The sequence below is a fragment of the Rosenbergiella sp. YN46 genome, from assembly GCF_036620675.1.
GTDB lineage: Bacteria > Pseudomonadota > Gammaproteobacteria > Enterobacterales > Enterobacteriaceae > Jejubacter.
In genome coordinates, this window is record NZ_JAZHEE010000004.1 from 1 (window position 1) to 57,671 (window position 57,671).

50 protein-coding genes, 1 tRNA gene, 3 rRNA genes and 2 pseudogenes (1 of these 56 running past the window's edge) are annotated in these 57,671 nt (G+C 55.1%); 36 read left to right on the top strand and 20 right to left on the bottom strand.

Annotated features, from left to right (window positions below; all coding sequences use genetic code 11):
* The 12 genes and pseudogenes from V3W49_RS04780 to V3W49_RS04835 form a co-directional block, all read left to right on the top strand.
* Window positions 1-184: ribosomal RNA gene (locus V3W49_RS04780) — 23S ribosomal RNA — on the top strand; the annotation flags it as partial.
* A 102-nt stretch (window positions 185-286) separates the two neighbouring features.
* Window positions 287-402: ribosomal RNA gene (gene rrf / locus V3W49_RS04785) — 5S ribosomal RNA — on the top strand.
* Window positions 403-492: 90 nt separating this feature from the next.
* Window positions 493-568, top strand: a tRNA-Thr gene (locus tag V3W49_RS04790).
* A gap of 39 nt (window positions 569-607) precedes the next feature.
* Window positions 608-723, top strand: a 5S ribosomal RNA gene (rrf, locus tag V3W49_RS04795).
* Between the two features lie 278 nt (window positions 724-1,001).
* Window positions 1,002-2,897 (top strand): toprim domain-containing protein, encoded by a 1,896-nt coding sequence (locus V3W49_RS04800; RefSeq protein ID WP_500144026.1) that lies wholly within the window; start codon window positions 1,002-1,004, stop codon window positions 2,895-2,897.
* A gap of 294 nt (window positions 2,898-3,191) precedes the next feature.
* Window positions 3,192-3,644: a single-stranded DNA-binding protein gene (locus V3W49_RS04805; protein WP_500144027.1), complete on the top strand. Its 453-nt coding sequence runs from the start codon at window positions 3,192-3,194 to the stop codon at window positions 3,642-3,644.
* Window positions 3,645-3,662: 18 nt separating this feature from the next.
* Window positions 3,663-3,926, top strand: a complete 264-nt coding sequence (locus tag V3W49_RS04810) for a hypothetical protein (protein WP_019077815.1) — start codon at window positions 3,663-3,665, stop codon at window positions 3,924-3,926.
* A gap of 231 nt (window positions 3,927-4,157) precedes the next feature.
* On the top strand, window positions 4,158-5,309 hold the full coding sequence (locus V3W49_RS04815; protein WP_500144028.1) for a phage major capsid protein: 1,152 nt from the start codon (window positions 4,158-4,160) through the stop codon (window positions 5,307-5,309).
* Window positions 5,310-5,360: 51 nt separating this feature from the next.
* On the top strand, window positions 5,361-5,921 hold the full coding sequence (locus V3W49_RS04820; protein ID WP_500144029.1) for an HK97 family phage prohead protease: 561 nt from the start codon (window positions 5,361-5,363) through the stop codon (window positions 5,919-5,921).
* Window position 5,922: 1 nt separating this feature from the next.
* A pseudogene (locus V3W49_RS04825) lies at window positions 5,923-6,678 on the top strand (phage portal protein); the annotation flags it as partial.
* Window positions 6,678-6,929, top strand: a pseudogene (locus tag V3W49_RS04830) (terminase TerL endonuclease subunit); the annotation flags it as partial. The pseudogenes V3W49_RS04825 and V3W49_RS04830, both read left to right, overlap by 1 nt.
* 8 nt (window positions 6,930-6,937) lie before the next feature.
* Window positions 6,938-7,132, top strand: a complete 195-nt coding sequence (locus V3W49_RS04835) for a hypothetical protein (RefSeq protein WP_500144030.1) — start codon at window positions 6,938-6,940, stop codon at window positions 7,130-7,132.
* 124 nt (window positions 7,133-7,256) lie between these two features.
* On the opposite strand, the gene fis is transcribed toward V3W49_RS04835, so the two are convergent.
* From fis to acuI, 12 genes are all read right to left on the bottom strand, one after another.
* Window positions 7,257-7,553 (bottom strand): DNA-binding transcriptional regulator Fis, encoded by a 297-nt coding sequence (fis, locus tag V3W49_RS04840; RefSeq protein WP_000462905.1) that lies wholly within the window; start codon window positions 7,551-7,553, stop codon window positions 7,257-7,259.
* A gap of 26 nt (window positions 7,554-7,579) precedes the next feature.
* Complete coding sequence (gene dusB / locus V3W49_RS04845; protein WP_500144037.1) at window positions 7,580-8,545, bottom strand: tRNA dihydrouridine synthase DusB; 966 nt, start codon at window positions 8,543-8,545, stop codon at window positions 7,580-7,582.
* 357 nt (window positions 8,546-8,902) lie between these two features.
* The gene (locus V3W49_RS04850) at window positions 8,903-9,643 is read right to left on the bottom strand and encodes a carbonic anhydrase (RefSeq protein ID WP_500144039.1); all 741 of its coding nucleotides are present in this window, start codon (window positions 9,641-9,643) and stop codon (window positions 8,903-8,905) included.
* A gap of 145 nt (window positions 9,644-9,788) precedes the next feature.
* Window positions 9,789-10,670 carry a 50S ribosomal protein L11 methyltransferase gene (gene prmA, locus V3W49_RS04855; protein WP_500144040.1) on the bottom strand — a complete coding sequence of 294 codons (882 nt, stop codon included), beginning with the start codon at window positions 10,668-10,670 and terminating at the stop codon, window positions 9,789-9,791.
* A gap of 26 nt (window positions 10,671-10,696) precedes the next feature.
* Complete coding sequence (panF, locus tag V3W49_RS04860; protein WP_500144041.1) at window positions 10,697-12,136, bottom strand: sodium/pantothenate symporter; 1,440 nt, start codon at window positions 12,134-12,136, stop codon at window positions 10,697-10,699.
* The gene (locus V3W49_RS04865) at window positions 12,126-12,368 is read right to left on the bottom strand and encodes a YhdT family protein (protein WP_500144042.1); all 243 of its coding nucleotides are present in this window, start codon (window positions 12,366-12,368) and stop codon (window positions 12,126-12,128) included. The genes panF and V3W49_RS04865 overlap by 11 nt, the downstream gene beginning before the upstream one ends.
* 111 nt (window positions 12,369-12,479) lie before the next feature.
* Window positions 12,480-13,823, bottom strand: a complete 1,344-nt coding sequence (accC, locus tag V3W49_RS04870) for an acetyl-CoA carboxylase biotin carboxylase subunit (RefSeq protein WP_500144043.1) — start codon at window positions 13,821-13,823, stop codon at window positions 12,480-12,482.
* Window positions 13,824-13,833: 10 nt separating this feature from the next.
* Entirely contained in the window at window positions 13,834-14,307 is a 474-nt protein-coding gene (gene accB, locus V3W49_RS04875; RefSeq protein ID WP_500144045.1) for an acetyl-CoA carboxylase biotin carboxyl carrier protein, read from the bottom strand.
* Window positions 14,308-14,329: 22 nt separating this feature from the next.
* Window positions 14,330-14,782, bottom strand: coding sequence for a type II 3-dehydroquinate dehydratase (gene aroQ / locus V3W49_RS04880; RefSeq protein ID WP_500144047.1), 453 nt, complete (start codon window positions 14,780-14,782; stop codon window positions 14,330-14,332).
* A 234-nt stretch (window positions 14,783-15,016) separates the two neighbouring features.
* Window positions 15,017-15,616 (bottom strand): protein-methionine-sulfoxide reductase heme-binding subunit MsrQ, encoded by a 600-nt coding sequence (msrQ, locus tag V3W49_RS04885; protein ID WP_500144049.1) that lies wholly within the window; start codon window positions 15,614-15,616, stop codon window positions 15,017-15,019.
* Window positions 15,616-16,617, bottom strand: a complete 1,002-nt coding sequence (gene msrP, locus V3W49_RS04890; protein ID WP_500144051.1) for a protein-methionine-sulfoxide reductase catalytic subunit MsrP — start codon at window positions 16,615-16,617, stop codon at window positions 15,616-15,618. Before msrP ends, msrQ begins: the two co-directional genes overlap by 1 nt.
* An 80-nt stretch (window positions 16,618-16,697) precedes the next feature.
* Complete coding sequence (gene acuI / locus V3W49_RS04895) at window positions 16,698-17,672, bottom strand: acrylyl-CoA reductase (NADPH) (RefSeq protein ID WP_500144052.1); 975 nt, start codon at window positions 17,670-17,672, stop codon at window positions 16,698-16,700.
* 222 nt (window positions 17,673-17,894) lie between these two features.
* On the opposite strand from acuI, the gene csrD reads away from it, so the two are divergent.
* The 8 genes from csrD (at window position 17,895) to tldD (ending at window position 30,244) form a co-directional block, all read left to right on the top strand.
* The gene (csrD, locus tag V3W49_RS04900; protein ID WP_500144054.1) at window positions 17,895-19,835 is read left to right on the top strand and encodes an RNase E specificity factor CsrD; all 1,941 of its coding nucleotides are present in this window, start codon (window positions 17,895-17,897) and stop codon (window positions 19,833-19,835) included.
* A 309-nt stretch (window positions 19,836-20,144) separates the two neighbouring features.
* Window positions 20,145-21,188, top strand: coding sequence for a rod shape-determining protein MreB (gene mreB / locus V3W49_RS04905; RefSeq protein ID WP_000913396.1), 1,044 nt, complete (start codon window positions 20,145-20,147; stop codon window positions 21,186-21,188).
* A gap of 58 nt (window positions 21,189-21,246) precedes the next feature.
* Window positions 21,247-22,329, top strand: a complete 1,083-nt coding sequence (gene mreC, locus V3W49_RS04910) for a rod shape-determining protein MreC (RefSeq protein ID WP_500144056.1) — start codon at window positions 21,247-21,249, stop codon at window positions 22,327-22,329.
* Window positions 22,329-22,817 carry a rod shape-determining protein MreD gene (gene mreD, locus V3W49_RS04915; protein WP_500144058.1) on the top strand — a complete coding sequence of 163 codons (489 nt, stop codon included), beginning with the start codon at window positions 22,329-22,331 and terminating at the stop codon, window positions 22,815-22,817. Before mreC ends, mreD begins: the two co-directional genes overlap by 1 nt.
* Before the next feature lie 9 nt (window positions 22,818-22,826).
* On the top strand, window positions 22,827-23,420 hold the full coding sequence (locus V3W49_RS04920; protein WP_500144059.1) for a Maf family protein: 594 nt from the start codon (window positions 22,827-22,829) through the stop codon (window positions 23,418-23,420).
* Window positions 23,410-24,879, top strand: coding sequence for a ribonuclease G (gene rng, locus V3W49_RS04925; RefSeq protein ID WP_500144061.1), 1,470 nt, complete (start codon window positions 23,410-23,412; stop codon window positions 24,877-24,879). Before V3W49_RS04920 ends, rng begins: the two co-directional genes overlap by 11 nt.
* Before the next feature lie 52 nt (window positions 24,880-24,931).
* The gene (gene yhdP / locus V3W49_RS04930; protein ID WP_500144062.1) at window positions 24,932-28,708 is read left to right on the top strand and encodes an AsmA2 domain-containing protein YhdP; all 3,777 of its coding nucleotides are present in this window, start codon (window positions 24,932-24,934) and stop codon (window positions 28,706-28,708) included.
* Window positions 28,709-28,798: 90 nt separating this feature from the next.
* A complete protein-coding gene (tldD, locus tag V3W49_RS04935) occupies window positions 28,799-30,244 on the top strand; it encodes a metalloprotease TldD (RefSeq protein WP_500144063.1) in 1,446 nt (481 codons plus the stop codon).
* Window positions 30,245-30,277: 33 nt separating this feature from the next.
* On the opposite strand, the gene aaeR is transcribed toward tldD, so the two are convergent.
* Complete coding sequence (aaeR, locus tag V3W49_RS04940; RefSeq protein ID WP_500144064.1) at window positions 30,278-31,216, bottom strand: HTH-type transcriptional activator AaeR; 939 nt, start codon at window positions 31,214-31,216, stop codon at window positions 30,278-30,280.
* A gap of 182 nt (window positions 31,217-31,398) precedes the next feature.
* Here aaeR and aaeX point away from each other — a divergent pair, with 182 nt between their 5' ends.
* The 5 genes from aaeX to V3W49_RS04965 all read left to right on the top strand — a co-directional run bounded on the left by aaeX (window position 31,399) and on the right by V3W49_RS04965 (window position 36,395).
* Entirely contained in the window at window positions 31,399-31,602 is a 204-nt protein-coding gene (gene aaeX, locus V3W49_RS04945) for a p-hydroxybenzoic acid efflux pump operon protein AaeX (protein WP_138094324.1), read from the top strand.
* A gap of 7 nt (window positions 31,603-31,609) precedes the next feature.
* On the top strand, window positions 31,610-32,542 hold the full coding sequence (gene aaeA, locus V3W49_RS04950; protein WP_500144065.1) for a p-hydroxybenzoic acid efflux pump subunit AaeA: 933 nt from the start codon (window positions 31,610-31,612) through the stop codon (window positions 32,540-32,542).
* Window positions 32,543-32,547: 5 nt separating this feature from the next.
* Complete coding sequence (gene aaeB, locus V3W49_RS04955; RefSeq protein WP_500144066.1) at window positions 32,548-34,515, top strand: p-hydroxybenzoic acid efflux pump subunit AaeB; 1,968 nt, start codon at window positions 32,548-32,550, stop codon at window positions 34,513-34,515.
* A 90-nt stretch (window positions 34,516-34,605) separates the two neighbouring features.
* Window positions 34,606-36,063, top strand: coding sequence for an NAD-dependent succinate-semialdehyde dehydrogenase (locus V3W49_RS04960; RefSeq protein ID WP_500144068.1), 1,458 nt, complete (start codon window positions 34,606-34,608; stop codon window positions 36,061-36,063).
* 50 nt (window positions 36,064-36,113) lie between these two features.
* Window positions 36,114-36,395 (top strand): barstar family protein, encoded by a 282-nt coding sequence (locus V3W49_RS04965; protein WP_500144070.1) that lies wholly within the window; start codon window positions 36,114-36,116, stop codon window positions 36,393-36,395.
* A 290-nt stretch (window positions 36,396-36,685) separates the two neighbouring features.
* On the opposite strand, the gene yhcN is transcribed toward V3W49_RS04965, so the two are convergent.
* Both yhcN and argR read right to left on the bottom strand, forming a co-directional pair.
* On the bottom strand, window positions 36,686-36,949 hold the full coding sequence (gene yhcN / locus V3W49_RS04970; RefSeq protein WP_500144071.1) for a peroxide/acid stress response protein YhcN: 264 nt from the start codon (window positions 36,947-36,949) through the stop codon (window positions 36,686-36,688).
* 351 nt (window positions 36,950-37,300) lie between these two features.
* A complete protein-coding gene (gene argR, locus V3W49_RS04975) occupies window positions 37,301-37,771 on the bottom strand; it encodes a transcriptional regulator ArgR (protein WP_500144072.1) in 471 nt (156 codons plus the stop codon).
* Between the two features lie 428 nt (window positions 37,772-38,199).
* Here argR and mdh point away from each other — a divergent pair, with 428 nt between their 5' ends.
* On the top strand, window positions 38,200-39,138 hold the full coding sequence (gene mdh / locus V3W49_RS04980; protein WP_500144073.1) for a malate dehydrogenase: 939 nt from the start codon (window positions 38,200-38,202) through the stop codon (window positions 39,136-39,138).
* 65 nt (window positions 39,139-39,203) lie between these two features.
* Here the strand turns inward: mdh and degS are convergent, their stop codons facing one another.
* From degS to zapG, 3 genes are all read right to left on the bottom strand, one after another.
* On the bottom strand, window positions 39,204-40,256 hold the full coding sequence (degS, locus tag V3W49_RS04985) for an outer membrane-stress sensor serine endopeptidase DegS (RefSeq protein ID WP_500144074.1): 1,053 nt from the start codon (window positions 40,254-40,256) through the stop codon (window positions 39,204-39,206).
* Between the two features lie 87 nt (window positions 40,257-40,343).
* Window positions 40,344-41,708, bottom strand: coding sequence for a serine endoprotease DegQ (gene degQ, locus V3W49_RS04990; RefSeq protein WP_500144076.1), 1,365 nt, complete (start codon window positions 41,706-41,708; stop codon window positions 40,344-40,346).
* Between the two features lie 140 nt (window positions 41,709-41,848).
* Window positions 41,849-42,244 carry a Z-ring associated protein ZapG gene (gene zapG, locus V3W49_RS04995; protein ID WP_500144077.1) on the bottom strand — a complete coding sequence of 132 codons (396 nt, stop codon included), beginning with the start codon at window positions 42,242-42,244 and terminating at the stop codon, window positions 41,849-41,851.
* 180 nt (window positions 42,245-42,424) lie between these two features.
* On the opposite strand from zapG, the gene zapE reads away from it, so the two are divergent.
* The 9 genes from zapE (at window position 42,425) to V3W49_RS05040 (ending at window position 50,966) form a co-directional block, all read left to right on the top strand.
* Window positions 42,425-43,558, top strand: coding sequence for a cell division protein ZapE (gene zapE / locus V3W49_RS05000; protein WP_500144078.1), 1,134 nt, complete (start codon window positions 42,425-42,427; stop codon window positions 43,556-43,558).
* A 258-nt stretch (window positions 43,559-43,816) separates the two neighbouring features.
* Window positions 43,817-44,245, top strand: coding sequence for a 50S ribosomal protein L13 (gene rplM / locus V3W49_RS05005; protein WP_138094300.1), 429 nt, complete (start codon window positions 43,817-43,819; stop codon window positions 44,243-44,245).
* A 15-nt stretch (window positions 44,246-44,260) separates the two neighbouring features.
* Window positions 44,261-44,653, top strand: coding sequence for a 30S ribosomal protein S9 (gene rpsI, locus V3W49_RS05010; RefSeq protein ID WP_138094297.1), 393 nt, complete (start codon window positions 44,261-44,263; stop codon window positions 44,651-44,653).
* Window positions 44,654-44,932: 279 nt separating this feature from the next.
* Window positions 44,933-45,571 carry a stringent starvation protein SspA gene (gene sspA / locus V3W49_RS05015; RefSeq protein ID WP_500144080.1) on the top strand — a complete coding sequence of 213 codons (639 nt, stop codon included), beginning with the start codon at window positions 44,933-44,935 and terminating at the stop codon, window positions 45,569-45,571.
* Window positions 45,572-45,576: 5 nt separating this feature from the next.
* Complete coding sequence (gene sspB, locus V3W49_RS05020) at window positions 45,577-46,071, top strand: ClpXP protease specificity-enhancing factor (RefSeq protein WP_500144081.1); 495 nt, start codon at window positions 45,577-45,579, stop codon at window positions 46,069-46,071.
* A 91-nt stretch (window positions 46,072-46,162) separates the two neighbouring features.
* Entirely contained in the window at window positions 46,163-46,924 is a 762-nt protein-coding gene (locus V3W49_RS05025; protein ID WP_500144083.1) for a transcriptional regulator NanR, read from the top strand.
* A gap of 136 nt (window positions 46,925-47,060) precedes the next feature.
* Window positions 47,061-47,960 (top strand): N-acetylneuraminate lyase, encoded by a 900-nt coding sequence (gene nanA, locus V3W49_RS05030; RefSeq protein WP_500144085.1) that lies wholly within the window; start codon window positions 47,061-47,063, stop codon window positions 47,958-47,960.
* 60 nt (window positions 47,961-48,020) lie between these two features.
* The gene (locus tag V3W49_RS05035; RefSeq protein WP_500144086.1) at window positions 48,021-49,529 is read left to right on the top strand and encodes an MFS transporter; all 1,509 of its coding nucleotides are present in this window, start codon (window positions 48,021-48,023) and stop codon (window positions 49,527-49,529) included.
* A gap of 99 nt (window positions 49,530-49,628) precedes the next feature.
* Window positions 49,629-50,966, top strand: a complete 1,338-nt coding sequence (locus V3W49_RS05040) for an aryl-sulfate sulfotransferase (RefSeq protein ID WP_500144088.1) — start codon at window positions 49,629-49,631, stop codon at window positions 50,964-50,966.
* A gap of 33 nt (window positions 50,967-50,999) precedes the next feature.
* On the opposite strand, the gene V3W49_RS05045 is transcribed toward V3W49_RS05040, so the two are convergent.
* Window positions 51,000-52,418: a glutamate synthase small subunit gene (locus V3W49_RS05045; RefSeq protein WP_500144089.1), complete on the bottom strand. Its 1,419-nt coding sequence runs from the start codon at window positions 52,416-52,418 to the stop codon at window positions 51,000-51,002.
* Window positions 52,419-52,427: 9 nt separating this feature from the next.
* Entirely contained in the window at window positions 52,428-56,885 is a 4,458-nt protein-coding gene (gene gltB / locus V3W49_RS05050) for a glutamate synthase large subunit (protein ID WP_500144090.1), read from the bottom strand.
* A gap of 682 nt (window positions 56,886-57,567) precedes the next feature.
* Between gltB and mnmL the strand changes: the two genes are divergently transcribed.
* Window positions 57,568-57,671: the 5' portion of a tRNA modification radical SAM protein MnmL/YtqA gene (gene mnmL / locus V3W49_RS05055; RefSeq protein WP_500144091.1), read on the top strand. It continues 823 nt past the right edge of the window; only the first 104 of its 927 coding nucleotides appear in the window; the start codon lies at window positions 57,568-57,570; its stop codon lies off the right edge, out of view.

The window sequence follows — 57,671 nt, forward strand, 5'->3', positions numbered from 1 at the left end:
AGCTAAGTGCGGAAGAGATAAGTGCTGAAAGCATCTAAGCACGAAACTTGCCCCGAGATGAGTCTTCCCTGAGACCTGGAGTCTCCTGAAGGGACGTTGAAGACGACGACGTTGATAGGCCGGGTGTGTAAGCGCAGCGATGCGTTGAGCTAACCGGTACTAATGACCCGAGAGGCTTAACCTTACAACGCCAAAGATGTTTTGGTGATGAGAGCAGAATCAAATCAGCTTGTGACGGATTAAACGCTTATGGCCGGAAGTGCGGCGGTAAGCGGAACAGAATTTGCCTGGCGGCGATAGCGCGGTGGTCCCACCTGACCCCATGCCGAACTCAGAAGTGAAACGCCGTAGCGCCGATGGTAGTGTGGGGTCTCCCCATGCGAGAGTAGGGAACTGCCAGGCATCAAATTAAGGTATACCGGATTAAGCTCCGGTGGCAGTGTGGCCCGCCCCATGCGGGACCAGGGAACTGCAAGGCATCAAATTAAGCGTGCTGATATGGCTCAGTTGGTAGAGCGCACCCTTGGTAAGGGTGAGGTCCCCAGTTCGACTCTGGGTATCAGCACCACTTTATTCGGTTAAAGTTCGGCGCGTAGAAAAGAATTTGTCTGGCGGCGAGAGCGCGGTGGTCCCACCTGACCCCATGCCGAACTCAGAAGTGAAACGCCGTAGCGCCGATGGTAGTGTGGGGTCTCCCCATGCGAGAGTAGGGAACTGCCAGACATCAATTAAGAAAAAGGCCCGCTCATCTGAGCGGGCCTTTTTCGTTGCGCTTGCTCAAGCCTTCTGAGGAGTCTCTGGTGCTTTGTCACTCTACTGCATGCCTTTGCCATTCCTGAGCTCCGATTTTCGCTTTTACTACAAAATCGAACGCAATTCGTTGATTGCCGCTTGTTAGCGTGTAAGTATCCCGCATAATTGTGCCATTCACATTTAGAGATCCTCCGGCATAATCAATCTGCCAACAAAGGAGATCGCTATGCGTAAAGCCCGTTTTCCCGATGCTGTCCGACGGATCGCTGCTGCTGGTGCTGAAAAACGGCGCTGGCGCGACGACAGGCGCACAGGTGATTAAGCCCGATGGCAGTAAGCGGCTGGTGGCCGGAACGGTGAAGAAAGGCTCTTTTGGCGTGGTTAATTCCGTTGAATTGACGGAAACGGTGATTATCGCCGAAGGGCTGGCAACGGCGCTTTCAGTTCAGCAGTTCCGCCCTGATGCGACAATTATTGTCGCGATTGACGCCGGGAACCTGCTGCCAGTTGCGCAGGTGATGCGACAACATTACCCGGATGCGCAGATCATCATCGCCGCTGATAACGATATTAAGCCTGGCGAACCAAACACGGGTAAATCAGCCGCAGAAAAAGCCGCTAAAGCTGTCTCTGGCCGGGTGGCTTTACCTCCGTCTGAGGGAAAGGCCGACTGGAATGATTTTCACCAGCAACACGGGCTGGAAGCGTCCGCAGCAGCATTTAACGATTCGATGTATCGGCCGGAGGGCGAAAAAGTGGCGGTAAAACTTAAGGCGATTGACGGCGGCAAGAAGCACGTACGCGGAGAAATCAATCTGATCCAGATGGCGGACAATGAAAAGGCATTACTTCTGGCATCTCGCTATGACGGTATTGCCATTCACGCAGAAAGCGAGGCTATTTATCTGTATCGCTCAGGCGTGTGGGAGAAAGCCGCGCCGTTAGAATTAAGCCGCGAGATGGTAGCTATTTACAACGAAAATCAGACAAATTTCAGCAAACGCGCAGTTAATAACGTGATCGAGGCGCTGAAAATCGTGATTCCTGTCATGGGTGAACCACGTCGCAGCCTGATCCCGTTCGCTAATGGTGTCTATGACATGGAAACCGGAGAATTTACGGAACACCGTCCGGATAACTGGTTGACCAACCATAACGGCGTGGAATATACCCCACCCATACCCGGAGAGAACCTCCATGACCACGCACCGAACTTTCACAAGTGGCTGAGCCACGCCGCTGACAATGACGCACTGAAAATGCAGCGAATCGCCGCCGGTCTGTTTATGGTACTGGCGAACCGCTATGACTGGCAGTTGTTCCTTGAAATAACGGGTGAGGGTGGCAGCGGGAAAAGTGTCTTTACGCAGGTGGCCACACTACTGGCAGGAAAACACAATACCGCCAGCGGCAATATGGCGGCGCTGGACGACGCCGGAGGCCGGGCACAGTTTGCAGGTAAAAGCCTGATAACCCTGCCCGACCAGCCTAAATATACCGGGGAGGGTACGGGTATCAAGGCAATCACTGGCGGTGACGCCATGGAGATTAACCCGAAGTACGAGAAGCGCTATACCGCCGTATTGCGTGCGGTGGTGATTGCCACCAATAACACACCGATGATTTTCACGGAACGCTCAGGAGGTGTTGCCCGCCGCCGGGTTATCTTCCAGTTTAATAATCTTATCCGTGAAGAGAATAAAGACCCGGAACTACCGGAGAAAATTGCCGCTGAAATCCCGGTGATTGTCCGCCGTCTGCTGTCAAATTTTGCCGACCCGGAGAAGGCCCGGCAGTTACTGCTGGAGCAGCGTGACAGCCTGGAGGCGCTGGAGATCAAACGCGCATCCAACCCGGTGATTGACCTGTGCGCCGCGCTGGCGTTTATGGGCGAGCCGCGTGGGTTGATGATGGGCGGAGGCAGAAGGACGGACGCAGAGCGCCAGCCAAGAACGTATCTGTATCACCTTTATCTTGAGTTTATGGACTACATGGGACATTCCAGGCCGCTGAGCGTGAACGAGTTTGCCAAAGCCGTAAAGGAGGCCGCGAAGGAGTATGGAGGGGAATACCTGACCCGGACAATAAAGGGACGCAGGCAAACCAACGTGCAGATTACCGATAAAGCGGACGAGTTTTTATAAAATTTGATTTGGTTATCTACCCTCTCTACCTGAGTTAGTATTATTGTTTATTATCAGTGTGTTAGGTGGGTAGATAACCAATATTTAGCTATCTACCTGTTATCTACCCTCTCTACCCTTTTCAATATCGGAGCAGGTAGAGGACTCAGGTAGAAAGGTAGACAGCAGGTAGACAGCAGAAAAGAGGGTATCTACCCGCTCAAAGCCTTGTGGCACAAGGGCTACAGCGATTAGGTAGATAAGGTAGACAACCAGTAGTAAAACTTTTCACGCACACCCTGTAACGAGGACATAATGACAGCGCAAATTTCAGCCTACGGGCGGCTGGTGGCCGATCCGAACACCAGAACAACGGGCAGGGGTACGAATATGGCAATGGCGCGGCTGGCGGTATCGCTGCCCTGTAATGCGGCAGAGGATGGACAGGCTACCTTCTGGCTGGGTGTGCTGGCTTTCGGCAAACAGGCCGATGCGCTGGCACGGCACCAGAAAGGCGACCTTATCAGCGTGGCGGGTAATATGCAGCTTAACCAGTGGACGGGGCAGGATGGGACAAAACAGCAGGGTTATCAGGTGCTGGCCGACAGTGTGATCAGCGCCAGAACGGCAAGACCGGGCAGCGGACGAAAAGCCGGAACTGATACGGACGGTAATAAGCGACAGCCTCCCGCCGCTGCGCCGGGGTGGGAAGTTTACAATACGCCGGAAGATTTTGACCAGCGCCCACAACATGAAGATGATTTCTGACCGAAAGGAGCAAAGAAAATGTTTACTTATAAGGATGTTCTGGAGCATCGCAAGGTGCATGGCATTGAAAATGCCGTACAGGATATGGGAGTAAAGGAGTACGCTGCTGCGCTTGATAAAGATGCGGTGGTGATGATTGATTCTCACGGCTTCATTGTGGATTCTTTCACGGGAATGGCTCTGGCTGCTGATGGCGAACAGCTGGATCTCCTCATAGCGCATCTGGAGAAAATGCGTAAGGATATGCCGGAAAAGAACATGCGGGATTTGCTGAATAAATAAATTTTGTAAATTATTCGTACTCATGTTTACCCGTGATTACCCCTGTCTCTGACGGGGGTTTTCTTTATATTTTTCATGTATATCTTGAAGAGTGGCACTCAGACGTGAGCCGCCACTGGCCGTTTAATCAAGCTGCGCGAAGTAGCCTGTGAGATGCAGAAAAAGGTTAAACGGCCTCCCCTCCAAGCGCTGGTTTCACGTCTCAACATTAATTGTTACGGAAACCACTCCATGAAGAAATTACTCGAATTACGCCAGCAGAAAGCAGAACTCAAAACCCAGATGCGATCAATGCTGGAAAAAGCCGACAGCGAGAAGCGCAGCCTGAACGATGAAGAGGGCAAGCAGTTCGACGAACTCCGCGCTAAAGCTGATGGTCTGGATACTGAAATAGCCCGCCTTGAGTCCGTCGCGGATGATGAACGCAGCCAGCCAGGCCAGCCTACAGGTAACGGCCCGACGAAAGACGAACTGCGCTCCTACATTCTGACCGGGGAAACCCGCAACCTGTCCACCAGCGTTCCGGCTGACGGTGGCTATACCGTTATTCCCGAGCTGAATAAAGAGATTATGCGCCAGCTCTCCGATGAATCGGTGATGCGCAAAATCTGTACCGTCAAAACCATCCACAGCAACGAGTTCAAACAACTTGTTTCCGCTGGTGGTGCGGTGGTGGAGCACGGCGAGGAAGGGGTAGCCAGGAAACAGACTGCAACCCCGAAGCTGAATGAAGTCAGTATTCGCCTGTATCCGATTTACGCCTATCCGAAAACCACTCAGGAGATTATCGACTTCTCCGAGGTGGACATTATGAGCTGGCTGTCTTCTGAGATTGGCGACACTTTCGTTGATACCGAAGAAACGGATCTGGTTTCCGGTGACGGTGAGAAAAAAGCCAAAGGCTTTCTGTCGTTCCCGCGCACGGAAGAAAACGATAAAACCCGCCCGTTCGGTACGCTACAGACGAAAAAAGTTACCGGCGAACTTGATGCCGACATGCTGATCGACCTGAAGTTTTCGCTCCGCAACAAATACCGCAAGAAAGCGGTCTGGGTGATGAATTCAACGACCGCCGCCACGGCGCAAAAGCTGAAGAACGCCAACGGCGATTATATCTGGCGTGACCGCCTCCAGGCTGGCGATCCGGATACGCTGCTGGGCCTGCCGGTGGAATATCTTGAGTTTATGCCGGATGGCCTTATTGCTGTGGGTGACTTCAAGCGCGGTTATTTCATCGTTGACCATGAGACGGGTACCCGTACCCGTCCGGATTTCAGCGAGCCGGGCTTCATCAATATCTATACCCAGAAATATCTGGGCGGTGGCGTGGTGGACTCCAGCGCCATCAAGGTGCTTGAGCTGACGGATGGTGAAACATCCTGATCCGGTGCGTAAGGGGCTTCGGCCCCTTTTCCGTCTAATGGAGTCCAAAGAATGAAAACAATCGATTTTGAAATCCGCACCTCCGAACTGACCGCAAAAGAGCGCAAGCTGGTGGGCTATGCCGTGCGCTGGAACAGCCTGTCGGAAGTTATCTGGGACGAATTCCGCGAACAGTTCGCGCCGGGAGCGTTTAAAGACAGCCTGGCATCCGGTAGCGATGTGCGCGCGCTGTACGAGCATAACTATACCCAACTGCTGGGGCGTACCAAATCCGGCACGCTGATGCTGTCGGAAGATGATACCGGGCTACGCTTCGAGCTGACCCCGCCGAATACCCAGCTTGGCAACGATGTGCTTGAACTGGTGGAGCGTGGTGATATTTCCGGTATGAGCTTTGGTTTTCGTGCTCTGAAAGAGGCGTGGGATATCGGGCAGTCCCCTTACCTGCGTACTGTTACCGCCGCTGAACTGCGGGAAATCACCGTCACATCAATGCCAGCCTATCCGGAAAGCGGGGTGGAAATTGCGCATCGCTCTCTTTACGCCCATCACCCTGAATTACGCCGGGTCAGTGACAATCGTCGCCGTTGGGCCGAATTAGCGGGGTTGTGATATGTGGCCGTTCAGAAAGAAACAGGCAGAGCAGCGCAGCATTACCCTTGATGAGTTTATGCAGATGGCAGGGGTTCCCAATACCGGATCGGGTGAGCATGTCTCCGCCGGTACTGCGGAGTCCCTGCCGGCGGTGATGAACGCTGTCACCGTGATCAGTGAGGCGGTGGCCTCCATGCCCTGCTACCTGTACCGGGTCAGGAACGATAACGGACGTGAGGCCCGGGAATGGCTGGACGGGCATCCGGTGGATTACCTGCTGAATGAGCAGCCCAACGACTGCCAGACGGCTTACCAGTTCAAGCGAACCATGATGCGCCATTGTCTGCTGAACGGCAACGCCTACGCAGTGATCCGCTGGGGGCGTGATGGTCAACCCACATCCCTGCATCCGTATCCGCCCCGGGCCGTTGTACCCGAGCGTATCGGTGACCATCGCTATAAGTACACCATTACCGAGCCATACAGCGGGAAGGTCATGACCTGCCTTCAGGAAGAGGTTCTTCATCTGCGTTATTCGACGGACGATGGCTTTATGGGACGTTCTCCGATCACGGTCTGTCGTGAAACGCTGGGCCTCGGTCTGGCGCAGCAGCGCCACGGCGCCAGCATCATGAAGGATGGCATGATGGCCGCAGGCATTATCAAATCATCGGAATGGCTGGACAGCCATAAGGGTAAGCAGGCTCTCGATGCGCTGGAACGCTACAAAGGGGCCAGAAATGCCGGTAAGACACCGATCCTTGAAGGGGGGATGAAGTGTTCGTTAATCGCAGGGTAGTGCGCCACCGTGGCGATCCGGTTCTGGCCTGGGCGATTGGAAACGTGGTGATGGAGTCTGACGCCAACGCCAACATTAAGCCCAATAAAAAGAAATCCTCAAACAAGATAGACCCGGCGGTATCCGCGCTGATGGCGTTCGGCACCTTCCAGGCTGAGCACGAGGATTTTGCTTTCGATATGAGCGACAGCCACAAACAACGGCTGGCGACATTTAACGGTATCTGAGGTTTTCCATGAAGCAGTATGAGATAGCGGAAAAGCTGGCCAGCACCATGCAGCAGGAAGGGTGTGAGCTGGATGCGTGCGACAGGCTGATAATCCGTAAAACGATATCCGGGGCACTCACGGCACAACGCCACCGGGTAAACCGGGCAATATCGGCCAGCCAGACCTACCGCTGGAGAAAACCGGATAAGCCGCGTCGCTAATAGTGTGTTTATGCTTGCGTGGTTGTGTAAAAATGCGTGGGGTACACGGTGGGGACAGAGAATAAAAAAGGCGTTGACCGATAATGGTAAACGCCTTTCTTTTCAACGCATTAGCTGACACTAATCAGTTCATGCCGTATTTTTTCAGTTTCTTACGCAGCGTACCGCGGTTGATTCCCATCATCAGGGCTGCACGGGTCTGGTTACCGCGGGTGTATTGCATCACCATGTCCAACAGGGGCTGCTCTACTTCAGCCAGTACCAGCTCATAGAGGTCGTTAACGTCCTGACCATTCAGTTGAGCAAAATAGTTCTTCAGTGCCTGTTTTACCGAATCACGCAGGGGTTTTTGAGTTACCTGATCCTGAGAGTTAACGGTAGAAACGGTCAGTACGTCAGAATTTACGCGTTGTTCGAACATAGTTCTGTCAGCTCTTTTATTTCTGTTTACGCAAAATTTTCGAAGTATGCCTCCAACGCCTCCAGCTGTTCGCTGGCATCCTCAATGGCGTTGAATGTGCGCCGAAACTGGTCACTGGGCGCGTGCTCCTGGAGATACCAGGAAACGTGCTTACGCGCAATTCGGTAACCTTTTACCTCACCATAGAAGGTATGAAGTTCCCTAACGTGCGCGCAAAGTAAGCGCTTAACCTCTGCCAGCGGCAGGGGGGGCAGCAGCTCACCCGTGTCCAGATAATGCTGGATTTCCCGAAAGATCCAGGGTCTCCCCTGAGCCGCACGTCCAATCATCAGAGCATCTGCTCCGGTATATTCGAGCACGGCTCTGGCTTTCTGCGGGGTAGTCAGGTCGCCATTCGCTATAACAGGAATGGAAACCAACTGTTTAACCGTCCGAATGCTGTCGTATTCCGCCTCGCCTTTAAACAGGCAGGCACGGGTACGACCATGGATGGTCAATGCCTGAATACCACAGCTTTCGGCCAGTTGGGCGATTTCCGCACAGTTGCGATGTTCTGGATCCCAACCGGTGCGGATCTTCAACGTAACAGGCACGTCCACTGCGTTAACCACGGCGCTGAGAATCCTTTTTACCAGCTCCGGATATTGCAGCAGGGCGGAACCCGCCAGTTTTCGATTCACTTTCTTGGCCGGGCACCCCATATTGATATCAATAATCTGGGCGCCGTTTTTCACATTAATCCGCGCGGCCTCGGCCATATCTTCCGGTTCGCTGCCGGCAATTTGTACCGTACGAATACCCGGTTCATCTACATGCACCATCCGCAGGCGAGATTTATCACTGGCCCAAACTTCCGGGTTTGATGACATCATCTCTGAGACGGTCAGCCCGGCTCCCATCTCATGACACAGCGTTCTGAAAGGTCGGTCAGTAATCCCGGCCATTGGCGCTGCGATCAGTCGATTTCTGAGCTGGTATTGTCCGATGCGCATGAGTTAAGAAATGACCATATATGCCTGCAAGGCGGCGTATATTACGCATTTTTTGCACGAGATGAAAGGCCAAACTTTGAACAATCAGATGTTATAGATCAATGAAACCGTTATATGCTATCAATATCCTTTGAATATTTATTAATAATCAATTGGTTATGATAAATTGGTCATTTAGTGTGCTTTTGAGATTTTCGTTAATATGTATTAAATAATACTGGTATCTGCCGGTCGCTCTGGAACATTATGCTGTCTTTGGGGAGGGAACTATCGGAAATTTGTGCTGCAATAGCGTGAGTATGCGGATAGGACCTGAAAATGGGCAGGAAAGACTTGCTGGCCCACCCATGTTAGGAATTACTCCAGAATCGTGCGACCGTGTAGTTTCTGCACCGGACGATTGTTGGTGTGATGCATGACGGATGTAAACTGTTTTAGCTGCTCAGCGGAAAGCTGGAGTGGATGCTTCATCACAATCCATCGAACGCCTTCGCTGCATGGAGGGGTGGTCAGAGAACCACTAAAGCGCCAGTGCGTTTTATCATTCGGCAGTAGATGGTTGACATCAATCCCGGTCGGTATCGGTGAACTTTTCTCCGCATGATCGGGCATGACCTTCCACAATTTTGCCAGTTCTGCATTGGTTGCGCCTTGTTCAAACATGACCGCCACTACGGTGATTTCGTTGTCGCTGTTCTGGTGTACCAGATGCAGTTCCAGCGGATACTGCTTTCCATTGATCATATTTTCGCTGGGAGCATGAAAATGAAACTGCTTCAGCGTAAAGCGCTCATTGTCGAGGGTAATGTAATTTGCCGTATTATTGTCACTATAATTAGCCTGGATGGTGTGGCCATTATTTAATAGTGAATTTGGGCTGGTTGTATAGTGTGTTTTCAGTGGCTGCAGATGCGCGCTGAAGGTTTCCCGGATGTCTACCGGAGACTGGTTCTGACCGGTCTGACACAACTGCCAGTTGCTGTCCAGTTCCCCCCAGTGTTCGGGAGATTCGACGCCTTCATATCCCCAATGAGAAGCAGTGGCTGCAACAGGCAGCAGCAGCATCGCCAGTATAATACCGTTAAGTTTCTTTGCCATTATAATTAGTCCATTGAATATTATTATTCCCTTATAGTCACTATTCCATAGCGACTATAGCACTACTAATTATATGGTCTTTGCCGTGGAGATGCGACTGATATGGCTGAAAAATAGGTTTTCTCAGCCAATTACAGAAAATGGTTTATTTCCTTGTGCCGGTAATGCGACACCACTCTTCTTTTTCGGCTACCGGGTTGAGCGTAAAGTTATCGCGGTAGGCTTCGCAAACGCTCTCTGCCTGACTTGCCAGTACGCCGGAAAGCCCCAACAGACCTCCCTGAACTGGCAGGACGCTTATTAACGGCGCCAGTTCGCGCAGCGGGCCTGCCAGAATGTTAGCGACTACCACGTCGGCCTGTAGCCCTTCAGGTTGCTGATGAGGCAGGTAGAGCTCCAGACGTTCGGCCACTCCGTTACGTTCGGCGTTATCCCGACTGGCCTGAATCGCCTGAGGATCGATATCGATACCGATAGCGCGCGCGGCACCCAGTTTCAGCGCTGCGATAGCAAGAATGCCGGAACCGCAGCCGAAGTCGATCAGGGTTTTTCCCGCCAGATCCAGACCGTCCAGCCAGGCCAGGCAGAGCGATGTGGTGGGATGGGTTCCGGTACCGAAAGCCAGCCCCGGATCGAGCATGACGTTGACGGCGTTTTCATCAGGTACCTCGCGCCAGCTCGGGCAGATCCACAGACGTTCTCCGAAGCGCATCGGGTGGAAGTTATCCATCCATTCGCGTTCCCAGTCTTTATCTTCGAGCTGCTCGATTTTATGGCAAAAACCACTACCCAGTAGCGGATGTTGCTCCAGCTGTGCCACGGTGGTTTTCATATCGGATTCGGCGTCATACAGGCCGATAACATCGGTATCGCCCCACAGCCGGGTTTCCCCTGGCAGCGGCTCAAATACTGGCGTGTCGTGAGTGTCCTGAAACGTAACGGAAACCGCTCCGCTTTCCATCAGGGCATCCCCCAGCTCTTCCGCGAATGAGCCGGTTGTATTAATTTTCAGTTGAATCCATGGCATGGCAAAACTCTTTATTCATAAACAAGTTAATAGACGGCGGTCGCGGCATTAGCACGGCCAAACCGATTCCCGACCAGAAAGCAAAGAAGGCTGACCAGAAGGGAAGGAACAATGGGATGAAACCCCAGCATTTCTACTTTCAGCGTAGCCAGGAGCGCATAAAGCACGCCACCGCTAATCATGGCGCTAAGGGCCCCTACGGCATTGGCACGCTCCCAGTAAAGACCGAATACCAGCGGCCACAGGAAAACGGCTTCCAGACCGCCGAAGGCCAGAAGATTGAGCCAGATGATCATCTGCGGCGGTTGCCAGGCAGCCAGCAGCAGCAAAGCGCTGAGGGCCAGAGTGATCGCCGTGGACATATGCTTAAGCCGCTGTTCGTTGTTGGTCTGATCCGGGCGCACGCTAAGCCACAGATCTTTAACGATTGTGGCCGATGACTGCAGCAACTGGGCGTTGATTGTCGACATAATCGCCGCCATCGGTGCAGCCAGAAAGATCCCGGCAGCAACTGGCGGTAGTACGGTGACCATCAGCGTCGGAATCACCCTATCCGGAATGGTCAGGTCGGGAATGACTGCCCGGCCCAATGCGCCAGCCAGATGCATGCCGACCATCAGAATGCCTACCACCAGGGTACCGATAATAATGCCGCGGTGTACCGCTTTGCTGTCTTTATAGGAGATACAGCGCACGGCGGTATGGGGCAAACCAATAACGCCAAAGCAGACCAGCACCCAAAACGAAGCCAGGAACGACGGCGTCAGAATATTACCCGCGCCCTGCGGGGTGACCAGTTGGGGATCGATGTGCTGAAGCTTATTTACAGCGGCAGGCAGGCCGCCTGCGGCGTGGATAATGCCTGTCAGCAACAGCAAGGTACCGATAAGCATCACCAGCCCCTGCATGGCGTCATTGAGTACGCTAGCCCGAAAGCCGCCAAAGGCGGTATAAAGCGCGATGCTGATACCAAAGATCAACAGACCGCTCTCGTAGGGAATACCGGCCGCGGTTTCCAGCAGTCGGGCGCCGCCAATAAACTGTACCGTCATGGCGCCGATAAATGCGACCAGCAGGCTCAGGCTCGCCAGCCAGACCAGCAGCCGGCTCTGGTAGCGGGCATAGAGCATATCGTTGAGAGTTACGGCGTTATAGCGCCGGGCCAGAATGGCGAACTTTTTGCCGAGTATCCCCAGAGACAGCCATATGGCTGGTAGCTGAATCATTGACAGTAGCACCCAGCCCAGCCCGTATTTATAGGCAGCGCCAGGGCCGCCGATAAAAGAGCTGGCGCTGATATAGGTGGCTGTCAGGGTCATGGCCAGCACGAAGCCGCCCATGGAGCGGCCACCCAGAAAATACTCATTCAGGAAATTGCCCTGCCGGCGACGGCGAATCGCCCACAGAGAAACGCCGAATACCACCAATAAATAAGCGATCAGCGGCAGGATAACTTCAGTCTGCATGGTTATCCTCCAGTGGAATATCGCGGAATATTACCCGTACCATCAGCCAGCAGAGGACGAAAAAGATCAGTGGCACCAACAGGCAGGCCATTTCAAACCAGTGCGGCAGACCGGTCACGCCAGGGGTTGAATCTGGCAGCCATGCGGCGAGGATCCAGGTGACCATGTAGAGCAGGGTCAACCATAGCGCCCAGCGGGCTTCTTTGTGAGCCTGAACAAAACGCTTATCCATCTTTGTTCCCCGGGTTGTCAGAGAAAGCGGCGATTGTACCTTATCCCTTCCCGGCGAGGCGAAAAAAGAAGGGCCGGTAAAAACCGGCCCTTGCGTGACGAGAAAGATAACTTACTGGAGGCCCAGCTTTTTCTCCAGATAGTGGATGTTGGTTCCACCATGCTGGAAGTTTTCGTCATTCATGATGCGCATTTGCAGATCGACGTTGGTTTTGATGCCATCGATGATAAGCTCCTGCAGAGCGTTACGCATACGCGCAATCGCCACGTCACGGTTTTCACCGTAGCAGATAAGCTTACCAATCATGGAGTCATAGTACGGCGGCACGGTATAGCCAGCGTAGATATGAGACTCCCAGCGTACCCCAAAACCGCCCGGCGCGTGGAAACGGGTAATTTTACCCGGACTTGGCAGGAAGGTATTGGGGTCTTCAGCGTTGATACGGCATTCTACCGCGTGGCCGCGCACCACGACCTCTTCCTGTTTGATAGAGAGTGGCTGACCGGCAGCAATACGCAGCTGCTCTTTGATCAAATCGACGCCGGTAATCATTTCCGTTACCGGATGCTCTACCTGGATACGGGTATTCATCTCGATGAAGTAGAACTCGCCGTTCTCGAACAGGAATTCGAAGGTGCCCGCACCGCGGTAGCCGATATCGATACAGGCTTTGGTGCAGCGTTCGCCGATATAGCGACGCAGTTCCGGAGTAATGCCCGGAGCTGGCGCTTCTTCCACGACTTTCTGGTGGCGACGCTGCATTGAGCAGTCACGCTCGGCCAGATAGATGGCGCCGCCCTGGCCGTCAGCCAGTACCTGAATTTCGATATGGCGCGGATTTTCCAGGTACTTTTCCATGTAAACCATATCGTTGCTGAATGCCGCTTTCGCTTCAGCACGGGTCATGGTAATGGACTGCGCCAGTTCAGCATCGCTACGCACTACGCGCATGCCGCGGCCACCGCCACCGCCAGAAGCCTTGATGATGACCGGGTAGCCAATGCGTTTGGCAATGGCACGGTTGCGGTCCATATCATCGTCCAGCGGGCCATCGGAACCCGGAACGCAAGGTACGCCAGCTTTCTTCATGGCGTTGATGGCAGAGACTTTGTCCCCCATCAGGCGAATAGTTTCCGCTTTCGGGCCAATGAAGATAAAGCCTGACTGCTCAACCTGCTCGGCAAAGTTGGCGTTTTCTGACAGGAAGCCGTATCCCGGGTGGATCGCCACCGCGCCGGTGATTTCCGCCGCGGAGATGATAGCCGGGATATTCAGATAGCTTTTGACGGACGGAGCCGGGCCAATGCAGACCGTTTCATCCGCCAGCAGTACATGTTTCAGATCGCGATCCGCGGTGGAGTGCACGGCGACGGTCTTGATGCCCAGCTCTTTGCAGGCACGCAGGATTCGCAGGGCGATTTCACCACGGTTGGCGATAACAATTTTATCCAGCATGTTCGCCTCGTTATTCGATGACGACCAGCGGCTCGTCAAATTCTACCGGTTGGCCACTTTCCACCAGAACAGCTTTCACCACGCCAGCTTTATCGGCTTCGATCTGGTTCATCATTTTCATCGCTTCAACGATGCACAGAGTGTCGCCGACGTTGACTTTCTGCCCTGGTTCTACAAAGGCTTTTGCATCCGGGCTCGGGGTGCGATAGAAAGTCCCGACCATCGGGGAGCGGACGATGTGGCCACTGACTTCAGTGCTGGCAGGCGCTTCCATTGCCGGCGTCGTTGCCGGAGCGACAGCGTTGGACAGCGCCGGCTGCTGCTGCGGAGCCGGGGCAGCCCATGCCTGCTGCATGACTGGCGCGGCCGGGTTGGCAACGGCGCGGCTGATGCGTACAGACTCTTCGCCCTCAGAAATTTCCAGCTCAGCGATGCCTGATTCTTCAACCAGCTCAATCAGTTTTTTAATCTTACGAATATCCATGAGTGGGTTCCGTACTCTTTGTTTAGTTTGTGTGTGACAGACGGTTAACCGCCGTCTGGAGTGCATAGCTGTAGCCATCCGCGCCCAGCCCGCAAATAACGCCAGTGGCGATATCGGAGAGATACGAGTGGTGACGGAACGGCTCGCGCGCATGCACATTGCTCAGGTGAATCTCAATAAATGGGATGCTCACCGCCAGCAGAGCGTCACGCAACGCTATGCTGGTGTGCGTGAAGGCGGCCGGATTGATCAGGATATAGTCGACCTGACCTTTAGCCTGATGAATACGGTCGATCAATTCGTGCTCAGCGTTAGACTGCAGGTGATCCAGCGTGACGTTCAGCGCTTGCGCCTGAGCTCGCAACTGGCTGACAATCTCTGCCAGGGTCTGGCTACCGTACTTTTCCGGTTCGCGCGTGCCGAGCATATTGAGGTTGGGCCCGTTAATAAGCAAAACCTGAAACTTGTCCGCCATTGTGCTGCCATCTCCTGCAATTTTCGGTGATATTACAAAATATACCTTCGATGCGCGGTTGTCACCCCTGAATGTGTTTAAAACGCAATCAGAAGCGATCAGGGGGGCACATTATAATGATTTCGTGGCATTTAGCAGCTAAATACTGGTCGTATCAGGGAAGATTATCAACCGCTATCGTAAAAAGATGCGCGGTTGATAAAGCTTTTGTGTAAAAGGGCGAGTAATGGTGAATTAGCGCCACCACTGGCGAAACTTACGATATCGGGCGGCTAAAAGTAGCAATGCCAGTAGCGCGTAGATGATAGGTTGGGGCGAAAGCGTTTTGACTGACCACATATAGTGAATGGGCGCGAGAATGGCGGCCAGATAGACGAAGTTATGCACCTTTTGCCAGCGGGGGCCCAGCTTTCGTTGCGCCGAACGGGTTGAAGTCATCGCCAGCGCCAGTAGTATCAGCCAGCTAACCAGACCCAGCGTCAGATACGGACGGTGGATAACCTCCTGCCCCAGCAGCACCAGATTGTTAATACCCAGCTCCAGCAGCGCATAGCACATAATATGAAGCGTGGCCCATGCGAAACACCACAGGCCCAGTAAGCGGCGGGTGCGCATTAGCAATGGCTGCTTAGCGTAGCGTGCCAGAGGGGAGACGAGCAAGGTCGCCAGCAGTAATTTCAGTGCTGTCCGACCGGTAAAGTGCTGAATATCCCGGGCCGGATCGGCACTAAGATAGCCCCGGAAGCCGGCCCAGAGCAGCCACAGCAACGGAGCTAAAGCGGCTGCATGCAAAACGACTTTCAGCCAGACGACCTGGTTCACCGTCAGACGCACTAGAAGTTCTCCTTAAGGTTAAGTCCGCGATACAGCGAGGCGACCTGGTCGGCATAACCGTTGAACAACAGCGTCGGCTGACGTTCGACCTTGAGAATACCGCCTGCGCCAATCACGCGTTCAGTCGCCTGGGACCAGCGTGGATGATCGACATGCGGGTTCACGTTGGCGTAAAAGCCATATTCATTCGGCGCGGACAGATTCCAGGTGGTAGGGGGCCGTTCGCGGGTCAGTTTGATGCGTACGATCGATTTAATACCTTTAAAGCCATATTTCCAGGGGACGATAAGCCTTATCGGCGCCCCGTTCTGCGGTGGTAGCGCTTTGCCATATACTCCCACGCTCAGCAGCGTTAGCGGATGCATGGCTTCATCCAGACGCAGGCCTTCAACGTAGGGATACTTTAGTCCGCCGCCGATAAAGCGATCTTTTTGTCCTGGCATCTGCTCTGGCGCATAGAGAGTCTGAAACGCGACATATTTCGCGTGGCTGGTGGGTTCGACCAGGGAGAGTAACTTGTGTAATGGAAAACCGATCCACGGGATGACCATCGACCAGGCTTCCACGCAACGCATGCGGTAGATACGCTCGGTAAGCGGAAAACGGGTGGTCAGGGCGTGATGATCCAGGGTCAGCGGTTTGGCGACTTCGCCGTCAATGGTGAGCGTCCAGGGATCGGTAACCATCGCTCCAGCATTGGCGGCCGGGTCGGCTTTATCAAGGCCGAATTCATAAAAATTGTTGTAGCCGGTGACTTTGCTTTCTGGTGTTAACGGCAGATGGCTTTGCCATTGCGGAGGCTGGCTGAAATTCAGAGCCTGTCCAGCGGGAGCGGGGGGGCGATCGTTGCCTTTAAACCAGTCGAACAGGCTGGCCTTTGCCGCAGGCGCTAGTGTGAGCGTGGTGGCACTTATCCCCAGCATTTTCAGAATCTGGCGGCGCTGTAACATAAAGACAGACTCTGCCGTGACATCGGCTTGCGTCAACTTTTTGGCTTTCATTCATGCATCCTCCGTCATGCCTTTTTATCAGCATGACGGAGGCGGATTGCGAATGCGAATATGTCACGAAAAATTGAAGATTAACCGATCTTCACCAGGGTACGGCCCCGAGACTGATTGTTTATGATGCGTTCGGCATATTCCACTGCCTGGTTAAGGCCTATCTCCGTAGCGCTTTGTTCATAAAAGGAGGAAGGTAGAGCCTGCGCCAGACGTTGCCAGGCTTCACAGCGCCTGGTGAATGGCGTCATTACCGAATCTATGCCCTGTAGCCGGATGTTGCGCAGAATAAATGGCATGACGGTGGTGGGCAGAGTGAAGCCGCCCGCCAGGCCGCAGGCCGCCACGCACCCGCCGTACTGGATCTGAGAAAGCACCTTCGCCAGTACCTCGCCGCCAACGGTGTCGATGGCACCTGCCCATAGCTGTTTTTCCAGGGGACGTCCGGCGGCGAATTCCTCACGTGCCAGGATACGCTGAGCGCCAAGGCTGCGCAGATAGTCGTGCGTACTTTCACGCCCGGAGACCGCGACCACCTGATAACCGAGTTGATGCAGCAGGGCGACAGCCGTGCTGCCCACACCGCCGCTGGCACCGGTGACCAGAATTTCGCCGTGCTCCGGTACTATACCGGCATCTTCCAGCGCCAGCACGCACAGCATTGCGGTAAAGCCTGCAGTACCGATAATCATCGCCTTACGGCTGTCCAGCCCATGGGGCATGGGAACCAGCCAGTCGCCTTTCACCCGGGCGGCGCCGGCCAGTCCTCCCCAGTGTCCTTCGCCTACGCCCCAGCCGGTAAGCAGTACTGACTGTCCGGGCTGAAAGCGTGGATCTTCGCTGCGTTGAACCCGGCCGGCGAAATCGATGCCCGGCACCATGGGGAACTGGCGCACAATTTTTCCCTTACCGGTAATCGCCAGCGCATCTTTATAATTAAGACTGGAGTAGTCCACGGCTACCGTTACGTCTCCTTCGGGCAGGGACGCCGGGTCGAGCGATTCAACGGCGGCATGGATATGGCCGTCGCGCTGATTAAGGATGAGAGCCTGCATCGAAATTCTCCGGGTTATTCAAAAATAAGCACCGATGACTATACTCGCATGATGACGCAGAGAAGGCGATTTATCGCAATAAAAAGGTGAGGTAAGCTGCCGCTTGTCTGGTAAAATAACAGCTTCACGCGAGATAGTTAGCACTTACTTATAGAATAGAAGCCTGGTGCCGTATTGTAAGCCACTGGGTGTTTCTGTACATCCGACGGAGTTAACACAGGGATGCGCTTAACGACGAAATTTTCCACCTTTATGACTCTGCTGACGGGGCTGGCAATTCTGGTCACGCTGCTGGGTTGTTCGTGGAGTTTTTACCACTCCATCCATATCCGAAGCGAACACCGCCTTAACCGAATTGTGACGCTGGTGGATAGCGAACTGCTGGTGCGTTCCCCACAGCAGCTGGAAGATCGCCTTGACGGCATCATGACTCCGCTGGAAATCGTCCGGGTGACGCTAAGTTCCGGTAGCCTTCAGGTACTGGATCATGAACTCCCTGCCGGTTATCAGCCAGCCGGGCAGCATGTGCGCCTGCGCCATCATTCGGTACGGCTGGTGAAGCATCCCAGCCTGGTGCTGCACCTGACCTGGCGCGATCCGATCGATGACTACTTCCATTCATTGCTGACTACCGCGCCGCTTTCGCTGGCGATTGCTTTTATGGTTATCGCTTTGGTGTTCGGCGCGCGTTGGGTGAAACGTCAGTTTTCCGGTCTGGAGCTGCTGGAAAATCGCGCTACTCGCATTCTGAATGGCGAACGGGGAAAGGTGGTACGCGGAACTTTGCTCGAATGGCCGCCCTGTACCAGCAGCGCTATGGATGTATTGTTGAGCGAATTGCAGAATGCCGGGGAGCAGCGTAGCCGCGTAGATACGCTGATCCGCTCTTACGCAGCCCAGGATGCCCAGACCGGTTTGAGCAATCGTCTGTTTTTTGAGAACCAGCTCGCCATGCTGCTGGAAGATAATGAACAGGTGGGCACCCATGGGATGGTGATGATGATCCGGGTTCCGGATTTCGACATTCTGCGCGAAACCTGGGGGCGCGTTGCCGTCGATGACTACCTGTATAACCTGATCAATCTGCTCTCTACTTTTGTTATGCGCTATCCCGGGGCGCTGCTGGCGCGCTATTTTCACAACGATTTCGCGGTACTGCTGCCCCATAGCACGTTAAAAGAGGCGGACGGCATCGCCAGTCAGCTTTTGAAATCGGTGGATGCGATGCCGCCCACCCGAATGTTGGATCCTCAGGATATGGTGCATATCGGTATCTGCGCCTGGCGTGGCGGTCAGAGCGTAGAGCTGGTGATGGAGCACGTTGAAGCCGCCGTGCGCAATGCCGTACTGCAGGGCAGCAACAGTTGGGCGGTTTATGATAACAAACTGCCTGAAAAAGGACGCGGCAATGTGAAGTGGCGTACCATGCTGGAGGACACGCTGCGTCGCGGTGGGCCGCGTTTATACCAAAAGCCTTCAGTTCTGCGTAACGGTGAAGTGCACCACCGGGAAATGGCCGGGCGCATTTTCGATGGGGAAACCGAGGTGCTCTCGGCGGAATATATGCCGGTGGTTCAACAGTTCGGTTTATCGGAGCAGTATGACCGTCAGATGGTTTCGCGCATGATTCCGTTGCTGCGCTTCTGGCCGGAGGAAACGCTGGCTTTTCCGGTGACCGTTGAGTCGCTGCTGCGTCGGCCATTTCAGCGCTGGCTGCGCGATACTTTGATGCAGTGTGAAAAATCGATAAGAAACCGAATTCTTTTTGAACTTGCAGAGGCAGATGTTTGTCAACACATCAGCCGTTTACAGCCGGTTGTCAGGTTGATTAAGGTACTGGGGGCCAGAGTGGCCATCTCGCAGGCGGGTTTGACCGTAGTAAGTACCGCCTATCTGCAGGATTTGGACGCGGAAATTCTCAAACTGCATCCCGGTCTGGTCAGAAACATTGACAAACGTACTGAAAATCAGTTGTTTGTTGAGAGCCTGGTGGAAGCCTGTAAGGGAACACGCACCATGGTTTTTGCCACTGGTACAAGAACGCGCGGTGAATGGCAGACGCTGATCGAGAAAGGGGTGAGTGGCGCACAGGGTGAATTCTTTGTCGGTTCTCAGCCGCTTGACAGCAATGTGAAAAAATATTCGCGCAGATATCCGGTTTAGTCTGTCGTTTAGTCGGTTTTCACGTAGAATATTGCGCGCTGCATCCATAAGGGGGCCATGGGGTCTGCCGACTGGAACGTCGCAGCGTAATAACGCCGGTTTATTTCACTTTGCTGTAACAGAAAATTGAATAAATAATCAACATTCTCCGGGATATAACGGGGAAATGTGTCAATCTGTAACGAGTGAAATGAGCTGTACTATTTTTCACCGAGGCAGAACGTTTTTTGCGCCTTGTCGCTGCTTCGAGTGGTTGGTAAAGTAAGCGGATTTTGTTTTCCGCCCCAGCTTTCAGGATTATCCCTTAGTATGTTGAAAAAATTTCGTGGCATGTTTTCCAATGACCTGTCCATTGATCTGGGTACCGCGAATACCCTTATTTATGTAAAAGGACAAGGCATCGTACTGAATGAACCATCGGTGGTTGCCATTCGCCAGGATCGTGCCGGTTCGCCAAAAAGCGTTGCCGCTGTGGGTCACGACGCTAAACAGATGCTTGGCCGTACACCAGGCAACATCGCAGCCATTCGTCCTATGAAGGATGGCGTTATCGCCGACTTTTTCGTCACTGAAAAAATGCTGCAGCACTTTATCAAGCAGGTGCACAGCAACAGTTTTATGCGCCCCAGCCCGCGTGTGCTGGTATGCGTTCCGGTCGGTGCCACCCAGGTTGAGCGCCGCGCGATCCGCGAATCCGCGCAGGGGGCCGGCGCCCGTGAAGTATTCCTGATTGAAGAACCGATGGCGGCGGCTATTGGCGCGGGTCTGCCGGTTTCCGAAGCGACTGGCTCAATGGTCGTGGATATCGGTGGTGGTACCACCGAAGTAGCCGTTATCTCCCTGAACGGTGTGGTTTATTCTTCTTCCGTGCGCATTGGCGGTGACCGTTTCGATGAAGCGATTATCAATTACGTGCGTCGTAATTACGGCTCGCTTATCGGTGAAGCGACTGCCGAGCGTATCAAACATGAAATTGGTTCCGCTTATCCAGGTGATGAAGTGCGCGAGATCGAAGTTCGCGGCCGTAATCTGGCTGAAGGGGTGCCGCGTGGCTTTACGCTGAACTCCAATGAAATTCTTGAAGCACTGCAGGAACCGCTGACCGGTATCGTCAGCGCCGTGATGGTGGCGCTGGAGCAGTGCCCGCCGGAACTGGCGTCCGATATCTCTGAGCGCGGCATGGTGCTCACCGGCGGCGGCGCGCTGCTGCGCAATCTTGACCGCCTGCTGATGGAAGAGACGGGTATTCCTGTCGTCGTTGCTGAAGATCCGCTGACCTGCGTCGCCCGTGGTGGTGGTAAAGCGCTGGAGATGATCGACATGCACGGCGGCGACTTATTCAGCGAAGAATAAACCGTCGCAAGAGAAGGGGGCTTTGGCCCCCTTCTGATTCCGGGAATACGCATAGCCTATGAAGCCAATTTTTAGCCGTGGCCCGTCACTACAGATTCGCCTGATCCTGGCGGTAGTGGTGGCGCTCGGTGTGATTATCGCTGACAGTCGGCTTGGTACGTTCAGTCAGATTCGGACGTATATGGATACGGCCGTCAGCCCTTTCTATTTTATTTCTAACGGTCCCCGTGCGCTTCTTGATAGCGTTTCTCAGTCTTTGACCTCCCGCGAACGTCTGGAAATGGAAAACCGGGCGCTGCGCCAGGAGCTTCTCTCGAAAAATAGCGAACTGCTGTTACTGGGCCAGTATCGCCAGGAGAATGCCCGACTGCGTGAGCTGTTAGGTTCGCCGCTACGTCAGGACGAGCAGAAGATGGTGACCCAGGTCATTTCTACGGTTAACGATCCTTACAGCGATCAGGTGGTTATCGACAAAGGTACCCTGAACGGCGTTTACGAAGGTCAGCCGGTGATCAGCGATAAAGGAGTGGTCGGTCAGGTCGTGGCGGTAGCTAAAATGACCAGCCGGGTTTTGCTGATTTGTGATGCGACTCATGCGCTGCCTATCCAGGTATTGCGTAATGACATTCGCGTTATCGCCGCCGGTAACGGCTGTACTGACGATCTGCAACTGGAACATCTGCCAGCCAACACCGATATCCGGGTCGGCGATGTGCTGGTCACCTCCGGTCTGGGCGGCCGCTTCCCGGAAGGTTATCCCGTTGCGGTGGTCTCTTCGGTGAAGGTGGATACCCAGCGCGCATATACCGTGATTCAGGCGCGTCCGACCGCGGGGTTACAGCGTTTGCGTTACCTGTTACTCCTGTGGGGAGCCGATCGTAACGGCGTTTCGCCGCTCTCTACGGAGGATGTGCATCGGGTGGCGAACGAACGCCTGATGCAGATGATGCCACAGGTTCTACCGTCGCCCATGGGGCCGCCGGCACCGATTCCGGCGCCGGCCACCGGCATCCAACCTGCGGTGCCTGGTAAGCCGCCGTTACCGGTTCTGTCTCCCGGTGGCGATAACCGCGCGCCTGCGGGCCAGCCTGCGCCAGTTCAGCCCGTATCGCCGGTCGCTCCGGCCCCGGGAGGCCGATAATGTCCGGTTACCGTAGCCAGGGACGGTGGGTCATCGCGCTCTCTTTTTTGATAGCGTTGTTGCTGCAGGTGATGCCATGGCCGGATGAGATTATCGTCTTTCGTCCCAACTGGGTGCTGTTAATCCTTATATACTGGATTCTGGCGCTGCCTCACCGGGTGAATGTGGGGCTGGGCTTTATGCTGGGGGCTATTCTCGATCTGATCGGCGGTTCGACGCTGGGGGTACGAGCGCTGGCGCTCAGTATTGTCGCCTATCTGGTGGCGCTAAAATTTCAGTTGCTGCGCAACCTGGCGCTCTGGCAGCAGGCGCTGGTGGTGATAGTGATGTCGCTGGCTGTGGACGTTATTGTGTTCTGGGCTGAATTTTTAGTGATCAATGTCTCGTTCCGACCGGAAGTGTTCTGGAGTAGCCTGATCAACGGGATACTCTGGCCGTGGATTTTTCTGCTGATGCGTAAGGTTCGCCAGCAGTTTGCCGTTCAGTAAAGGTTATCTATGACAGAACTCTATCTCGCCTCGGGATCTCCCCGGCGCCGCGAGCTGCTGGCCCAACTGGGTGTCAGCTTTGAACGCATCGTTACTCAGGTGGAAGAAGTACGACATCCCGGAGAAGAGGCGCGGCAGTACGTTCTGCGTCTGGCGCATGATAAGGCCCGTGCTGGTGTTGCCGCGGCAGCGCAAAATTTGCCGGTGCTCGGTGCAGATACCATAGTTATCTTAAACGGCGAAGTGCTGGAAAAACCACGCGATGCGCAGCATGCCAGCGCGATGTTGCATCAGCTCTCTGGCCAGACCCATCAGGTGATGACTGCCGTTGCGCTGGCCGATAGACAGGCTATGCTGGATTGTCTGGTCGTGACCGATGTGACCTTCTGTTCACTTTCTGAACAGGATATCGCCGACTATGTGGCGAGCGGCGAACCTATGGATAAAGCTGGCGGATATGGTATCCAGGGGGCAGGAGGGCGCTTCGTCAGAAAAATAAACGGCAGTTATTATGCCGTCGTCGGTCTGCCGCTGGTGGAAACACGGGAGCTGTTGAGCAATTTTCACGCCCTGCGTGATGAACGAGGACAACATGACGGCTGAATTACTGGTAAACGTCACTCCGTCTGAGACACGGGTGGCTTATATTGATGGCGGTATTCTTCAGGAAATTCATATAGAGCGTGAAGCGCGGCGCGGAATCGTAGGGAATATCTACAAAGGTCGCGTCAGCCGGGTACTTCCGGGTATGCAGGCGGCGTTTGTAGATATTGGCCTTGAGAAGGCTGCGTTCCTTCATGCCTCGGATATTATGCCCCACACCGAATGTGTGGCGGGAGACGAACAGAAAAACTTTACGGTACGCGATATCTCCGAGCTGGTGCGACAGGGTCAGGATTTGATGGTTCAGGTGGTCAAGGATCCGCTGGGCACCAAGGGCGCGCGCCTTACCACCGATATTACTCTGCCTTCCCGCTATCTGGTGTTTATGCCGGGAGCTTCCCATGTCGGCGTGTCGCAGCGCATTGAAAGCGAAGAAGAGCGCGAACGCCTGAAGCAGATTGTCAGTGATTACTGCGACGAGCAGGGAGGCTTTATTATCCGTACGGCCGCGGAGGGAGTGAGCGATAAGGAGCTGGCTTCCGATGCCGCCTATCTGAAGCGGGTATGGAATAAGGTGATGGAGCGTAAAAAACGCAATCATACCCGCTGCAAGCTCTACGGCGAACTGGCGCTGGCCCAGCGCGTACTGCGTGACTTCGCGGACGCGGCGCTGGACAGGATCCGCGTGGACTCCCGCATTACCTGGGAATTGCTGATGGAGTTCACCGCCGAATACATTCCCGAGATGACCGATAAGCTGGAGCACTACAGCGGCCGTCAACCGATCTTCGATCTCTTCGATGTAGAAAATGAGATCCAGCGGGCGCTGGAGCGCAAAGTGGAACTGAAATCAGGCGGTTATCTGATCATTGATCAAACCGAGGCGATGACCACTGTAGATATCAATACCGGCGCGTTTGTCGGTCATCGCAACCTGGACGACACTATCTTTAACACGAATATCGAAGCGACTCAGGCTATTGCCCGTCAGCTTCGGCTGCGCAATCTGGGCGGAATTATCATCATCGACTTTATCGATATGAGCAGTGACGATCACCGTCGCCGGGTGCTGCATTCGCTGGAGCAGGCGCTGAATAAGGATCGGGTAAAAACCAGCATTAACGGTTTTTCACCGCTGGGACTGGTGGAGATGACCCGTAAGCGCACCCGAGAAAGTCTGGAGCATGTGCTGTGCTATGAGTGCCCGACCTGCCACGGTCGCGGAACGGTAAAGAGCGTCGAGACGGTGTGCTACGAAATCATGCGCGAAATCGTACGCGTGTATCATGCCTATGACACAGATTGCTTTCTGGTCTATGCCTCGCCGGCGGTAGCGGAAGTGCTGAAGAGCGAAGAGTCTCACTCGTTGGCAGAGGTGGAAATCTTTGTCGGTAAACAGGTTATCGTGAAGGTCGAGCCGCTCTATAACCAGGAGCAGTTCGACGTGGTGATGATGTAGCGGTACGCATTTGTAACAGAGTTCCGCTGCGGCGGCAGACAAGGAGTGAAGGGTGAGGAGACTGCCGGGCGTTTTGATGCTCACGGCTGCTACGCTGATTGTAATCATCGCGCTGCTGGTCAGTGGTCTGCGCCTGGCGCTGCCGCATCTGGACAGTTGGCGTCCTGCCCTGTTGGCTAAAATTGAGAAGGTGAGTGGCGTTCCTGTTTCTGCCTCGCAGCTCAATGCCCACTGGCAAAACTTCGGGCCGACCCTGGAAGCCCGGGATATCAAAGTCGGCCTTAAAGACGGCGGTTACCTGGAGGTTCGGCGCGTCACGCTGGCGCTGGATGTCTGGCAAAGTTTGCTGCGTCTGCGCTGGCAGTTTCGCAACCTTACCTTCTGGCAACTGCATATTCATACCAATACCCCGCTTAATCAGGGCGATAGCGGTGATGTTAAAACCGATAATCTGAATGACCTGTTTCTGAATCAGTTCGATCATTTCGATTTGCGCGATAGCAGCATCAGCTTTCTGACGCCTTCCGGCGAACGCGCCGAGTTGGCAATTCCTCAACTTACCTGGCTTAACACCCGTAATCGTCATCGCGCCGAAGGCCAGATAAGCCTGTCGAGCTTTAACGATCAGCACGGTATCGTTCAGGTGCGAATGGATCTGCGCGACGATAAGGGGTTACTGGATAACGGCACTGTCTGGCTGCAGGCGGACAACGTCGATGTGAAACCATGGCTCAGTCGCTGGATGAATCAGAAAGTGGCGCTGGCCGATGCGCGTTTCAGTCTGGAAGGCTGGATGCACCTTGATAACGGCGAGATCGGCGGCGGGGATATTCGGTTGAAGCGGGGGGGCGCCTCCTGGTCTGGAACGCGTGGCGTCCATAGTCTGACGGTGGATAACCTAACCGCCCATATCAGTAAGGTGGATGGCGGCTGGCAGTTGGCGATACCCGACACCCGTATTGCCATTGATGAACGGCACTGGCCGAAAGGCGAACTGGCACTGGCCTGGTTGCCGAAGACCGCGCAGCGTGATGAAGAGGTACGTATCCGCGCCGGGAATCTGGCGCTGGAGCCCATGAGGCCGCTGTTATCGATCGCCGACAAATTTACGCCTCAGGCCAGTGATATCTGGCGTCAGTTACAGCCGCAGGGCATGTTCGAAAAACTGGCGCTGGATATTCCCGTCCAGCATATGGAAAAGACGCGGCTACAGGGGCGCTGGCGCGATCTTTCCTGGAAACAGTGGAAGCTGATTCCAGGCGCACAAAATGTGGAAGGCAGCGTTACCGGCAGTCTGGAAAATGGGCGACTGATCGTTGGGTTGCATGATGCGGTGATGCCGTATGACGGCGTATTCCGGGCGCCGCTGGAAGTGCGTCGCGCAACGGCTATGTTGAACTGGCGCCAGGACGAGCACGGCTTCACTCTGCTGGGCAACGGCATCGACGTGCAGGCCAACTCCGTATGGGCTAACGGCGGCTTTCGCTACAGTCAGCCTAAAGACGATGCACCATGGCTGGGTATTGTCGCTGGTATTCGCACCCCTGATGCCGGGCAGGCCTGGCGCTACTTCCCGGAAAATCTGATGGGTAAACACCTGGTCGATTATTTGAGCGGTGCGATTCAGGGGGGGCAGGTTGATAACGCCACCCTGGTGTATGGCGGAAACCCCCATCTGTTCCCCTATGAACATAACGAAGGGCAGTTTGAGGTGCTGGTGCCGCTGCGTAATGCCACCTTTGCGTTTCAGCCAGACTGGCCTGCGCTAAAAAATCTGGATATCGAGCTCGATTTTCTTAATGACGGTTTATGGATGAAGTCGCAGAAGGTAGCGCTTGGCGGCGTGACGGCGAGTAATCTGAAAGCGGCCATACCCGACTACGCTCGTGAAAAACTGCTGATTGACGCGGATATCAATGGCCCGGGCAGCGCCGTAGGGCCCTATTTTAAAGAGACGCCGTTGCATGATTCTCTGGGCGCTACCCTGGATGAACTCCAGCTTAGCGGCGATGTGAATGCCCGCTTACATCTCGATATCCCTCTGAATGGCGAGATGACCATCGCCAAAGGTGATGTGCGCCTGAATAACAATGCTCTGTTTGTTAAACCCATCGACAGCACTCTGGAAGGGTTGAGCGGTGGCTTCAGTTTCGAAAACGGCAATCTGAACAGCGGTTCGCTAAATGCACGCTGGTTTAATCAGCCCTTAAATCTGGATTTCTCCACCCATCAGGGGGAAAACAGCTATCAGGTCGGCATCAATATGCAGGGAAACTGGCGACCAACGGAAACCGGCGTACTGCCGCCGCAGATTAACCAGGCGCTGTCCGGCGCCTTCCCGTGGCATGGCAAGGTGAATATTCAACTGCCGTACCGTGGTGATGCCAGCTACAAGGTAGATTTAAACGGCGATCTGAAAGGAGTGAGTAGTCGCTTACCTACGCCGATGGATAAGTCGGCGGGTGAAGCGTTGCCGGTGGCGATAACCGCCAAAGGCGATCTGCGTCACTTCGATCTGACTGGCAGTGTGGGACGTAACGGCCATTTCAATAGCCGCTGGCTGCTGAATCAGAAGCTGGAGCTCGATCGCGCGGTGTGGGTATCAGACAGTAAAACGGTACCGCCGTTACCGGCGCAGCGCGGCGCAGAGCTGAATCTGCCCGCACTCGATGGCGCCCAGTGGCTGGCGCTGTTCCGCCAGGGCCCGGTGCAGAAGGTCAGCAGTAAAACATTGCTGCCCCAGTCGGTTACGCTGCGCACGCCGGCATTGATGATGGGAGGCCAGCGCTGGAATAACCTGAGCCTGACCTCAACGCCGGTATCCGGTGGCACGCGAATTAACGTCAGCGGCCGCGAAATCAATGGTGCGCTGACGATGCATGACAATGCGCCATGGGAAGCGGCGATTAAGTATCTCTACTACAATCCGGGGCAGATACAGAGCGGGCAATCGGGCGCCAGCGGCATACCGGGAACGACATCCGCTATCGATTTTAACGGCTGGCCGGATGTGAATTTGCGCTGCGCTGAATGTTGGTTTTGGGGGCAGAAGTACGGCCGTATCGATGCCGATGTAGCGATTCGCGGCAACACTATGAAGCTGAACAATGGTCTGATCGATACCGGCTTTGCTCGCCTGACTGCCAATGGCGAATGGGTGAATAATCCCACTGCGCCGCGAACCTCGCTGAAGGGGAAGCTGAAAGGCAAGCAACTGGATGCTGCTGCGGGGTTCTTCGGCGTGAAGACGCCAATTCAGGGTTCCTCGTTTAATGTTGATTACGATCTGCACTGGCGTAAAGCACCCTGGCAGCCCGATGAGGCGACGCTGAACGGCATTATCCATACCCGGCTGGGCAAGGGGCAGATCGCTGATTTGGGCACCGGTCATGCGGGGCAACTGTTGCGGCTGCTGAGTTTCGATGCGCTGCTACGCAAACTGCGTTTCGACTTCAGTGATACCTTCGGAGACGGTTTCTATTTTGACTCCATTCGCAGTACCGCCTGGATTAAAGACGGTATTCTGCACACCGACGATACGCTGTTGGATGGTCTGGAAGCGGATATCGCCATGAAAGGTTCTGTGGATCTGGTGCGACGTCGTCTGGATATGGAAGCGGTAGTGGCGCCGGAGATATCGGCCACCGTTGGCGTGGCTGCCGCCTTTGCGGTTAACCCCATTGTCGGTGCCGCGGTGTTTGCCGCAAGCCAGGTGCTGGGGCCGCTGTGGAACAAGATCTCGGTACTGCGCTATCGGATAACCGGGCCGGTGGATCAGCCGCAAATCAACGAGGTGTTACGCAAGCCGCGAACCAGCCCGGCCCAATGATTTGACGCGAGCCGGGAATTGCCTCAAGCTCACCTGATAAACCCTGAGCCCCGGTCTTACGGGGCGACAACTGAATGAGTAGCAAAAACGATGAGTCTGAAGCTGGTAAGTGAGCAATTGCTGTCCGCACATGGCCTGAATCATCAGGATCTGTTTTCCATTCTCGGCCAGCTCTCCGAGCGCCGTCTCGATTACGGCGATCTTTACTTTCAGTCCAGTTATCACGAATCCTGGGTACTTGAAGACCGCATTATTAAAGATGGCTCTTACAATATCGATCAGGGCGTTGGTGTACGCGCCGTTAGCGGTGAAAAAACCGGCTTCGCCTACGCCGATCAGATAAGCCTGCTGGCGCTGGAGCAGAGCGCGCAGGCGGCGCGCAGCATCGTGCGCGAGCAGGGCGAAGGGCGCGCCCATACTCTGGGCGAAGTGGCTTATTCTCCGCTCTATACCTCTGTCGATCCGCTGACCAGCCTGACCCGGGAAGAGAAGCTGGATATTCTGCGCCGGGTAGATAATAGCGCCCGGGCGGCCGACCGCCGCGTTCAGGAGGTGACTGCCAGCCTGAGCGGCGTTTATGAACTGATTCTGGTTGCGGCCACGGATGGAACGCTGGCGGCGGATGTGCGCCCGCTGGTGCGTCTTTCCGTTAGTGTACTGGTGGAACAGGATGGTAAGCGCGAGCGGGGCTCCAGCGGCGGCGGTGGCCGCTTTGGATACGAATGGTTCCTGGCGGATGTCGACGGCGAAGTCCGGGCCGAGGCGTGGGCTAAAGAAGCCGTGCGGATGGCGTTGGTTAACCTTTCCGCCGTGGCGGCGCCCGCCGGGGCTCTGCCGGTGGTGCTGGGAGCTGGCTGGCCGGGCGTATTGCTGCATGAAGCCGTTGGACATGGCCTGGAAGGGGACTTCAACCGCCGTGAAACCTCGGTATTTAGCGGACGTATGGGGGAACTGGTGGCCTCTGAGCTGTGCACCGTGGTGGACGACGGCACGATGGCCGACAGGCGAGGCTCGTTGGCGATCGACGACGAAGGGGTGCCTGGCCAGTACAACGTACTGATCGAAAATGGCGTTCTGAAAGGCTATATGCAGGATAAGCTGAACGCTCGCCTGATGGGGGTTAAGCCAACCGGTAACGGCCGCCGTGAATCCTATGCTCATTTGCCGATGCCACGTATGACCAATACCTATATGCTGGCGGGCCAATCCACGCCTCAGGAGATTATCGAGTCGGTGGATTACGGCATCTACGCGCCGAACTTCGGCGGCGGCCAGGTGGATATCACTTCCGGGAAGTTCGTCTTTTCGACCTCCGAGGCTTACCTGATCGAGAAAGGACGCATTACGACGCCGGTAAAAGGGGCGACCCTGATTGGTTCTGGCATCGAAGCCATGCAGCAGATTTCTATGGTCGGTAACGATCTGGCGCTGGATAGTGGCGTCGGGGTATGCGGTAAGGAAGGGCAGAGCGTACCGGTTGGTGTAGGTCAGCCGACCCTGAAGGTCGACCGCCTGACCGTGGGCGGCACGGCCTGATATCCTTTCACCCGGCGCCGACCGGCGCCGGGCTTAATGCGTTTCCTGATGGCCGTTGCGACCGCGCATCGTCTGATAGAGGTGAGCGACCTTCACAAAGTAGTCGGTCAGATAGTTGATGCATACCTCTACCTTCAACGGCAGCTTATCCTTTTCGGTATAAAGCGCATAGACTGGCCGGGGATCGGACTGGTAACGGGGAAACAGGATCTCCAGTTCGCCGCTATCGACCCGATCGATGACCCACATTAGTGGAACATAGGCGATGCCTGCGCCAGCGCTAAGCCAGCGTGTCAGCGTCATAGGATCGTTAGTGACGAACCGCCCCTCGGGATGAAGGCGGATTGTGGCGCCCTCCGGCGCGACCAGTTCGAACTCGTTGTCTGGTCGGACGCTGTAGGTAAGCCAGGCATGATTGGTGAGATCGGCGGGTTTTTCCGGTACGCCCGTTTGGGTCAGATAGCTTTTGGCGGCGCAAACCACCATCGGCATACTGCCCAGTCTGCGGGAAAACAGGCTGGAATCCTGCAGGGCGCCGACCCGAATCACCAGATCCAGACCGTCGGCAATCAGATCCGGCGCCGGAATACCGGTGACCAGATTCACCGTCAGACCCGGATATTCCCGTAGCATTTCTGCTGTCATTGCCGCCAGGACATTTTGTGCCATGGTTGAAGAACTGCCGATACGTAAGGTACCAATGGGGGTGTTATTGAAGGCGTAAAGTTGTTCGTGTACCTCCCGAGCCTCGTACAACATTTTACGACAGCCCTGGTAGTAGATTTTTCCTGCTTCGGTCAGTCCGATACTACGGGTGCTGCGGTTTAACAGCTTCACCTGGAGTTCATTCTCCAGGCGGGAGACGGTCTGGCTGATAGCCGAAACGCTCATTTGCAACTGCCTGGCGGCGGAGGTAAAGGAGCCCTGCTCCACCACCCTGGCAAAAACCGCCATGCTCTTTAGTCTTTCCATTATTCACTCTGGCTTAAAAGTGATTTAGATCACAGATTATAGATAACAGCATAACAGTTACGTTAATATATTATTATTAACAATACCTGCGCTGCGCTCTCGCCCGGCCATCCAGGCCATTTAATCTGTCGCAGTTTGTGGTAAACAATAATCAGTCATCTGTTTTTGTCTCCAGGATTAACATGAGTTTATTTCCGGTTATCGTGGTGTTTGGCCTGTCCTTCCCACCGATATTTTTTGAGTTGCTGTTATCGCTGGCCCTGTTCTGGCTGGTGAGGCGCCTGCTTGTTCCGACCGGGATCTATGACTTTGTCTGGCATCCTGCGCTGTTTAACACCGCGCTGTATTGCTGCCTGTTCTGGCTGATTTCGCGTCTGTTTGTCTGAGGTTGATGTGAAAACACTAACAAGAAATATCTCCCGTACGGCCATTACGCTGGTACTGGTCGTACTGGCTTTCATCGCTATCTTTCGTATCTGGAGCTTCTATACCGAGTCGCCCTGGACGCGTGATGCCCGCTTTTCCGCTGACGTAGTGGCCCTGGCACCCGATGTCAGTGGCCTGGTCACGGATGTCAAGGTACGTGATAACCAACTGGTGAAGAAGGGGCAGGAGATCTTTGTGATTGACCAGCCGCGCTACACCAAAGCGCTGGATGAAGCCGAGGCAAATGTCTCCTACTATAAAGCCCTGGTCAAAGAGAAACGTACCGAAGCTGCTCGTCGTAACAAACTGGGGGTTCTGGCAACCTCTCAGGAAGATATCGATCAGTACAATAATAGCCTGCAGACCACGCTACATGAACTGGCTAAAGCAGAAGCAGCCCGCGATCTGGCGAAAATCGATCTGGAGCGCACCGTGATACGCGCGCCGTCCGATGGCTGGATCACCAATCTTAATGTCTACGCTGGCGAATATATTACCACCGGTTCTACAGCTGTCGCGCTGGTGAAGAAAGATTCTTTCTACGTTCAGGCCTATATGGAAGAGACCAAGCTGGAAGGTGTGCGCCCGGGTTACCGGGTCGAGATCACGCCGCTTGGCAGTAACCATGTGCTGAAAGGCAGCGTGGATAGTGTGGCCGCAGGTGTGACCAATGCCAGTAGCACCAATGACAATAAAGGCATGGCGACCATTGACTCTAACCTGGAATGGGTGCGACTGGCGCAGCGTGTTCCGGTACGTATTCATCTGGATAAGCAGCCGGGTAATACCTGGCCTGCCGGTACTACGGCTACGGTGGTGGTCACCGGCGAGAAGGACAGGAATACCGACAATATGTCGCCTTTCGTGAAGCTGTTGCACCGTCTGCGTGAGTTCGGTTAATCACTATGGGATGGTATAGCATCTCGCCGATTCACCTGCGCTTCGCCATAAAACTGGCGACGGCGCTGGTGCTGGCGCTATTCGTGGGTTTCCATTTTCAGCTTGAAACGCCGCGTTGGGCGGTGCTGACTGCGGCTATTGTCGCCGCCGGTCCGGCTTTCGCCGCCGGCGGCGAGCCCTATTCTGGCGCGATTCGCTACCGCGGTATGCTGCGCATTATCGGTACCTTTATCGGCTGTATCGCCGCACTGGTGATTATCATCGGGCTGATCCGCGCCCCGATGGTGATGATTATGGTGGCCTGCCTCTGGGCCGGTTTTTGTACCTGGATCTCCTCGCTGGTGAAGGTTGAAAACTCCTATGCCTGGGGGCTTTCTGGTTATACAGCGCTGATCATTATTATCTCTATACAACACGATCCCCTGCTGGCGCCCCAGTTCGCAGTGGAACGCTGTAGCGAAATAGTACTGGGGATCGTCTGCGCTATTGTTGCCGATCTGCTGTTTTCGCCGCGATCGATTAAACGCGAGATCGATCGGGAGCTTGATGGCCTGCTGGTGGATCAATACCGCTTGATGCAACTCTGCCTGGCGCATGGGGATCGCGACGAGGTGGATAAGGCCTGGAGTGGGCTGGTGCGCCGTACCACCATGCTGCAGGGCATGCGTAGTAACCTGAAGATTGAATCATCGCGCTGGGCGCGGGCGAACCGTCGATTGTATGCCATTAATACCCTGTCGCTGACGATGATCACTCAGGCCTGTGAAACCTTTCTTATCCAGAATACCCGACCTGATGCCTTCCCTCAGGCTTACCGGGAACTGTTTGCCGAACCGGTAGAGACTGCCGCAGACGTGCACCGCAATCTGAAGCGTATTCGTCGGGTTTTTTCCTGGACCGGTGAGGTGGATACGCCAGTCACGCTCTATAGCTGGGTGGGGGCTGCCACCCGCTATCTGCTGCTTAAGCGTGGCGTTATCAGTAACACCCGCATCAGCGCTGTGGAAGAAGAGATACTCAACGGCGAACCGGTAGTAAAGGCTGAATCAGCGGAGCGCCACCATGCGATGATCAACTTCTGGCGCACCACGGTTTCCTGCATGGTGGGGACGCTGTTCTGGCTGTGGACCGGCTGGACTTCCGGCAGTTCGGCGATGGTGATGATCGCAGTGGTGACCGCACTGGCGATGCGGCTGCCTAACCCGAAGATGGTGGCGCTGGATTTCGTTTACGGCATGGTAGCGGCGCTACCGGTGGGATGCTTCTACTTCCTGGTGGTACTCCCGTCTACCCAACAGAGCATGCTATTGCTCTGCATCAGTCTGGCGCTGCTGGGCTTCTTTATCGGCATAGAGGTACAGAAGCGGAGGCTGGGCTCTATGGGGTTGCTGGCAGGAACCATTAATACCATTGTGCTGGATAACCCGATGACCTTCGAGTTTAAGACCTTTCTTGACAGCTCGCTGGGGCAGTTGGTTGGGGTTATTCTGGCGATGATGGTGATCCTGGTCATCCGCGATAACTCGAAGGCGCGAACCGGACGTACGTTGCTGAACCAGTTTGTATCGGCGGCGGTCTCTTCCATGACCACCAACAAGGCGCGACGTAAAGAAAACCACCTTCCGGCACTGTATCAGCAGCTGTTTCTGTTGCTTAATAAATTCCCAGGGGATATCGCCAAATTTCGCCTGGCGCTGACGCTGATTATTGCGCACCAGCGGTTACGGGATGCTCCTATTCCCGTCAATGAAGATCTCTCGAATTATCACCGTCAGCTAAGGCGCACATCGGATAAGATCATTTCATCGTCCAGCGATGAAAAACGGCGCCGCTACTTCGGCCAGTTGTTGGACGAGCTGGATATCTATCAGGATAAGCTGCGGGTCTGGGAGGCGCCGCCCCAGGTAACTGAGCCGGTAGGCCGTCTGGTCGGTATTCTGCGTAAATATCAGAATGCGCTGACGGATAATTAATGCTCTCTGCGGGGAAATCGCCGACGCCTGTGCGTCGGCTTTTCTATACTTAATGCCCGCGAACGGAAACTGATATATCAGGAGAGAGTTATGAGCGACCAGACATTGCAGGATCATGAATTGTTGCGAACCGGCTACCTGGTGAATGGCGAGTGGCGCAGCCTGGAAGAGACTTTCGAGGTGCTTAATCCCGCCAGCGGCGAGACTATTGCCCGGGTGGCTCGTGCCGGTAAGGCCGAAACCGAGGCGGCCATCTCGGCGGCGGCCCGCGCTTTTCCCGTCTGGCGCGCTAAGCCCGCCAAAGCACGCAGTGAAATACTCTACCGCTGGTATCAGCTGATTCTGGAGCATAAGTCGTGGCTGGCGCACCTGATGACCACCGAACAGGGGAAACCGCTAAAAGAGGCTGCGGGAGAAGTTGAATACGCTGCCAGCTTTATTCAGTGGTTCGCTGAACAGGCGAAGCGGGCCAACGGCGAAATTATTCCATCCGTGAAGCCCGGCTCGCGCATTCTGGCCACTCGCGAGCCGGTCGGCGTGGTGGCGGCTATTACCCCCTGGAACTTCCCCATGGCAATGCTGACCCGCAAACTGGGGCCAGCGCTGGCCGCTGGCTGCACCGGGGTAATCAAACCAGCGAATAACACACCGCTGTGTGCATTCGCCCTATTAGCGCTGGCTCAGAAAGCGGGGGTTCCGGATGGCGTGCTTAATGCGGTTGCCGGTAATACGCAGGAGATTAGCGATGCCATTATGGCCAGCCATGCGGTTCGTAAGATCTCCTTCACCGGTTCCACTGCGGTGGGTAAAACCCTGATGCGTAATGCGGCGGAAACCGTGAAAAAGATTTCGCTGGAGCTGGGAGGAAATGCACCTTACATCGTCTTTGACGATGCCGATATTGATGCGGCTATCGAGGGCGCCATTGCTAACAAATTCCGCAATGCCGGACAGGTCTGTGTTAGCGTCAATCGCTTCTTTATCCAGGAAGGGATCTACGAACGCTTTGTCAGCCAGTTGGCTGAGGCGGTTCGCCGTCTGAAAGTTGGCGATGGTATGGAAGAGGGCGTCAACGTAGGGCCGCTGATTGAGCCAGCTGCCGTGGACAAGGTTCGCGAACACGTGGAGGACGCGCGCAGCAAAGGTGCCCGGATACTGACGGGTGGCAAGGCCCATGAGCTGGGCGGTAACTTCTGGCAGCCGACGGTACTGGCAGATGCCAGTGATGAGATGCTTTTGGCGCAGGAAGAAACCTTTGGGCCGGTCGCTGCCTGCTTTCGCTTCAGTACGGAAGAAGAGGTGCTCCAGCGCGCCAACAACACGCCATACGGCCTTGCCGCCTACTTCTATACTCGTGACCTCCAGCGGGTATTCCGCGTCTCTGCGGCGCTTGAAAGCGGTATGGTGGGGATTAACGAGTGTGCGGTTTCCACTGAGCTTGGTCCATTCGGTGGCGTGAAAGAATCGGGGCTGGGGCGTGAAGGTTCGATACTGGGCCTGGAAGAGTTCCTGGAGGTGAAAACGCTGCATCTGGGCGGATTGTCGTAATAGCTAAGAGGCAGGGGCAGTGGCCCCGTTGTTAACAGCGGTAACTATCCATGAAACGCTATTCATTTAATTTCAGTGAAATAACCAATCAGGCCGACTTTTTCCATCAATTCAACTGCGCGTTTGGGCTACAGAATGGTCGGGTCAGTAATCTGGATAAACTCTGGGATGTGGTGACGGGAAGCGAACTGCCCTTGCCGCTGGAGATTGCTTTTACTCACCTGGGCGAGCGGGAACGCAGGCGCTATGGCGCGTTGATTTTGCTGTTTGATGAAGCGGAAGAGGAACTGGAAGGGCGTCTGCGTTTTAATCAGTTCCTGGATAGCGCATAAAAAAGGTTCATCGCTGATTGGCGTGAAGCTGAAGTTACCGGCGATGGCCCTGGTTTCCGGGTGAGTATGTCGCGCAGGAGAAGGTTCCGTTCACCTGAAGGTGATTTCTCTTATGCCGGTTCCGGAACCGGTGAATCCACAGAGAAGCAGTGGCGCAAAGTGAACGGAACAGCCCACCGCATCGTCATATTCTGCCGGTTTTTTGTTTCCGCTTTCGAACACGCCACGCTAAACCATAAAAAAGCCCCCCGAGTGCCAGGGGGCAAGTCGTCGGACAAGACGACGAGGGTTTATTTGTAGAGTTCTGCAGTGGCGTGCCAGCTTGCGCCGGAACGGGCTTCGATAATGCGATAGGCGGAGGCCCCTTCTTTATCGGCTTTTTTACTCAGCTCGCTGTTCATATCCATCGGAGAGCTGCCAATCTGGCTTACGGAGATGGTTCCCATCGGTTGACGACCTTCCGCCTGCTCGTTGCTAATAGAAGTGGCAGCGAAAGCGCCGAACGACAGCATGGAAAGGAGACTTACGGTTGCTACGGTAGTTTTGATGTTCATAAGGTTACCTCGTCGAATTCTTCTGTTTGGGTCTTTTGGTTTCGTGACCCTCATCACAAAATCAAGTATACACTAATAACGCATGAAATTAATACCTGATTAACTATAAACAATGAAATTTTATGTTAATAAAACTAGTTTTAAGTCTGTTTAGTTATAAAAACGCCAGTCTTATCACTTTGTTTTTATTTTTTTATAAGAAAATCATATGGATAGTATAAATGTGCTTTTTGTGCTTTTTCTGAGGATGTTAATGGGCCGCCGTTGAGCTGAAAGCACGAACGGTAAAATAGCGGTAGAGGAGAGGGAAAATAGAGGAAACCACCGCCGTTAGCGGTGGAAGCGAGCGTGCTACAGCTCCTGGTCGAAAAGTACCAGAATAGCTTCGTAGAGCTGGCGCACGGAAAAGTTGCGCGACGGCGTGGTAAAGATGGTGTCGTCGCCGGCGATGGTACCGAGGATCCCTTCTGATTTACCCAGTGAATCAAGCAGGCGAGCGATCAGCTGCGCTGCGCCAGGGCTGGTATGAATCACCACGACTGCGTCGTTATAGTCGATATCCAGCACCAGATTTTTCAGCGGGCTTGAGGTGGTTGGCACGCCCAGTTCTGCCGGCAGGCAGTAAACCATTTCCATTTTTGCATTACGGGTGCGCACCGCGCCGAATTTTGTCAGCATGCGAGATACTTTGGACTGATTAATATTTTCGAAACCCTGCTCCTGTAGTGCCTGGACGATTTCGCCCTGGGAGCTGAACTTCTCTTCTTTTAATAGGGCTTTAAAGGCTCTGACTAATTCTTCTTGTTTGGCGGGAGTTCGCATAATGATAATCCATACAGAGACGAGAATAACCTGAATTATGCATTTTAATGAATTTTTATGCAAATATTTGCCAGGGTGTTCGATGAAATAATGTCATGGAATCGCAATGTTTCATCAATAACGCTTATTTTCAACATAATGTGACGGCGTTTATAAATCAAAATAAAGTTAATTTAATGTTGTTAAAATGATGTTGTTTAATAAAGGAAAATGGGTGTAATGTTACTAAGCTAGATGTCGATGTTTGGTTGTGACATGGCCTGTACCCTAATTTGTTCGGAGGGCAAGTATGGCATTTTCCCAGCTAAGTTATTGCGTAACATCGCATTTTATTTCCGGGATATTTGTAATTACCTGCTCCCTGGATTATGGTCTGTGACAGCTGAAGTTACGGCATAATTTTGCCAACCATAATAAGGAGTTTTAGGATGAAAGTTGCAGTCCTCGGCGCGGCTGGCGGCATTGGTCAGGCGCTTGCACTTCTGTTAAAAACCCAGCTCCCGTCAGGTTCAGAACTCTCACTTTATGATATTGCGCCCGTTACTCCGGGAGTGGCGGTGGATCTTAGCCATATCCCTGGCGACGTGACCGTAAAAGGATATTCCGGTGAAGATGCCACGCCAGCGTTGAACGGCGCTGACGTTGTGCTTATTTCTGCGGGCGTCGCCCGTAAGCCGGGAATGGATCGCTCCGATCTGTTTAATGTTAACGCCGGTATCGTCAGGAATTTGATCGAGCAGGTGGCGAAGGCCTGCCCGAAAGCCTGCATCGGGATCATTACCAACCCGGTGAACACCACGGTGGCAATCGCGGCCGAGGTGCTTAAGAAAGCGGGTGTTTATGATAAAAGAAAGCTATTTGGGGTGACCACGCTGGATATTATTCGCGCCAATACCTTTGTGGCTGCGCTGAAGGGTAAGCCATCGTCGGATATCGAGGTGCCGGTGATTGGCGGTCACTCTGGTGTGACTATTTTGCCCCTGCTGTCCCGGGTGTCCGGCGTGAGTTTCAGCGAGCAGGAGGTTGCTGATTTAACTAAACGTATTCAAAATGCGGGTACTGAAGTGGTGGAGGCCAAAGCGGGCGGCGGTTCAGCGACGCTTTCTATGGGACAGGCCGCCGCGCGCTTCGGATTGTCGCTGGTACGGGCGATGAACGGCGAGCAGGGCGTGGTAGAGTGCGCCTATGTAGAAGGCGACGGCCAGTATGCTCGCTTTTTCTCTCAACCGCTGCTGTTGGGTAAAGAAGGGATTGCCGGGTATCAGCCTGTCGGTACGCTGAGCAGCTTCGAGCAGCAGGCACTGGAAGGTATGCTGGATACTCTGAAGAAAGATATTGCCCTGGGCGAAGAGTTTGTTGGCAAATAACCTACCGTAACGCCAAAAAAAACCGGAATCCATGATTCCGGTTTTTTTACGCCTCAACGCTTCGGTTATTCGGCGTTGGGGTATTCCTGAATTGAAACCTGAACCGTCAGTTTATGGTTGTCGCGCAGGATTTCCACCGGAATAACCGAGCCGGGGCGAATTTCCGCTACCTGATCCATGGTTTCCATGGCCGAGACTGCTGGTTTATGATCTACCGAGAGCAGTACATCATTAGGCTGAATGCCTGCTCGCGCCGCCGGGCCATCCGGCTCTACCGCTTTCACGATAATGCCCTGCAGCGGATCCGGGCTCTGCTGACCGTGAATCTTCGGCGCGTCCATGCCGGTAATGCCGATATAGCCGCGGATCACCCGGCCATCACGAATGAGCTTATCCATGATTTTGGTGGCCAGCTGTACCGGAATGGCAAAACCCAGGCCTTCTGGCGTTTCACCGTCGCTGCTCTTATCAAAAGAGAGGGTGTTAATACCCACCAACTCACCCAGCGAGTTGACCAGCGCGCCGCCGGAATTACCATGGTTAATCGAAGCATCAGTTTGCAGGAAATTCTGGTGGCCGCTGGGGCTCAAACCCACGCGCCCGGTGGCGCTAATGATCCCCAGCGTAATGGTCTGGCCAAGGTTATAGGGATTGCCGATCGCCATCACTACATCGCCGATGTGCGGCGTGCGCTTTAGGTTCATGGGGATGGTTGGCAGCGAGCTGGCGTTAATTTTCAGAACCGCCAGGTCGGTTAATGGATCGGAACCTACCAGTAACGCTTCGAAGAATCGACCGTCCTGCAGAGCGACGATTATCTGATCCGCACCGTTAATCACGTGCTTGTTGGTAATGATATAGCCGCGATTATCCATGATAACGCCCGCCCCCAGCGAACGGATTTTCATCTGGTGATTGGGGGCAGTTCGACTGTAAACGTTCACTACGGCTGGCGCCGCACGGCGCACCGCAGCGTTGTAGCTCAGTGGCGTTTTATCCGAGCTGTCCGCTTGCTGCGAAGATGAGGCATTCATCTGGCGCAACGAGGGGACAAACGTCAGCAACAGGCCTGCGACAACCAGACCAACGATCAGCGGGCGTAACAGTTTCAGAAACATGGATATTGATTAACCAAAGATGAAAACGCTCGCAGCATAGCACGAGTTCCGCGGGCATCCTATGAGGAATGCCCGCGTGAGGACGCATTACCGTAACAGCAGGTAGATATTGTCGGAACCGCGCACGACGTTCAGGGCAACGATGGCGGGTTTGCTCTCCATAATTTTGCGCATCTGCGCAATAGTACGCACCCGTTCGCGATTGACGCCGATAATCACGTCACCTTTATGCAGGCCGGCCTGGGCTGCGGGGCTGCCTTTTTCCAGATTATCGATAACAATTCCCTGGGTGACGCCATCTTTCAGGTGGCCATCACTTAGCGCCGCGCCGCGCAGAGCTGGCGCAATCAGTTCGGCGCTGGCGGAAGCGGAGGTGCTTTTATCGAGAGTGACCTCCACCGTCATCGGCTTGCCGTTGCGTAGCAGGCCCAGCTTCACTTTACTGCCCGGCTCACTGGTGGCAATTCTGGCGCGCAGTTCGGCGAAGCTGTTGAGGCGCTTGCCGTTCAGTGCGGTGATCACATCCCCGGCTTTAATCCCCGCTTTGGCAGAGCCAGAGCCTGGCATAACTTCGCTGACAAAGGCGCCGCGTTGGGTATCCAGGTTAAAGGCTTTGGCGATATCGGCGCTCATTTCGGTTCCCCGAATGCCCAGCAGGCCACGGCGGACTTCACCGGTCTGAATGAGCTGTTCGGAAAGAGTCTTCGCCATGTTGGAAGGAATGGCGAAGCCGATCCCCACGTTGCCGCCGCCTGGGGCCAGGATGGCGGTATTAATCCCAATCAGTTCGCCGTTCAGATTGAGCAGCGCGCCGCCGGAATTGCCGCGGTTAATTGAGGCGTCAGTCTGGATAAAGTTTTCCAGCCCTTCCATGCTAAGGCCGCTGCGGCCGAGGGCCGAGATAATACCGGAAGTGGCGGTCTGTCCCAGGCCGAAGGGGTTTCCGACTGCGACCGCGAAATCACCGACCCGAAGCTTATCAGAGTCAGCAATTTTAATTGCTGTCAGCTTACTGGCCTTCTGAATCTGAACCAGCGCGATATCACTTTGCTTATCACTGCCGATAAGCTTTGCATCGAATTCGCGGCCGTCGTTTAGCTGCACGCTAATCTTCTGGGCCTGATTAATGACGTGATTATTGGTCAGCACATAGCCTTTATCAGCATCGATGATGACCCCGGAGCCCAGACTTTCAAAGGGCCGGGCGGGCTGATCCGGTATGTTGCCGAAGAAACGACGCAGTTCTTCGGGGATTTGCGGGTTTTGCCGCGCGCTGCCTTCCACCTTAATGCTCACTACGGCCGGCAGCACTTTATCCAGCATGGGGGCAAGGCTTGGCAACGGCTGGCCCGACACTTGCGCAGGCAATGCGGCGCTAACCGGCAGGGAGGTTGAAAGCGTCAGTCCGACGCTTAATGCTAATGCACTGAACAGCAAAGTTTTTTTCTTCATTGATGCTCTCGCAACCTGAAACTGAAATGGGCAATCAATTCCCACCGATAGTAGTGAATTCCGGCGCGGGTCACAATGCCCGACAAATGCGGCGGGAGTAAAAAAAACGGGCCGCTGACGCGGCCCGCTATTTTATTAAATTACTGATGCTTACGGCCGCGTAACAGGCCTGACGCACCTTCCGAATAGTCGCGCGGCATCTGTACCGGCGCCTGATCGTTGCTGGCTTCCGATTCGCCCAGGCGATTGCGGAAGGGATTGCTTTCGGCGGACATCTCCGGCAGCAGGCTGCTGGAACTCTTGGCCATATGCTGATAGAGCTGGCGATAATCGTGGGCCATATTATCCAGCAGTTCGGCGCTGTGCGCAAAGTGGCTGACCAGCTCTTCGCGCCAGGTGTCCAGTTCTGCTTTTTTTTGTTCCAGTTCGTACTGCAGGGCCTGCTGATGGCGGAGCTTACGGCTGCCAAAACGCATTGCGACGGCGCCGATAATGATACCGACAACTAACCCAATGAGCGCGTATTCCCAGGTCATGAACGACTCCCGTTGTCTTGTTTTCCGTAGGGTTCTGACGGCACAGGCCGGTCAAACTTGTTCCACTATAACCGTTAATCTGTCAGAAGTGGAATCCTGAGCGTGCATCGCTTATGGTAGACGGCAATTTTTTCGTCAACCCGAACGGTTGAGCACTTTTTATAAAACGACAATATCACCATGCAAAGCCTTTCCCCGACATCGCGTTATCAGCAAGCTCTGCAGCAGGGCACTCATCAACCCGACGACGTTCAGCAGGAAGCCGTCTCCCGATTAACTACTATCTGGCAGGAACTGAGCGAACGGCCTTTGCCGCCTTCCGGCAGCGCCAGGGGGCTGAAAGCCCGCTTCGGCAAGTTGTTAGGTAAACGGCAGGCCGCGACTACCGCAATCGAGCCGGTACGTGGTCTTTATATGTGGGGGGGCGTTGGGCGCGGTAAGACCTGGCTGATGGATCTCTTTTTTCAGAGTCTGCCTGGGGAGCGTAAGCTGCGTCTTCACTTTCACCGCTTCATGCTGCGGGTGCATGAGGAACTGACTACCCTGCAGGGGCACAGCGATCCGCTGGAGATCGTGGCAGACGGCTTTAAAGCTCAGGCCGACGTTATCTGCTTTGATGAATTTTTTGTCTCCGATATTACCGATGCCATGCTGCTGGGCGGTTTGATGGAAGCGCTGTTCCGCCGTGGCATCACCCTGGTGGCGACATCGAATATTCCGCCGGACGAATTGTATCGCAATGGTCTGCAGCGCGCTCGCTTCCTGCCTGCCATTGAGGCGATTAAAACCTGGTGCGATGTGATGAACGTTGACGCTGGTATCGATTATCGTCTGCGAACTCTGACTCAGGCGCATTTGTGGCTTTCTCCTCTGAATGAACAGACGTACGGGCAGATGGCGCAGTTATGGCAGGCGCTGTCGGGCAGCCGTGAACAGGTGGCGGAAATCCTGGAGGTAAATCACCGGGCGCTGCCGGTATTGGGCAGCGTGGATCAGACCGTGGCGGCCAGCTTCGAACGGCTGTGCGCCGACGCTCGTAGCCAGCACGATTACATCGCGCTTTCACGTCTCTACCATACGGTGCTGCTCTACGATGTACCGGTGATGACCTGGCAGATGGAGAGCGAGGCCCGCCGTTTTATCGCGCTGGTGGATGAGTTTTACGAGCGGCACGTGAAGCTGGTCGTTTGCGCTGCCGCGCCGTTGCTGGAGATCTATCAGGGCGAGCAGCTTAAATTTGAGTTCCAGCGCTGTCTGTCGCGGCTGCAGGAGATGCAGAGCGAAGAGTATCTGAAGCGCGAGCATATGCCCTGACATAAAGGCCCTCGCTTTGTGGTAGAGGCAAGGATAAGGGTATCCTCGTCCCAATCTCAAAAAGGGGTCGACCTTTACCAACGACTTCTCTATAATCTTGCGACCCCACGTTACAACAAAGTTTTTTTCCCGAAACTTTAGAGTGCCGGTGAAAACTATCCGAGGGGGTAGGTTTACTGGACAATGTCGTGTGAACCTCAACTGATTTTGAAACGTTGGGTGAACACCTGCGTGTAACTTAATTTGGGTAAGCTTTTAATGAAAACTTTTACAGCTAAACCAGAAACCGTAAAACGCGACTGGTATGTTGTTGACGCGACCGGTAAAACTCTGGGCCGTCTGGCTACCGAGCTGGCTCGTCGTCTGCGCGGTAAGCACAAAGCGGAATACACTCCGCACGTCGATACCGGTGATTACATCATCGTTCTGAACGCAGAAAAAGTTGCCGTAACTGGCCACAAGCGTACTGACAAGATGTATTACCATCACACCGGCCACATCGGTGGTATCAAAGAAGCGACCTTTGAAGAGATGATTGCCCGCCGTCCTGAGCGTGTGATTGAAATCGCGGTTAAAGGCATGCTGCCGAAAGGCCCGCTGGGCCGTGCCATGTATCGTAAACTGAAAGTTTACGCAGGCAACGAGCACAACCACGCGGCACAGCAACCGCAAGTTCTGGACATTTAATCGGGATTACAGGCAATGGCTGAAACTCAATACTACGGCACTGGTCGCCGCAAAAGCTCCGCCGCTCGCGTGTTCATCAAACCGGGCAACGGTAAAATCGTTATCAACCAGCGTACTCTGGAACAGTACTTCGGTCGCGAAACTGCTCGCATGGTAGTTCGCCAGCCGCTGGAACTGGTCGACATGGTTGAAAAACTGGATCTGTACATCACCGTTAAAGGTGGTGGTATCTCTGGTCAGGCTGGTGCTATCCGTCACGGTATCACTCGCGCTCTGATGGAGTACGATGAGTCTCTGCGCTCCGAACTGCGTAAAGCTGGCTTTGTCACTCGTGACGCGCGTCAGGTTGAACGTAAGAAAGTCGGTCTGCGTAAAGCACGTCGTCGTCCGCAGTTCTCCAAGCGTTAATTGCAGATTGCGATTGGCGAAAACCCCGCTCAGGCGGGGTTTTTTTATGCCCGAGCTCCGGCGGCGAGGGCTTTTAGACGAAATCCCAAAATCCCTTCACCACACTGCGCGTAAAATCTGGTAAACTATCATCCAATTTTATGCCCAAATGCTGGTAACTGCTGATGTTTTGCGCAACAGAGCGCCAACGGAAGCGGCCGGCAGCGAAGGCGATTCTAATCACGCCGGTCTTGATTGCGGCTGGCAGCAGTATTTTTCTGAATATACCTGGAGGTTTTCATGGCTGTCGCTGCCAACAAACGTTCGGTAATGACGCTGTTTTCTGGTCCTGTTGATATCTATAGCCATCAGGTACGTATTGTTCTGGCTGAGAAAGGCGTCAGCTTTGAGATTGAGAACGTTGAGATGGATAACCTGCCTCAGGATCTGATCGACCTCAATCCCAGCCAGAGCGTACCCACGCTGGTTGACCGGGAACTGACGTTGTGGGAATCCCGCATCATCATGGAGTACCTGGATGAGCGCTTTCCGCATCCACCGCTGATGCCGGTCTATCCGGTAGCGCGCGGTGAGAGCCGCCTCTATATGCACCGGATCGAGAAAGACTGGTACTCGCTGATGAACGTCATCGAGAAAGGATCCGCGCAGGAGGCCGAAGCCGCGCGTAAGCAACTGCGTGAAGAGCTGCTGGCTATCGCGCCGGTCTTTACCCAGAAGCCTTACTTTCTGAGCGATGAGTTCAGCCTGGTGGACTGCTACCTGGCGCCGCTGCTGTGGCGTCTGCCTGTTCTGGGGATTGAACTGGGTGGGGCGGGGTCTAAAGAGCTGAAGGGCTATATGACCCGCGTTTTCGAACGTGACTCATTCCTGGCTTCTCTGACCGAAGCTGAACGTGAAATCCGTCTGAGCCGGAGCTAAGGCTAATGGACATTACGCAGTTATCCCCGCGTCGGCCATATCTGCTGCGGGCTTTCTACGACTGGCTGCTGGACAATCAGCTGACGCCGCACCTGGTGGTGGATGTCACACTACCGGGCGTGAATGTGCCAATGGAGTATGCGCGCGACGGGCAAATCGTCCTGAATATCGCGCCGCGCGCCGTAGGAAACCTGGAGCTGGGCAATGACGAAGTGCGCTTTAACGCGCGCTTCGGCGGCGTGCCGCGTCAGGTTAACGTTCCGATGTATGCGGTACTGGCCGTCTATGCCCGGGAAAACGGCGCCGGAACCATGTTTGAACCGGAAGCGGCTTATGAAGAGGGAGCCGAGGTGCCGGGCAACGAGCAACCCGCTACTGATGAAGGCGAAACCCTGATGTCGGTCATCGACGGCGACAGGCCGGACGCTGACGACGATAACCCGGACGACGAGCCGCCGCCGCCGCGCGGTGGTCGCCCGACGCTTCGGGTCGTGAAGTAAACCAGACAGGGCCGTATGGCCCTGTTTCTTTATCACCCATTGTTTCCTTTGTGGTATACCATTGCTACCTTACCCCGGATAAACAGCACTTATGAGTTCATTCGATCAACAGGCTGACAAGGATGCGAGGAGTACGCTGGCCGGCCTGCGTCGCCGTCCGCTGACGCGTAAGAAGCTTTCAGATATGGTGGAAGAAGAGCTGGAGCAGATGATCCGCCGCCGTGAATTTTCTGAAGGAGAGCAACTGCCGTCGGAGCGCGAACTGATGATGATGTTCGATGTGGGGCGTCCGTCGGTGCGCGAGGCGCTGGCATCGCTCAGGCGTAAGGGGCTGGTACAGATTAACAATGGCGAGCGGGCCAGAGTTTCCCGCCCGTCTGCGGATACCATCGTCAGTGAACTGTCTGGTATGGCGCAGGATTTTTTGTCCCGTCCTGGGGGGATTGCCCATTTTGAACAACTGAGGCTGTTTTTTGAATCCAGTCTCGTGCGTTACGCGGCAAGTCATGCCAGCGACGAGCAAATTGCCGAACTGGGCAAAGCCCTGGAACACAATAGCCAGTCACTGGATGATAACGCGCAGTTTATTCGCTCGGATATCGAGTTTCACCGGGTGCTGGCCAGTATTCCCGGAAATCCTATTTTTATGGCGATTCACGTCGCCCTGCTGGACTGGCTTATCGCTACGCGCCCTAAAGTGGCCGATGGCGATCTCCACCAGCACAATAGCGATAGTTATCAGCAACATATTCGGATCTACAACGCCATTTGCGATCGCAGTCCCGATGAGGCCGATCGGGCCTTAGAGGATCATCTCACCAGCGTTTTCGCTGCCTGGGCGCGTCTGCGTTAAGAACATCATGCCTCATCCATTTTAGTGAAGTTGCTCCCAAACTGAGCATTCAGGAGCGGAGTTGTCGCTTTTTTAATCTGGTATAATAGGTATAAAGGTATATAGTTTCAGCATTCCCAATACGAATGAGGTCGCTATGTCAGCCAGTCTTAAAGGGGTTATGTCCGCGCTACTTACGCCATTTGATCGCGAGCAGCGGCTGGATACTGCCAGCCTGCGCCAGTTGGTGCGCTTTAATATCAGTCAGGGGATCGACGGCCTGTATGTAGGAGGCTCTACCGGCGAGGCCTTTGTCCAGAGCATCGCCGAACGTGAAGAGGTGCTGGAGATCGTGGCCCAGGAGGCGGCGGGAAGGATCAAACTGATCGCTCACGTCGGCTGCGTCAGCACCGCAGAAAGCCAGCAACTGGCCGTGGCGGCGCAGCGCTATGGTTATGATGCCGTATCGGCGGTAACGCCGTTTTACTACCCTTTCAGCTTTGCGGAGCACTGCGACCATTATCGCGCCATTATCGATGCCGCCCGGGGACTGCCGATGGTGGTCTATAACATTCCGGCGCTTAGTGGCGTGCAGCTTACGCTGGAGCAGATTGGACAACTGATCGCTTTGCCGGGGGTAGCTGCGCTGAAGCAGACTTCCGGCGACCTCTATCAGATGGAGCAGATCCGCCGGGCCCATCCTGAACTGGTGCTTTATAACGGTTATGACGAGATCTTCACCAGTGGTTTGATGGCGGGGGCTAACGGTGGCATTGGCAGTACTTACAACGTGATGGGCTGGCGCTATAAAGCGATAGCCCATGCGCTGGATCAGGGGGAAGTCGGGCAGGCCCGTCGTCTGCAAAGCCGGTGTAACGAGGTTATCGATCTGCTGATTCAGACCGGCGTTTTTCGCGGCCTGAAAACCCTGTTGCACTATATGGATGTGGTGGCGGTGCCGCTGTGCCGCAAACCTTTTGCCCCGGTGGATGAGCGGTTCCTGCCGGCCCTGAAAATGCTGGCGCGGCAGTTACAGGAAGAGTACGAGTCGCACTAGGTTTCGGTATTGCCGGTGGCTGCCGGCCTCCGATCACTGTCAACAAACGGGCGTGACCCGTTGCGGGAGACACCGATGAGTACAACCGCTCCAGCAATCCCGTGGTATCGTCATCTCAACCGGACTCAGTGGCGCGCCTTTTCCGCCGCCTGGTTGGGATATCTGCTTGATGGCTTCGATTTTGTTCTGATCGCGCTGGTATTAACGGAGATTCAGGCGGATTTTGGCCTGACGACCGTTCAGGCCGCCAGCCTGATCTCTGCCGCGTTTATCTCGCGCTGGTTTGGTGGTTTGCTGCTTGGCGCTATGGGCGATCGCTACGGGCGGCGGCTGGCGATGATTACCAGTATTGTGCTGTTTTCAGTCGGCACCCTGGCCTGTGGTCTGGCCCCGGGTTATACCACTCTGTTTGTGGCCCGTCTGGTGATCGGTATGGGGATGGCAGGGGAATATGGCTCCAGCGCCACTTATGTGATTGAAAGCTGGCCTCGCCACTTACGCAATAAAGCCAGCGGCTTTTTGATCTCTGGTTTTTCCGTCGGCGCGGTAGTGGCGGCTCAGGTATATAGCCTGGTAGTGCCGCTCTGGGGATGGCGGGCGCTGTTTTTTATTGGCATTCTGCCCATTATCTTTGCCCTGTGGCTGCGCAAGAACATCCCGGAGGCGGCTGACTGGAAAGAGCGGCATGCGGACAAAGCCCCGGTGCGCACTATGGTCGATATCCTGTATCGCGGCGAGCACCGGCTGGCCAATGTGGTGATGACGCTGGCGGCGGGTGTCGCGCTCTGGTTCTGTTTCGCCGGTGATTTACAGAATGCGGCGATTGTTGCCGCGCTCGGTCTGCTATGCACGGCAATTTTTATCAGCTTTATGGTACAGAGCGCAGGTCGACGCTGGCCAACAGGCGTAATGCTGATGGTGGTGGTGCTGTTCGCCTTTCTCTACTCCTGGCCGATTCAGGCGCTATTGCCAACCTGGCTTAAGAGCGAACTGGCTTATGATCCGGGTACTGTCGCGCAGGTATTGTTCTTTAGCGGATTTGGCGCTGCGGTCGGCTGCTGCGTTGGCGGATTTCTGGGGGACTGGCTGGGGACGCGGCGGGCTTATGTTTATAGCCTGCTGGCATCGCAACTGCTGATTATCCCGGTCTTTGCCGTGGGAGGAACCAGCGTCTGGGTTCTGGGGCTGCTGCTCTTTTTTCAGCAGATGCTGGGACAGGGGATCTCCGGGATCCTTCCCAAGCTGATTGGCGGCTACTTCGATACCGATAGGCGCGCCGCTGGCCTGGGGTTTACCTATAACGTCGGCGCCCTGGGCGGCGCGCTGGCGCCAGTGCTGGGAGCGACTATCGCCCGGCAGCTGGATCTGGGAACGGCGCTGGGCTCGCTCTCTTTCAGCCTGACCTTTGTGGTGATTCTGTTGATTGGTCTGGACATGCCTTCCCGGGTGCAGCGCTGGTTGCGTCCCGACGCCCTGCGTACCCATGACGCCATTGACGGATTGCCGCTGGGCGGGGCGCAGCCCGGAAGGGCGAAGCGTAAGCGCGTGAATATTCCGGTCAGACGCTAAGAGAATGCCTGGATAACGCCGAAAATGACGCTGCCGGAAAGCGTGCGTTGCCTGACTGTATTAGCATGGGAGGTTCGATAACACAAAGCAGGGGGCGTTGTGACAAAATCGTGGCTAATGGGGGGCGCCTGCGCGCTGATGTTCAGTGCAACGGCCAGCGCCATACCGGGCAGTTTCCCAACCGGAACGACCTATTACGATCCGTTGCGGGCATGGAACGGCTATGTGCTGTTTCCCGGCGGCGATCGCAAAACTCATCTGATCGATATGAACGGCAACGAGGTCAAACGCTGGAATTATGAGAGCTTCCCCCCGTGGCCGATCGACAACGCTAAAGGGCATCTCCTGGTTCAGCTTGAGCGCCAGGAAAAGCCGGAAAAAGCGGCGACGCCGGGCAACGGCATGCTGAACGCCGTAGTGGGCGAAGTGGACTGGAATGGTGATGAAGTATGGCGCTACGGCAGCCAGCGTAAACCATTGCATCAACATCACGATATCCGGCGGCTGGATAATGGCAATACCCTGATTATGGGCGCGGCGAAGCGCTGGCTGCCCGGCTTTGACTATCCCGTTATTGATAACAATGTGGAAGAGGTAACGCCGCAGGGTAAAACCGTCTGGCGCTGGTGGGCGGGCGATCATCTGGATCAACTGGGCTTTTCGCAGCGGCAGGTCGCACTGATCAAACAGGGCCGGGACCCCGATTTCCTGCATTTTAATACTGCGGCGCCACTGGGGGAAAACCACTGGTTCGATGCCGGCGATCGCCGTTTTGCACCTGATAATATTCTGGTTAATTCGCGCAACGGTAATGTTGCGGTCATTATCGATAAGAAAGCAAAGAAGGTGGTCTGGCGAATCGGGCCGGATTACCCGCCGTTGAAGCTCGGCGATCCTCTGCCGCGCCCGCTGGACCAGATGGTCGGCGCCCATGACGTGCATATGATTGGCAAAGGGCTACCCGGTGCCGGTAATCTGCTGATTTTTGATAACCAGGGCCAGGCGGGGTTTCCGCCGCCGCCTCAGGGTGTTTTTTCAGCTTCCCGGGTGATTGAAGTCAACCCTAAGACCCGGCAGATCGTCTGGGAATATTCGGCTCAGCAGTCAGGCAGGGCGATATGGAGCTTCTACAGCGCCTTTATCAGTAATGCTCAGCGTCTGCCCAACGGTAATACATTGATTAACGAAGGCCAGAATGGCCGCTTTTTCCAGGTGACGCCGCGCGGTAAGATCGTCTGGGAATACGTCAGTCCGTATTTCGGTAAACAGATGCCGAAGGATAACTATGTCACTAATTCAGCGTATCGGGCGCGGATGGTGGATTATCGCTGGGCCCCAGAGGGGACTCCGCATTCGGAAATGCCGGTTATGGCCGACTGTAAACGTCATCCGGCGGCGCCGGGTTGCGCAGAGAGTACGGAAGGGGTCAGGGAATGAATCAGGCCGCGGGGAAACCCGCGGCCTGATTGCTTAGACTTCGAGGAAGTTAAGAATGCCGTCTGCCGCTTTGCGACCTTCGGCGATGGCGGTTACCACCAGATCGGAGCCGCGGACGATATCGCCGCCGGCGAAGATCTTCGGATTACTGGTCTGGAAAGCGTTCTCGCTGCTTTCCGGCGCAATCACCCGGCCCTGGCTATCCAGCTCGACGCTGTGTTTTTCCAGCCAGTGCATCGGGTGTGGTCGGAAACCGAACGCCATGACCACCGCATCAGCTGGTAGCACGTGCTCAGAGCCTGGGACGATCTCGGCGCGACGGCGGCCTTTTTCATCAGGCTCGCCCATTTCGGTTCGCGCCATCTTCACACCGCATACCTGGCCATTATCGTTGATCTCAACGCCCAGCGGTTGCAGGTTGAACTGAAACTCCACTCCTTCTTCGCGGGCGTTTTTCACTTCGCGCTTCGAACCAGGCATGTTCTCTTCGTCACGGCGATAGGCGCAGGTAACGTGGGTGGCACCCTGGCGCACCGAAGTACGTACGCAGTCCATCGCAGTATCACCACCACCCAACACCACCACGCGCTTGCCTTCCATGCTGATATAAGGCTGCTGTGAATCTTCAGAGAAGCCCATCAGCTGGCGGGTATTGGCTATCAGGAACGGCAGGGCTTCGTAAACGCCCGGCGCATCTTCATTGTCCAGGCCACCGCGCATCGACTGATAAGTCCCTACGCCCAGGAATACCGCATCGTAGTCGGCCAGCAGGCTGTCGAGCTCCACGTCCTTACCCACTTCGGTATTGAGCTTAAACTCGATGCCCATGCCGGAGAAGATCTCGCGGCGGCGGATCATCACCTCTTTTTCCAGCTTGAAGGCGGGAATGCCGAAGGTCAGCAGACCGCCGATTTCCGGGTGGCGATCGAAGACCACAGCCTTCACGCCGTTGCGGGCCAGGATATCGGCACAGGCCAGCCCGGCCGGGCCGGCGCCGATAATCGCCACCCGCTTGCCGGTCTGCTTTACACCGGTCAGATCCGGGCGCCAGCCCATCTCAAAGGCTTTATCGTTAATATAACGCTCGATATTGCCGATGGTCACTGCGCCGAATTCGTCGTTCAGCGTACAGGCGCCTTCACAAAGCCTGTCCTGCGGACAGACGCGGCCGCAGACTTCCGGCAGCGTATTGGTCTGGTGCGAGAGCTCAGCGGCTTCCACAATACGCCCCTCGTTGGCCAGTTTCAGCCAGTTGGGGATGTAGTTATGGACCGGACACTTCCATTCGCAATAAGGGTTCCCGCAGGCGAGACAACGATCCGCCTGAGCGCTGGCCTGGTTTTCCAGAAAAGGCTCGTAGATCTCGACAAACTCGATCTTGCGGATCCTGAGCGGTTTCTTCGGCGGGTCAACGCGCTGTAAATCGATAAACTGGTATACGTTCTGACTCATAACAACCCCTTACTGCGCCTGTACCCGCAACTCGGCGGAGGTTCGGCTACGGTGACCCAATAATGCTTTAACATCGCTGGACTTTGGCTTTACCAGCGCGAACTTCGAGGCGAACGCCGACCATCCAGCCAGGATCGCTTCTCCGCGTGACGAGCCGGTATGCTGCACGTGTTCGGTAATTAATCCGCGCAGGTGCTCTTCGTGAATCGGCAGTTCGTCCACCTGTAGCACTTCCACCAGTTCCGGGTTGACGCGCTTGCGGAATTCGCCGTCGTCGTCCAGCACATAGGCGAAGCCGCCGGTCATGCCTGCGCCGAAGTTGACCCCGGTTTTGCCGAGGATGCAAACCACGCCGCCGGTCATATATTCACAGCCGTTGTCGCCAATGCCTTCCACCACGGTGAGAGCCCCGGAATTACGTACCGCGAAGCGTTCACCCGCGCGGCCAGCGGCGAACAGCCGACCACCGGTGGCGCCATACAGACAGGTATTACCGATGATGCTGGCTTCATGGCTATGGAATGAAGAGCCGACCGGCGGGCGTACTGCGATCAGGCCGCCTGCCATGCCTTTACCAACGTAGTCATTGGCATCTCCGGTCAGGAACAGCTCAACGCCGCCGGCGTTCCAGACGCCGAAGCTCTGACCCGCGGTACCGCTAAAGTGGGCGCGGATTGGATCTCCCGCCAGCCCCTGGTCGCCGTGTCGGCTGGCGATATAGCCAGAGAGTGCGGCACCCACTGAACGATCGGTATTGCGAATGTCGAACCAGAAGGTCTTGCTCTGTTTGTCATCAACAAAAGGCTGCGCCTGCTTAAGCAGCCGGGCGTTCAGCTCGCCATTATCGAATGACGGGTTGTTCTCGGTACAATAGAGCGCTTTACCGGGGTGCGGTTCGGCAGTCTCCAGTAGCCTGGAAAGATCCAACTTCTGCTGTTTAGCGGTGAAGCCTTCCAGCTCGGTAAGCAAATCGGTGCGGCCAATGAGATCCACCAGACGTTTCACGCCAAGCCATGCCATCAGCTCGCGGGTTTCCCTGGCAATAAAGTCAAAGTAGTTGGTGACTTTGAACGGCAGGCCATGGTAGTGGTTCTTACGCAGCTTTTCGTCCTGGGTCGCTACGCCGGTCGCGCAGTTGTTCAGGTGGCAGATACGCAGATATTTGCAGCCCAGCGCTACCATCGGCCCGGTACCGAACCCGAAGCTTTCTGCGCCCAGAATGGCGGCTTTAATGATGTCCAGGCCGGTCTTCAGACCGCCATCCACCTGCAGGCGGATCTTGTGGCGCAGGCCGTTGGCTACCAGCGCCTGTTGGGTTTCGACCAGGCCCAGCTCCCACGGGCAGCCGGCGTATTTCACCGACGTGAGCGGGCTTGCACCAGTGCCGCCGTCGTAGCCGGCGATAGTGATAAGATCGGCATAGGCTTTGGCCACGCCAGTGGCGATGGTGCCGACGCCTGGTTCAGAAACCAGCTTCACGGAGATCATCGCCCGCGGGTTGACCTGCTTCAGGTCGAAGATAAGCTGTGCCAGATCCTCGATAGAATAGATATCGTGGTGTGGCGGTGGCGAAATCAGGGTCACGCCAGGTACCGAATAGCGCAGTTTAGCGATATAAGGGGTGACCTTATCGCCGGGCAGCTGTCCACCTTCGCCTGGCTTGGCGCCCTGGGCAACTTTAATCTGAATGACGTCGGCATTGCTCAGATAGGCAGGGGTGACGCCGAAGCGTCCCGAAGCGACCTGTTTGATGCGCGATACTTTGTTGGTGCCGTAGCGTGCCGGATCTTCGCCGCCTTCACCGGAGTTAGAGAATCCGCCGATGCTGTTCATGGCTTCCGCCAGCGATTCATGGGCCTCCGGGCTCAGAGCACCGATAGACATGGCTGCAGTATCGAAACGCTTAAACAGTTCGCTGGCGGGCTCGACGGCATCGACAGAAATGGCCTCGCCTTGTGGATTCAGCGCCAGCAGATCGCGTAGCGCAGCGACGGGGCGCTCGTTCACCAGTCTGGCGTAGGCCTGATAGTCCTGATAGTCGCCGCTTTGAACTGCCTGTTGCAGGGTGCGAACCACATCCGGGTTATAGGCATGGTATTCACCGCCGTGGACGTACTTCAGCAGTCCGCCCTGGTTCAGCGGCTTACGGGTCAGCCAGGCGCGTTTTGACAGGTTCAGCAGATCCTGCTGGAAGTCGCTGAAGCTGGCGCCGCCAATGCGGGTCACCACGCCGGGGAAGCAGAGATCGCACAGTTCCTGATGCAGTCCCACGGCTTCGAACAACTGAGCGCAGCGGTAGGAGGCGATGGTGGAGATCCCCATCTTGGACATGATCTTGTACAGACCTTTATTGATGCCGTTACGGTAGTTAAGCATCACTTCGCGCCAGGACTTGCTGATGGTGCCGCCGTCCACCATACGGGCCAGGGTTTCATAGGCCAGATACGGGTAGATAGCCGTGGCGCCGAAGCCGAGTAGTACTGCAAAATGGTGAGGATCGCGGGCGCTGGCAGTCTCGACGATGATATTAGCGTCACAGCGCAGGTTCTTTTCGATCAGGCGGCGTTGAATAGCGCCCACCGCCATCGGCGCCGGTACCGGCAGGCGGTTTTTCGCGATATTGCGATCGGAAAGTACCAGCAGCACGGTGCCGTTGTGCACCATGCGCTCCGCTTCGTCGCACAGCGCGTTAATGGTGGTTTCCAGAGAGGCGCTGGCGATATCGTAAGTGATATCGAGAGTATCGGCGCGATAGTACTCTTCGTCGAAGGTGGTGAGCTGACGGAAGTCAGACCACAGCAGGATAGGCGATTTAAAGCTCAGCCGATGTGCCTGGCCTTCCGCTTCGCAGAAGACATTCATCTCGCGACCAATATTGGTGGCCAGCGACATGACGTGGGCTTCGCGCAGTGGATCGATAGGTGGATTGGTTACCTGAGCGAACTGCTGGCGGAAGTAGTCATAGATAATACGCGGCTGGCTGGAAAGCACGGCGAAGGGAGTATCGTCGCCCATGGAGCCGGTAGCTTCCTGACCATTTTCGCCCAGCACGCGAATCACCGAATCCAGCTCTTCGCTGCTGTAGTTAAACTGCTTCTGATAGCTCGACAGCAGGTCGTCGTCCATTTCTCGCACGCCGACCTGATCGTCCGGCAGCTCTTCGAACGGCACCAGACGCTGAACATATTGATCCATCCAGGCTTTGTACGGATGGCGGCCTTTAAGCTCGTTATCGGTTTGGGCCGAATGCAAAATCTGCCCGCTACGGGTATCGATAACCATCAGTTCGCCTGGGCCGACGCGCCCTTTTTCCACCACCTCATCAGGCTGATAATCCCAGATGCCCACTTCCGACGCGCAGGTGATCAGCTTGTCTTTTGTGATAACGTAGCGTGCCGGGCGCAGGCCGTTACGATCCAGGCTACAGGCGGCAAAGCGGCCATCGGACAGTACGATACCTGCCGGGCCGTCCCAGGGCTCCATATGCATGGAATTAAAGTCGAAAAAGGCGCGCAGTTCGGGATCCATATCCGGATTGCTCTGCCAGGCTGGCGGCACCAGCAGGCGCATGGCGCGCACGATATCCATGCCGCCGCTTAACAGTAGCTCCAGCATATTATCCAGTGAGCTGGAATCAGAGCCGGTTTCGTTAACGAACGGAGCGGCGTCCTGCAGATCGGGGATCAGTGGAGTTTTAAATTTATAGGTACGGGCCCTGGCCCACTGGCGGTTACCGGTGATGGTGTTGATTTCGCCGTTGTGCGCCAGATAGCGGAAGGGCTGCGCCAGCGGCCAGCGCGGCACGGTGTTTGTGGAAAAGCGCTGGTGGAACAGGCAGATGGAAGATTCCAGGCGCAGATCGGCCAGGTCCAGGTAGAAGCGCGGCAGATCCGCCGGCATACACAGACCTTTATAAATATTGACCAGGTTGGACAGGCTACAGACGTAGAAATCCTGATCCTGAATGCGCTTTTCAATACGGCGGCGGGCGATAAACAGACGGCGCTCCATATCGCGCGGGCGCCAGCCGGCCGGTGCGTTAACAAAAATTTGCTCAATGCGGGGCAGGGAGGAGAGGGCGATTTCACCGAGCACGTCGTCGTTGGTAGGCACGTCGCGCCAGCCTACGATAGACAGGGTTTCCTGACGCAGCTCCTCCTCAACAATTTCACGGCAGGCGCGCGCAATAGCATCGTCCTTACTTAAGAAAATCATGCCGACCGCGTAGTTTTTGGCAAGGCGCCATCCCCGCTCTTCGGCCACCAGGCGGAAAAAACGGTCAGGTTTTTGTAACAGAAGTCCGCAGCCATCGCCGGTTTTACCATCGGCGAGAATAGCGCCGCGGTGCTGCATGCGGGCCAGTGCGTGGATAGCGGTACGCACTACTTTGTGGCTGGGGTCGCCTTCTATGTGGGCGATCAGGCCAAAACCACAGTTATCCTTCTCTAAGGATTTATCGTACAACATATCAGTGAACCTCCCCAGGCTCTGCGAGATTCCCGATACCGTTTGCTTTTGGGCGCAGAAGGGGCTGTGGCGACGAGTCGCGCATTATTGACGCCTGACTCGAATTCGCCCTCCTTCAGACCTTCGCAGCGGTGACACAAGTATTGAGGACTTGCTTAAGAGGGAATCTCAATTACTGCATAAATATGATGGGGAGACCCCCATCGAGAAAGCTTCCAGCGAAATTCCAACTTATCGGGAAAGCGAACACAGGTCAAATGGCAAACTTATTTATCAAAAAAACGAGCGAAACATGACTATCTTTATGTATTTAAAGGAATTTAATGTATTTCAATCTACATTATGGCCAGTGCCAGCGCTGGGCTTTCTGTGATCTCTCTCACTAAATAATCAGGCATTCGATATCGATGAATGCTGTCTGTGAGGTTAATGCCAGTTTTTTTCACCAGTTTTTTTTTGAAAGGCAATCTATATGACTGTTTTTGGCGTGGAATAAATAATTTAACCAGACTGGCAAAAATATAAGGATAAGTTATTAGCCGGCCAATGGATAAAGTTGCAATGATAATGAATTAGTATGCATATAGAGAGTCCCCCCCGCAGACGCTTGATCCAGGTCATCGCCAGAGGGTGTGGATAATGGCAGGCTGGCCCCCTTTTTCATGGGCCGGTCAGACAGATTATGCAGTTACAGAAATTAGTCAATATGTTCGGCGGCGATCTTCGCCGCCGCTATGGCGAAAAGGTTCATAAGCTGGCGCTGCACGGCGGTTTTAGCTGCCCCAA

Excerpts from the sequence above, each read along its gene's own strand:
- V3W49_RS04835 (WP_500144030.1), top strand. The coding sequence starts at position 6,938 with ATGAAGCAGTATGAGATAGCGGAAAAGCTGGCCAGCACCATGCAGCAG.
- degQ (WP_500144076.1), bottom strand. The coding sequence starts at position 41,708 with ATGAAGAAAAAAACTTTGCTGTTCAGTGCATTAGCATTAAGCGTCGGA.
- nanA (WP_500144085.1), top strand. The coding sequence starts at position 47,061 with ATGTCAGCCAGTCTTAAAGGGGTTATGTCCGCGCTACTTACGCCATTT.
- zapG (WP_500144077.1), bottom strand. The coding sequence starts at position 42,244 with ATGACCTGGGAATACGCGCTCATTGGGTTAGTTGTCGGTATCATTATC.
- aaeX (WP_138094324.1), top strand. The coding sequence starts at position 31,399 with ATGAGTTTATTTCCGGTTATCGTGGTGTTTGGCCTGTCCTTCCCACCG.
- V3W49_RS05025 (WP_500144083.1), top strand. The coding sequence starts at position 46,163 with ATGAGTTCATTCGATCAACAGGCTGACAAGGATGCGAGGAGTACGCTG.
- yhcN (WP_500144071.1), bottom strand. The coding sequence starts at position 36,949 with ATGAACATCAAAACTACCGTAGCAACCGTAAGTCTCCTTTCCATGCTG.
- zapE (WP_500144078.1), top strand. The coding sequence starts at position 42,425 with ATGCAAAGCCTTTCCCCGACATCGCGTTATCAGCAAGCTCTGCAGCAG.
- aaeR (WP_500144064.1), bottom strand. The coding sequence starts at position 31,216 with ATGGAAAGACTAAAGAGCATGGCGGTTTTTGCCAGGGTGGTGGAGCAG.
- mreB (WP_000913396.1), top strand. The coding sequence starts at position 20,145 with ATGTTGAAAAAATTTCGTGGCATGTTTTCCAATGACCTGTCCATTGAT.
- tldD (WP_500144063.1), top strand. The coding sequence starts at position 28,799 with ATGAGTCTGAAGCTGGTAAGTGAGCAATTGCTGTCCGCACATGGCCTG.
- prmA (WP_500144040.1), bottom strand. The coding sequence starts at position 10,670 with ATGCCATGGATTCAACTGAAAATTAATACAACCGGCTCATTCGCGGAA.
- V3W49_RS04965 (WP_500144070.1), top strand. The coding sequence starts at position 36,114 with ATGAAACGCTATTCATTTAATTTCAGTGAAATAACCAATCAGGCCGAC.
- fis (WP_000462905.1), bottom strand. The coding sequence starts at position 7,553 with ATGTTCGAACAACGCGTAAATTCTGACGTACTGACCGTTTCTACCGTT.
- V3W49_RS04920 (WP_500144059.1), top strand. The coding sequence starts at position 22,827 with ATGACAGAACTCTATCTCGCCTCGGGATCTCCCCGGCGCCGCGAGCTG.
- mdh (WP_500144073.1), top strand. The coding sequence starts at position 38,200 with ATGAAAGTTGCAGTCCTCGGCGCGGCTGGCGGCATTGGTCAGGCGCTT.
- rpsI (WP_138094297.1), top strand. The coding sequence starts at position 44,261 with ATGGCTGAAACTCAATACTACGGCACTGGTCGCCGCAAAAGCTCCGCC.
- acuI (WP_500144052.1), bottom strand. The coding sequence starts at position 17,672 with ATGCAGGCTCTCATCCTTAATCAGCGCGACGGCCATATCCATGCCGCC.
- V3W49_RS04960 (WP_500144068.1), top strand. The coding sequence starts at position 34,606 with ATGAGCGACCAGACATTGCAGGATCATGAATTGTTGCGAACCGGCTAC.
- msrP (WP_500144051.1), bottom strand. The coding sequence starts at position 16,617 with ATGAAAGCCAAAAAGTTGACGCAAGCCGATGTCACGGCAGAGTCTGTC.
- accC (WP_500144043.1), bottom strand. The coding sequence starts at position 13,823 with ATGCTGGATAAAATTGTTATCGCCAACCGTGGTGAAATCGCCCTGCGA.
- aaeB (WP_500144066.1), top strand. The coding sequence starts at position 32,548 with ATGGGATGGTATAGCATCTCGCCGATTCACCTGCGCTTCGCCATAAAA.
- aroQ (WP_500144047.1), bottom strand. The coding sequence starts at position 14,782 with ATGGCGGACAAGTTTCAGGTTTTGCTTATTAACGGGCCCAACCTCAAT.
- V3W49_RS05045 (WP_500144089.1), bottom strand. The coding sequence starts at position 52,418 with ATGAGTCAGAACGTATACCAGTTTATCGATTTACAGCGCGTTGACCCG.
- V3W49_RS04805 (WP_500144027.1), top strand. The coding sequence starts at position 3,192 with ATGACAGCGCAAATTTCAGCCTACGGGCGGCTGGTGGCCGATCCGAAC.
- argR (WP_500144072.1), bottom strand. The coding sequence starts at position 37,771 with ATGCGAACTCCCGCCAAACAAGAAGAATTAGTCAGAGCCTTTAAAGCC.
- sspA (WP_500144080.1), top strand. The coding sequence starts at position 44,933 with ATGGCTGTCGCTGCCAACAAACGTTCGGTAATGACGCTGTTTTCTGGT.
- sspB (WP_500144081.1), top strand. The coding sequence starts at position 45,577 with ATGGACATTACGCAGTTATCCCCGCGTCGGCCATATCTGCTGCGGGCT.
- V3W49_RS04820 (WP_500144029.1), top strand. The coding sequence starts at position 5,361 with ATGAAAACAATCGATTTTGAAATCCGCACCTCCGAACTGACCGCAAAA.
- rng (WP_500144061.1), top strand. The coding sequence starts at position 23,410 with ATGACGGCTGAATTACTGGTAAACGTCACTCCGTCTGAGACACGGGTG.
- V3W49_RS04815 (WP_500144028.1), top strand. The coding sequence starts at position 4,158 with ATGAAGAAATTACTCGAATTACGCCAGCAGAAAGCAGAACTCAAAACC.
- mreC (WP_500144056.1), top strand. The coding sequence starts at position 21,247 with ATGAAGCCAATTTTTAGCCGTGGCCCGTCACTACAGATTCGCCTGATC.
- panF (WP_500144041.1), bottom strand. The coding sequence starts at position 12,136 with ATGCAGACTGAAGTTATCCTGCCGCTGATCGCTTATTTATTGGTGGTA.
- V3W49_RS04850 (WP_500144039.1), bottom strand. The coding sequence starts at position 9,643 with ATGGCAAAGAAACTTAACGGTATTATACTGGCGATGCTGCTGCTGCCT.
- csrD (WP_500144054.1), top strand. The coding sequence starts at position 17,895 with ATGCGCTTAACGACGAAATTTTCCACCTTTATGACTCTGCTGACGGGG.
- gltB (WP_500144090.1), bottom strand. The coding sequence starts at position 56,885 with ATGTTGTACGATAAATCCTTAGAGAAGGATAACTGTGGTTTTGGCCTG.
- degS (WP_500144074.1), bottom strand. The coding sequence starts at position 40,256 with ATGTTTCTGAAACTGTTACGCCCGCTGATCGTTGGTCTGGTTGTCGCA.
- V3W49_RS04865 (WP_500144042.1), bottom strand. The coding sequence starts at position 12,368 with ATGGATAAGCGTTTTGTTCAGGCTCACAAAGAAGCCCGCTGGGCGCTA.
- V3W49_RS04810 (WP_019077815.1), top strand. The coding sequence starts at position 3,663 with ATGTTTACTTATAAGGATGTTCTGGAGCATCGCAAGGTGCATGGCATT.
- accB (WP_500144045.1), bottom strand. The coding sequence starts at position 14,307 with ATGGATATTCGTAAGATTAAAAAACTGATTGAGCTGGTTGAAGAATCA.
- V3W49_RS04800 (WP_500144026.1), top strand. The coding sequence starts at position 1,002 with ATGCTGTCCGACGGATCGCTGCTGCTGGTGCTGAAAAACGGCGCTGGC.
- dusB (WP_500144037.1), bottom strand. The coding sequence starts at position 8,545 with ATGCGCATCGGACAATACCAGCTCAGAAATCGACTGATCGCAGCGCCA.
- rplM (WP_138094300.1), top strand. The coding sequence starts at position 43,817 with ATGAAAACTTTTACAGCTAAACCAGAAACCGTAAAACGCGACTGGTAT.
- mreD (WP_500144058.1), top strand. The coding sequence starts at position 22,329 with ATGTCCGGTTACCGTAGCCAGGGACGGTGGGTCATCGCGCTCTCTTTT.